The sequence below is a fragment of the Nocardia nova NBRC 15556 genome (genome assembly GCF_001613005.1).
Classification (GTDB): Bacteria; Actinomycetota; Actinomycetes; order Mycobacteriales; family Mycobacteriaceae; genus Nocardia; species Nocardia nova.
On the sequence record NZ_BDBN01000030.1, the window covers coordinates 1 to 55,627 of the forward strand.

Sequence of the window (55,627 nt, forward strand, 5' to 3'; positions counted from 1 at the left end):
CCCCCAGGAAGCCGACGGCGGCGGCGCCGGCGACACAGCCGCCGAGCGGGCCGAGGCCGAACAGGGTGGCCAGCGCACCGGTGGCGACGACACCGAGGGCGGCGCCGGCGATGCAGCCGATGACCGCGCCGCCGATACCACCGGCCAGCGTGCCGATGGTGGCACCGGTGGAGATGGTGTCCTTCAGGCGGTTGAACGCGGCGACCTCACGGTCGTAAGGGGTCTTGAAGGGGGCCGAGTCCTCGAAGGGGAGGGCGACCGGCTTGTAGACCGCGTGCGCCACGTCGTACTGGGGGGTCAGGGTGGCGGTGTTGCCGGAGATGTCGGCGGCGATCGGGAACTCGAAGTCGTCGACCCGGAAGTTCAGCGGGGTGCCGGCGAGCACGGCGCCGTTGGCGGCCTTGATCTTGAGCATGCCGTCTTCGTTGACGATCGAGCCACCGTCGGTCTTGATGACGGCTTTGTCGTTGTCGACGACGCTGGCCTTGTAGTAGACGCTTTCGGGCGCTGCGGGGGCGGCGGGATCGGCGTTCGCGGTACCGGCCGCGACGCCGACGGCGGCGACCAGCATGGCGGCGGTCGCGGCGAATTTCCTCATCATCATTTTCTGCGGAACCTCGATACAGAGTGGTTCAGGGACGAAGGAATCACAGACCAGGCCAGCTAACGGGCAGTGAACACCGAAATATTGTTCATTCAAACCTCGTTCATCTCGCGCCCCTTGTTGTCGGACAGCGGCTGAAATCAGCAGGGTGTGGCCCCCTTCGGGGCGAGGCGGCGAACAAGAAAGGCGGGGATGCGCTTTTGGATGTGGGCAGGATCACATGCTTTGGCCCTCAACCTCTTTGAATATTTCACCGATTTGCCCGACGTCGTGTTGCCGGATTCGAATTCGGTGCGCGAGCCGCGTTGATTGTCGGTGTCGGCTTCCCGTCTCCTGATGGCGATGAGTGCCGGCCGATTCGGAACCGGTTGTCACATGGCGACGAGATCCGCGCGGGGCCGGGCGCGGCACCGGGCGGTAGTTCCGAAAGTTCCGTCGGTCTGTCCGGATACTTGCGCAGCCGCGAACCAGGCGGTGAACTTCAGCGAAATTATTCTGTAACAGATCGTGATCATGCATCCTCACGGGCGATCGTGAGCACATAGATCCAATGTGGATCGATTTTGACAATCCGACGTGCGCGGGTCAGTCTCTAGGTACTTCTGTAGCAGAACTATGGTCGAAGGAAGCGATGGTTGTCGAGTCGCCGCGTCCGCGGGTGATCAGGGAGCATCGGTGGGCCGGATGGATGGCGGTGTCGGCGGTCTGTCTCGGTGCGTTCATGGGACAACTGGATGCCAGCATCGTCACTCTCACGTTCCCGGCGCTGCAGTCGGAGTTCGGAACTCCGCTGGCGAGTGTGCAATGGGTGTCGCTCGCCTACCTGGTGACCCTCGTGGGTTTGGTGGTCGCGGCTGGAAGAGTGTCCGACGCTGCCGGACGCAAGTTCGTCTACCTTCAGGGTTTCGTGATCTTCACCCTCGCCTCCGGCCTGTGCGCGCTGGCGCCGAACCTGTGGTGGCTCACAGGTTTTCGGGTTCTGCAGGCGGTGGGGGCGGCGATGCTGCAAGCCAACAGCGTGGCGCTGGTGGCAACGAGTGTCGCGGCACGTCGGATCCGCACTGCGCTGGGAGTGCAGGCCGGTGCGCAGGCGCTGGGTCTGGCGCTCGGACCGCTGGTCGGGGGAGTGGTCGTGGCCTCGCTGGGCTGGCGGTGGGTGTACGCGATCAATGTGCCGGTGGGGTGTCTGGCGGTTGTCGCGGGGCGATACCTGTTGCCGCGCACGCGTACTCGCGCGCGGTTGACCGGATTCGATGTGCCGGGTCTGCTGCTGCTCATCGGCGGCGCCGCCGGAGTTCTGACCGCCGCATCGGCGGTTTCCGGATTCGGGGTGCCGGCGTGGACGTCGGTGTTCCCGGCGGCATTCGCGATCGCCTGCGCCGTGGGCCTGTGGTGGTGGGAGAGAAGGACCGAGCATCCGCTGATCGATCCGGCGCAGTTCGCACATCCGCCGCTGCGACGCGGCCTTCTCGGAGCATGGGCGGCGTATCTGGTGCTGTTCGGCCCGCTGGCATTGTTTCCGCAGATCGCATCGGCCGGCGCGGTCGGCACCGGGTTGCTCCTCACGGCGCTGCCGGCCGGATTCGCCGTGGCCGCGGTCGGGGGTGCGCGGGTGCTGCCGAACCGATGGCGCGCCGAGGGCAGGGAACGCGTCGGCGCGACGATCATGGTGATCGCCACCGCGGCGATCGCGATCGAGCCGACGGCGCCGTGGTGGGCGGCGATCTGGCTGGCGGTGCTCGGCATCGGTCTGGGCATGTTCATTCCCGGAAACAACGCCGTCATCATGACCGCGGTCCCCGAGCACCGCTCCGGCACGGCGGGCGGATCGGTGAACATGGCTCGCGGTCTGGGAACGGCGGGCGGGGTGGCGGTGGTGACACTCTCTCTCCATCTGTGCGACGCCGCGCATCTGCCGGCCGACGGCGCGCGGGTGGCCGTGGCCGTACTGTCGATCGTGGCCGCCGCGGCTCTGGCCACCACATGTCAACGGCGCGCCGAACCAGTGCAGCGAAAGGCAGCAGCCCGATGAAGGGACCGTCCGCCGACATCGGCGACCTCGGCGAAGTGGCTCTGGCCGATGTCATCGCCAGGCTCCGACGCGCCATGCGGCGAGCAGCGCGCACCGCCGAACCTGCGGCGACCCTGTCGGTCGCGCAGTTGGAACTGCTGTCGTGCGTGGGCGACCACCCAGGGGTGCGGCCCGGTCAGGTGGCTCGCCTCCTGCAATTGGCCCCGAATACGGTGACGACCTTGGCGAACGCACTGACTCAGCGCGGCATGATGGCCCGGGCGGGCGGCGACGACCGGCGCGCGGTGACCCTGACTCTGACGGCCGCGGGCCGGCAAGCGGTCCAGGAGTGGCAGGCGACCAACACGGCCATCCTGCGTGCGGCATTGTCGTCGTTGCACCCCGGGTGGCAGCATCTTCTCACCGCGGCCACGCCGGCGCTCGCCGAGCTGACCAGCGCCGTCGATGCGCTCACCGAGCCCCCGCGGGACGACCGTTCGGCCTCGTCCTAGTCGAAAGGCTCCGCGCCCCACCGCAAGACGAGTGTGCCCGTGGTCCCGGCCGGGACCACGGGCACACTCGTCTTGCGGAAGACGGTCAGGAGATGGCGTTGATCGCCGTGCCGAGTTTGGTCTTGAACGAATCCGGGATCGGAATGTAACCGCTTGTGTCCAAACCGGTCTGGCCGTTGTCGGTGGCCGAGGTGAGGAAGGCCTTGACCGCGGTGGCGGTGCTCGCGTCGGAGTACTTCGAGCACACCACCTCGTAGGTGGCCAGCATGATCGGGTAGGCGCCCGGGTCGGTCGGGTTGTAGAAGGAGCTGGTGTCGAGCACCAGATCGTTGCCCTGACCCTTGACCTTGACGCCGGCGACCGCCTTCTGTGCCGAGTCGACGCTCAGATCGACCGGCTTGCCGCCCGCGGCGTCGGTGACGATGCTCGCCATGTGCAGGTTCTGCGCCTTGGCGAACGACCACTCGTTGTAGGTGATCGAGCCGGGAGTACGACCGATCGCCGCCGACGTGCCCTCGTTGCCCTTGGCCCCCTCGCCGACGCCACCGGCGAAGCTCTTACCCGCGCCCTTGCCCCAAGCGCCCTTCGACGCCGCGTCGAGGTAGTGCTGGAAGTTGTCGCTGGTGCCCGACTCGTCGCTGCGGAATACGACGTGAACGGGCAGATCCGGGAGTGTGCTCGCGGTGTTGAGCGCCGCGATCGCCGGGTCGTTCCACTTGGTGATCTGACCGTTGAAGATCTTGGCCGCCGTCGGCCCATCGAGGGCGAGGTGGTCGACGCCGGGCACGTTGAAGGTGATCGCGATGGGGCCGTACACGGTCGGCAGGTTCCACGCGGGCGAACCACACCGGGCCTGCGCCTTGTCGTACTCGCCCTTGGCCGCGTCGAGCGGGGAGTCCGAGCCGGCGAAATCGGTCTGGCCGCCGAAGAAGTCGTTGAGACCGGCACCGGATCCACTGGAGGTGTAGTCGAGGTTGTGGTCCGGGCAGTTCGTCTGATAGGCCGTGACGAAACGGTCCATCGCGTTCTTCTGGGCAGACGAGCCGCTGGCCTTCAGCGCCTTCTTGCCGCCGCAGTCGACGCTGACCTTGCTGATCGCCGCGCCGCCGGGCGCCGCGGAATTGTCGTCGCTGCCGCACGCGCTCAGCGCGAGGACGCCCGCCGCGGCGACGACGCCGAGGAGCGCGCTGCTCTTCTTCACGTTCACTGATCCTCCGGACCTGCTCGGCCGCAACCGGTTGTCCCCGGTGCGGCATATCTCTGCCGTTCCTGCGGAACGTGCACGCCGGGCGGCAGCCGGGCCACCCTTGCCAGAAACTAGGGCAGCCGGATGCACACCGGCTCAGCGGCGGGCAAACGCTCGGTGAACTCGCGCTTACGTGCGGTCACGGTGGTCGAGCCGAAATCCTGGCGCGGCGACAGCGAGGTGCACGACGGCACGTGGCTCTCGGCACCGCGAGGTAGTCTCACCCGAAACGATGAGGGGGCGGTGGTGTGAGAGATCCGCAGGCAAACCCGGAGTCGTTTGGGCCGCATGGTGCGACGGCCATCGCCGCAGCCATCACAGCGCTGATAGTCGGCCTGCTCGCCGGCATCGCCGGAATCCTGTGGGTTCTCTACACGATCGCCGGAATCGAGGACCAGGCCCGCGAAGCGCCGACCGAGATCAGCCCATCCTCGGACCTGGTCGCCATGGGCATCGTCGCCGCTGTCATCGGACCGGCCTGGGTTGTCGGAGGATTCCTGCTGCTGATGTACATGAGGACGGGCCGAGTCCTGTTGATCCTCGCGTCGGGGGCGGCGCTGGTCGGGAGCGTGGTGCAACTTGTCAACAGAGGCTTCGCCTTCTTGTACATGCCGATCGCGGTGAGCCTGCTGATCCTCATCCTGTGCGCGGTTCCGGCAACCGGTCGCTGGATCGTGTCCGAACAACCGGAGCCGAATCGCGATGTGGGGAATGACGTGTGATCGGTCGAACGGGCGGGGTCAGCCTGGACGAAGCGACTTCTGTTCGCGCTCGCCGCGCAGCCAGTGGGTCAATGCCTCATAGACTGCCTCGTGATTGAGTAGCGTGAAATGATTCGCGCCGGGTAGGTGCAGGCCGTTGTCGTCGTCGAAACCTATCCGGCGGGCGCGATTCCGGCCCGAACCGCTCGTGGTCAGCACCAGACCGTCCCCGATCAAGTGGCCCAGGGGATTTCGCGGGCTGCGAGTTATGGTCGCGGTGACGAAGTAGTGATCGGCGCCCTCGAGGAGTGGGATCTCGCGGATCGCTTTGCGGCGCAACGCATCCGCGTCCACACCGTCCCAGTCCTGATCGACGAGTGAACCATCGCGCAGATCGCGGATGCCCGCACTGCGGCGGCGTAGGAGCCGTCCGAAGGGGCGGGTCTCCGGGACGCGGACCAGTGCTGCGGAGAGGTAATGGACGATTTGCTCGAGCGGTGCTCCCAGATGAGGTGACCCGAGGCAGACCAGCTGGCGCACGTGCCGTACCCAGGAACGTCGCTGCTCGGCGGCGTCGAAACACGCGCTGCGGGCGATGAGCCCGCCCATCGAATGGCCGACCAGCGACAACTGTTCGATCTCGACCGGCCAGTGCTCGGCGAGGCGCTGTAACAGGTCGTTCAGTTGCTGGGCGTTCTCGGAAATGTGCAGACCGCTGTTGTATCGCACCTGAAGGGATGTGCAGCCGAGATCGGCCTCGAGTCGTTCGGCGTAGGTCGGTCTGCCGCCGAGACGCCACGCGTGTTCGGTTTCCGCGAGACCGTGCAGGAAGATCACGACTCGACTGCTCGGGTTCGTGATGTGCTCCACGAGCCGTTCCGGCTCCACCGGGTCGCCGTCGGAACGAAATGCCATGGGCGCGGCCAGAATCGGCCGCTGCTGGGCGAGAGTGTCGCCGATCAACCCCTGCAGGGCCGCGAGCAAGCCGGAGCCGAAAACCGTGCGCGACGGGGTGGGCACCTCGGAGAACGTCGCGGCATGTCCGGCGAGCGTGCCCGCCGCCACCGCGGAACCGCTGACGATCCGGTACACGTTGTCGGCGATGGTGTCGTGTACCACCTGCGCCGGACGTGCGGCCGGGCCGACCCCCAACCGCACGGCAGCGAAAACGTGATCGGAGATGGCACGATGTACCGCGGCGATCCCATCGACGGCACCGCCTAGTTCATCGCCGGCCAATCGGGCGAGCGCCTCGATCTCCTCCTGCCGATCGCTCACCCATTCAGTGTATGACTGTCCACTGAAATTGGTCAGCTGCCGTGATTGCTACCGCCCCGCGTGCACGGCCGGACGGCGGTCCGCCCACGGCATGGCGCGCTCGAGATCCCCGGCCAGCGCCAGCAGCGTGGCCTCGTCGCCGTGGCGGCCGGCGAACTGGATGCCGATCGGCAACCCCGCCGCGGATTCGGCCAGCGGCAGCGAGATGGCGGGCATACCGGTGACGTTGAACAGCGCGGTGAAGCTGCCGTAGTCGAAGATGCGGTCGTACCACTCGCGGGCGCTCAGCGAGGCGTCGTCGGCGTCGAGGTGACCCAGCGGGATCGGCGGCGCGCTGGTCGTGGGCGTCAGCAGCGCGTCGTAGCGGGTGAGGAAGCCCGCGACCGCGCGGGTGGTCTGGTTGAACACCCGGTCGGCGGCGTAGATGTCGAAGGCGGACAGCGTCTTTCCGTATTCGACGCACGCCAGCGTGGTCGCCTCCAGGTGCTCCCGGCTCGCCTGCACGCCCAGCTGCGCCGAGGCACCCAGGACGGCGTCGGCGAGGAAACTGCACCACGCGTCGAGGTTGGCCTTGTCGAAGGCCGCCACATCGAGTTCCGGCGCGGCCTCCTCGACGATGTGCCCCATCTCGGCCAATCGCTCGGCTACGTGCTTTACCGCGGCCACGCATTCCGGGTCGACGGCGCGACCACCGTCCATCGGGGTCGCGGTGACGGCGATTCGCAGTGGGCGCGAACCGGCGGCGGCGTGCTCGGCGTAGCTGCGCACCGGGCCGGGCAGCAGATAGCGATCGCCGGGCTCGGCGCCGTGCACCGCGTCGAGCAGCCGCGCGCTGTCGCGCACGGTGCGGGTGACGGCGAATTCGATGCCGAGCCCCAGCAGCGGGTCGGCGAAGTCCGGGCCGGGTGTGGTCCGCCCTCGGCTCGGCTTGAGGCCGACCACACCGCACGCGGCGGCGGGGATGCGGATCGAACCGCCGCCGTCGTTGGCGTGCGCCATCGGCAGCGCGCCGCCGGCGACCAGCGCCGCCGAGGCGCCGCTGGAACCGCCGGGGCTGCGGTCGGTGGCCCAGGGGTTGCGGCTCGGTCCGCCGTAGGCGAGGGCTTCGGTGGTGGCATTGAACCCGAACTCCGGGCTACGGGTGATCGCGCCGATCGCCAAGCCCGCGCGGCGGTACCGCGCCACCAGATGGGTGTCCTCCGGGTGGGCGACACCCGCACCGAACAGCCTGCTGCCGCTGCGGCTCGGCACCCCGCCCGCGTGTGCGATGAGGTCCTTGAGCGCGAACGGCACACCGGCGAACGGACCGGACTCGTCGTAGTCGAGCGGTTTGTCGAAGCGCTCACCCGCCACGGCGGCCAGTTCGGGCTCGACCGCGTCCAGGGCGGTCGCGGCGGCCGTCCAGACCTCGGCCGCGCTGACCTGACCGTCGCGGATCAGCTCCGCCAGGCCGGTGGCGTCGTGTGCGGCGTATTCGGCGACATCCATGCGATTTTCTCCTCGTGCTTCGCGGGCAGGATGGGCGAAGGGTAGGAGCGAACATCACTGCGCGTATCGGCAGAATTGCGGAGGCGCAATCGCGGACAAGTCGCTAGCCGCGCACCTACCATGACCGCATGAGCGAGTCGGCGGTGCGTGCGCGTCTCGCCGCCGCGCTCGAACTCCGGGACGCGGCGGCCGGATCACCCGAGGGCGAACCTCTCAAACAGCAGGCGGGCCGTCTGCTGTTCGCGCTGCGCCGAGTGGTGCCCTACGACCATGCCGCGCTGTCGATCCCGGACCCGGTGACCGGCGAGCACACCACCTACACCAACTTCGGCTACAGCACCCCGACGCTGGACCTGATCAACGACGCCATGCCGGCGATGGAGCTGTACGACGAACTGCGCGAGACCAGGCTCCCGGTACTGCTGCACGACGTGGACGGGCGGCGACGGCGCGGCGTCGTCTTCGACGTCATCCGGCGCAACGGCTTTCGCGACGGGCTCAGCCACTGCCTGTACTCCCCGCACGGCCGCTACCTCGGCTTGCTGAACCTGAGTACCTACACCCCGCTCGACGAGCACACCCTGCCGCTGACCACCCTGGTCTCCGATGCGCTCGCCGCCGCGGTCGATCCGCTGCGCCCGACGAACGGCGGCGCCATCGCGATCGGCGCGGGCGAGGAGGCCCTGCTCATCGATCGCGACGGCACCCCACGCCCGTTGACCGCAGGCGCCCGCACGGACCTGGCCGCCGCCCTGATCGGTCATGACCGGCCTGCGGCGGTGACGGTGATCCACGGCGCGCAAGTGCACGAGGTCCGCCTGGACGCGGTCCACGGTGGCACCCTCGTCCGGCACCGCCCCGTGCCGCCGCCGGCGGGACTGACGCTGCGGGAACTCGAAGTGCTGGAACTGCTTTCGTACGGTGCGGCCAACACCGAGATAGCCCGCACCCTGCGGATCGGCACATCGACGGTCGCCACCCACGTGGAGGCGATCCTGCGCCGCACGGGATCGTCCAACCGGACCGCCGCGGCCGTCTACGCGACACGCCTCGGGCTGTGCCGTTCCGCGTGACCATCAACAGGCAATTTGCCTCCGGCCTGTTCCATGACCCCCACTTCGAACCTGCTCGCTTGCAGGAAGGTGGTAGTCGTGCGAACCTGTTCATCCGTGGGGATCGGACAGCGGATTCGCTGGCAGACACCGGAAGCAGAGCCGGAATCGAACAAGTCTGCGCCGGAGACGGACGCGCCTGTGACATGGCAGGACGTGATCGTCGCCCTGGACCGCCTCGCGCCTGAAATCGCGGCGACCTGCCGCGCGCGGCAGGTCCCGTCCCTCGAGCGATCATTGCTGACCGGACGAGGGTGGCTCCTCGACTTCTATCCCGGTGCGCGCCTGCAGTTGCGGATCGATTGGACCGGCGGCTGGGCATTCATGCACCGCCCCGTCCCTCAACCCGGCGCGTACCGGGCCCTTCCCGGGCATGGAGCGAAGAGGATCTCCAAGAACGATGCTCGTCTCCATTGGGAGAGCCGAGTCGCCAGAGATCCCGCCGCCCGTTCGGATTTCACAGAAGCCGCTCTTCGGGAAAGCTTCCGGAACCAGATCGCGCGCCTGTCGCCGGCGCGAACCCACTGAGTAGCTCGCCGGCGAGCCATTTCATCGCAGTTCTTCGAAGGTTCGCGCGAACGCCAGTGTCCCGTGCCCATCGGCGACCTGGCGGTCGATCAGATTCTTGACCGGCGCGACCATGTCGAGGGCGACGCCGGCATCGCGGCTGGCGCGCACGATCGCGTCCAGCGCTGCCTTCTGGAAGGCCAGATGTTGCCGATCGGTGGTGTAATCCCCGGATTCGATGATCCGTCCGTACTCGGGCAGCGATTGCGACATGGCACTGGCCCATGCGGCGGCGCGATCGGAGAACGCCGCGACCGACTGCCCGGCCGAGGCGACCATGGCCGCACCATGCAGGAATCCGGTGAACATCGTGTACATCCCGGCCAGCAGGGCGAAGTCGTACAGCGAGGCGAGACCGGCGTCCGCGCCGAAATACTCCGCGGTGCCGAGCAATTCGAGAGCTTCGCGATGCGCGTCGAATACCGCGCGGGATCCGCTGTAGAGAACCGACGAGCCCGGCCCGCCGATCATCTGCGGGACCGCCATGATGCCGCCGTCGAGATGGTCGATGCCGTGAGCGGCGGCCCAGCGGCCCAGCTCCCGGGCCTCTTCGGGTGCGGTACTGGTGAGATTGATCAGCTGCCGCCCCCGTAGCTGTCCGGCAACCGGGTCCAGCGTGGCATGGACGGAGGCGTGGTCGAGCAGCACGGTCACGATGACATCGCTCGCCCGCACCGCGTCGATGATCGAGGATGCGCGGGTGGCGCCGGAGGCGATCAGGTCGGCATCCTTGCCCGCGGTCCGGTTCCACACCGTTGTCGGGTGGCCGCCTCGCACGAACGCCGCGGCCAGTGCGCGGCCCATCGCGCCGAGCCCGAGAACCGTCACTGTCGTCTGTTCCGCCATTGCGGATCAACTCCTTGGAAACTGGGAAACGTTCTGGTCAGCGCGCTGGAATCAACCCTGCGGCAAGGCCGTTCATTCGACAAGTACCTACTATTCGGTCGGGTACTTACCGGCAGGTGTGTGAACAGGTAGCGAGGGTGCCGATGGGCGCGAAGAGATCCGGACCATACTTCTGCGGCATCGACGCCGCCATGGACGTGCTCGGCGGCAAGTGGAAACCGCTCATACTCTGGGAGCTGGAAGCGCACGGCGTCCGCCGATTCGGGGAACTCCGCCGGGGGCTGCCCGGTGTCTCGGAGAAGATGCTCATCCAGCATCTGCGCGAACTCGAGGAAGACGACATCATCGCCCGCAACGTCTTCCCGGAGGTTCCGCCGCGCGTGGAATACGAACTCACCGAACTGGGTTCGGCGCTGAACGCCGCCCTGGAACCGCTCGGAGCGTGGGGGCGTGCTCGTATCGACCGTATCGGCGCATCGCGAATCCACGGCTGAACGGGCCCTGGTCAGCGACGAGCCGCCGCGCAACGCTGCCGCCGTGGCGGCGACCGGACCGTGGGTGGCGTCGATCCCGCTACTGCGCGTCGTGGTTCTCGGCGGGGGATAGGGGTCGGGCGTACATGTGGCCGTCGCGGACGCCGAACTCGATGCGGCAAGGGAAGATCGGGACTTCGTCGCCGGCGCGGTGGTGGTGGGTGACGAGCATCGTCATCGCCCAGTCGCGCAGCGGTACAGGCAGTGCGATCGTGGTGCCGTCGCGTAGTCGCAGGTGGGGTTCGCCGCGGCCGAGGGGGTCGGCGATGGTGATGCTGACGATGTCGAGGATCAGGCCGGTGTCGGTCGCGGAGGCGACCACGGGTGGGTCGAGCGCGAGAGCCATATCGGCAACTTAGTCGCGACACCTGTCCGCGATCACGGTGTGCGGCTCGTGTCGGCGCCGGGTTTTTCCTGGTAGGTCTGCTGAATCCACGACATGGAAAGCGCCCAGGAAACTAGTTTCGAAGAAACTAGTAAGACTAGTTGCAAAGACACTAGTCTCTGTGACACTATTCGAGATATGAACGCTTCGCTCGCCACCGAATTGACCCCCGGTGCCGTCCGCTCCGAGGACGGCACCCGTATCGGCTATCTGCGCGTCGGACGCGGACCGGCGCTGGTCCTGCTGCACGGCAGCAACCAGTCCGGGCGCAGCCTGACCGGCCTCGCCCTGGCCCTGGCCGACGAATTCACCGTCTACCTGCCCGACCGTCGTGGCCGCGGCGCCTCGGGGCCGCATCGGCTCGACCACGGAATTCGCACGGAGGTCGCCGATCTCGCCGCCGTCGTGCAGGAATCCGGCGCCGACATGGTCTTCGGCATCAGCTCCAGTGGCCTGATCGTCCTGGAGGCGGCCCGCACTCTGCCGCAGATCCGCAAGATCGCCCTCTATGAGCCCGCCCTGCTACGCGCCGACGAGACCCGCTACACCGACTGGCTGCCCCGCTTCGACCGGGAAATGGCCGCCGGTAAGGTCGGCGCGGCCCTGATCACCTGCATGTACGGCTTCGATCTGGCCCCCGCGGCGATGCGTGTCATGCCCCGCGGACTGCTCGCCGCCCTCACCGACAAGGCCATGTCCGCCGAGGACAAGAAATCCGGCCCCGGCGACGTGACCATGCGCGCGCTCGCCCCCACTCTGCGCTGGGATTGCGTCATTCTGGGCCAAATGGCAGGCAGCCTAACCACTTTCGCGAACATCGACCAGGACGTGCTGTTGATGTCCGGTACGAAGAAGGGCCCGCGCTTCCTCATGCCCGCCCTCGACGACCTCGCCGCCACCCTCCCGCACAACCGGCGCGTGACGCTGCCCGGCCTGGACCACGGCTCACCCGCCGACCCCAGCCAGACCAACGGCGGCGGCAACCCCACCGCCGTCGCCCCCTCTCTCCGCGAGTTCTTCGCCCAACCATGACAACCGGCCCCCACGCCCTCGAAAGCGCAACGGACCGAGAACCTTTCGGCTCGCAGAGCGCTACTTCATTCGGAGATCGGGGGAGTGTGGGATTGCCGGTTCCGTCTCACTTCGGTGGTGAGGGCGCGTCGTTCCGGTTTCGGCCGGTCGGTGCGCTCAGTAGGGCGAACACCGCGTCGAGCTGGTCGCGGGCTCGGTCGATTTCGGCTGCGCGGCCGGCGATGTGGTGCAGCAGTGTGCGCTGAAAGATCCCGTCGATGGTGACGTAGACGGTGGCGGGCGTCAGCGCCGGTTCCGTGCCGGAAAGTTCGCAGTAGCGTGAGACGACCCGCCAGATCATCTCCTCCCGGCGGGCCTCGATGTCGAGGACGTCGGCGCGGAACGAGTCGTCGAACAGGCTCTGGTTGCGCAGGTCGTACCAGAGCCGGTGTATCGCCGCGTCGGCCTGGAGGGTCCCGAAGAAGGTCGCGGCGAACTCGGTACGCAGCTGCTCGGCACTCTCGGCCGCCGCGCAGACCTCGTCGTAGCGGGTGACGCAGACGGCCTCGTATTGGCGTACGGCGTGGGCGATCAGGTCGAGTTTGTCGGTGAAGTAGTAGTGGAGTACGCCGTGCGAGTACTCGGAGTTCTGTGCAATCTCGCGCAGGCTCGTGCGCGCGTAACCGAGTTCGGCCAGCGTGTGCAGAGTGGCCCTGGCCAGCTCGTTGCGCCGCGCCTGGAACTTGTCGCGGGCGCGTTCTTCCACGCGGGCTTTGGGGTCGGCGACCTGCGTCACGTTGAGTCCTGTCCGGGTCACGTCATATCTGTCCTGTGAGTGTAGCGGTGCCCGTGCGGCGTCCTTTTGACGAGTGTCCAAGGAAGTCTTGACGTCTGTCAAGAAAAGTCTTGACGAGTGTCAAGATTTCTGTTTACTGTGGCCTGCGACACATCGACTGATGACTGTCTCCCACATCACGCTCGCAAGTTCGCGACGCTTGCGGATCTCGACGAAGAGGTATCGATATGACGAGCTACAACCTGGCCGGACGCACCGCACTGGTGACCGGCGGGGCACAGGGCCTGGGGGCCGGCATGGCTCGAGCGCTCGCGGCGGCGGGCGCCTCGGTGGCGATCGGCGACATCGACGTCGAGGGCGGCCGGCAAGCCGTCGAGGCGCTGCGGAAGGCAGGGGCGAAAGCCGAATTCATCGCGTTCGACGTCACCGACGACGCCGCGTGGGAGGCCGCGACCACCACCACGGTGCAGGCGCTGGGCGGACTGGACATCGTCGTGAACAACGCGGGCGTCGAGGTCACGAACCTGCTGGTCGATCTCGACCCCGTAGCGACATCGAAGATGATGGAGATCAACCTGCTGGGCACCGCGCTCGGTATCAAGCACGCCTTTCGCGCCATGCGCCCCGGCGGTGTGGCGGGCAACGGGGGAGCGGTGGTCAACATCGCGTCGGTGGCGGCGACGATCGCGTTCCCGGGCATCAGCATGTACTCGGCGACCAAATCCGGCATCGACCGCCTCACCAGGGTCGCCGCGGCCGAATCCGGCAAACTCGGCTACGGGGTGCGGGTCAACTGCATCTACCCGGCGCTGACCCCGACCGCCATGGGCAACAAACTCGCCGTCGACTGCGCCGAACTCGGGCTCTTCCCCTCTCCCGAGGCCGCCGCGCAAGCCGTCGCCGAGCTGACGCCGCTCGGCCGCCTCGGCCAGGTCGACGATATGGCCGACGCCGTCGTATTCCTCGTCTCGGACGCGGCGAAATTCATCACCGGAGCGGGCCTCCCCGTCGACGGAGGCATGGGGATGTAGCCCGGATCTTCGACCGTCGCAACAGCTTTCACCGACACCCCCCACCTTCAGAGGAGTCCAGCCATGCCCACCGACAAGCGCGTCGTCGTCTACGGTGCCTCCGGTTACACCGGTCGTCTTATCTGTGAGTATTTGCGCGAGTACAACATTCCGTTCCTCGCCGCCGGTCGCGACCACGGTCGCGTCAAGGCCGCCGTCGAGGCCGTGCCGGGCATCGACACCGTCGACCACGAGATCGTCGAGGTCGAGCACACCACCGCTGCACTGGCCGAGGCATTCCGAGGCGCGGATGTCGTGCTCAACACCGTCGGTCCCTTCGCTCGCTACGGCCACGAAGCAGTGCAAGCCTGCCTGGAGATCGGCGCCCACTACACCGACACCAACGGTGAGCAGAACTGGATGATCGACGCGCAAGACCGGTACAGCGCCGACTTCGCCTCGCGCGGACTGCTTCTCACGCCCGGCTTGGCGCAGATGTACTCGATCGGTGAGATCGCCGCGAACATCTGCCTGGAGAATCCCGGCCTCGACACCCTCGACATCCAGGTGTTCTGGAAGGGCCATCCCACCGTGGCCTCGACCAACACCATCCTCACCAACGCGGCCTTCGCCAAGGCGTACTACCTGGAACAGAACGAGTACGTCGAATGGCCTCCCGAGGAGGGGCTCTACACCGTCAGCGTGCCGGGACAGCACGAACTCGGCCTGGCGCTGCCCTGGGGCGGCACCTCACACCCGGTGTGGTTCAAGAACGATCCACGCGTCGCCAACGCCCGCGCGCTGGGTGGGGTGTTCAATCGTCCACTGATGCAGGGTGTTCCGGTGTTGGTGGCCGCGGCGTTGCAGCAGATGGAAGGTAAGTCGGAGGAGGAGAAGTACCGGATCATCGACGAGCAGTCGGCAGCGATTCGCAGCGAGATGCCGCCGCGGGAGAACCCCCGGATCAACACCTCTTTGGACTCGGTGTACGCCTCCGGTCCGCTCGGGCGCGCACACTGCGTGATCCACGGCAACTGCAACTACAAGCAGACGGCCCTGCTCAACGCGCACGCCGCCGCCGAACTGCTGCAGGGCCCACCGCGGCGCGTCGGATTCGCTTCCAGCTGCCAGGCTTTCGGGCACCGGGAACTGCTCGGGACGCTACGCGCGTTCGGGCTCGTGCTCGATCCCATCGTCAGCGTGCACCGCTGAGGTCCACGATGCGTCTCGCAGATTATCTCGACAAAGGTGCGTCGCTCGGTCGTGGGGAACCCTGCCTCACGACCGGCGGCGTGACCGCCAGCTACGGCGAGGTCCAGGATCGATCCGTCCGCATCGCGGGTGCGCTGCAGCACACCGGGATCGAGGCGGGCGACCGGGTGGCGGTGCTGTCGGCCAACGACCCCCTCGCACTCACCTGCGTATTCGGCATATCGCGGGCGGGCGCGGTGTGGTGCCCGGTCAATCCCCGCAACGAGGCCGACGAGAACCGCCAGCTGTTCGACCTGTTCGGATGCCGGCTGCTGTTCTTCCAGGAGAAGTTCGCCGGGCTCGTCGACCGGATCCGCGGCCACCTGCCCCGCCTGGAATGGCTCGTCTGTCTCGACGGCGAATTCGAGTGGGCGATGCGCTACGACGACTGGCTCGCCGAGCATCTCGCGCAACCCGACGAGACGCGCCGGCCGGAGGGCGGCCTGTGCATGCTGGCCGGCACCGGTGGCACCACGGGGCGGCCGAAGGGTGTGCGGCTCACCGAGGACAACATGATGACCTCGACGGCGCTGACGTTGATGAGCTACCCGTTCGGCGACCGGCCGCGCTACCTCGCGCTCGCGCCGTTGACGCATTCCGCCGGCGTGCTGACCTTTCCGATCCTGAGCCTCGGCGGCGAAGTCGTGATCATGCCGGCGCCCGACATCGGCGAATTCCTCGCGTCGATCGAGCGGCATCGCATTACCCACGCCTTCCTCCCGCCGACCGTTGTCTACGGCGTCCTCGACCATCCCGACCTCGACAGCCGCGACCTCGGATCACTGCGCTGCCTGTGGTACGGCGCGGCTCCCATGTCGCCGACCCGGCTCGAAGAGGCCCTGCATCGGATCGGACCCGTTCTCGGTCAGCTGTTCGGGCAGACCGAGGCCCCGAACATGATCGCCACGCTGGCACCGGCCGACCACTTCCGCCCGGACGGATCGGTGGCGACCGAGCGTCTCACGTCGGCGGGCCGGCCGACGCCGTTGACCACCGTCGCCATCATGGACGCGGTGGGCACACTGCTTCCGCGCGGAGAGCGCGGCGAGATCGTCGTCCGCGGACCGCTGGTGATGGACGGCTATCACGAAAACCCCACGGCGACAGCGGAGGTCAGCGCCTTCGGATGGCATCACACGGGTGATATCGGTTATCTGGACGACGACGGCTTCCTGTTCGTGGTCGACCGTGCGAAGGACATGATCATCACCGGCGGGTTCAACGTCTATTCGGCGGAAGTGGAGCAGGCCCTGTCGGCACATCCCGCGGTCAAGGATTCGGCGGTGGTCGGCCTCCCCGATGCCAAGTGGGGCGAACGCGTCACCGCCGCAATCGAACTCCGCGCCGGCCACGACACCGCAGGCGACGACATCATCGCCTTCGTCAAGCAACGGATCGGAAGTGTGAAGGCGCCCAAGGACATCGAGATCTGGAATGAGCTGCCTCGCTCGAAGGTGGGCAAGATCCTCAAGAACGAGGTCCGGGCGAAGATGTTGGACATGCGGACGACGTGAGCCCCGACGAGTGCCGGATCCAAAACATCATGTGGCCGGAGTCGTTGGGGGAGGCCTTATCGCGCCGTTCGGTCCGGTCGAGGTGGAATCCGAGCCTACGGGCGACGGCGGCGCTGCGAGTGTTGGCTGCGTCGCAGTGGATTTCGACCCGATCGATGCCGGGAAGGCTCGACTCGGCGCGGCGGCGTGACCCCGGGCGCCAAGGCCGCCGAACGTTCAGCACTCATCGCACGATGGTGGCCACGGATTCCGTGGCGTGCAAGCCGATATTTTGGAGCGTCGAGGTCGGCTGGTACCGGCTGTGGGAATCGTTGCCGGGTGTGGTCTCGGGCTCATAGTCTGCTATCTGCGGAGGGAGATTTTCACGAAAACAACTCCGACGGTTCTATTGCCTCGTGTGGAGACCCCGTGGTGCACAGTGGAGGCGCTACCGTCTTGCGGTACCGCTGGGGCAGGCGAGGGAAGGTGGATCGGATGGGCGGGGTGCGGGATCTGCTGTATGCGGCGAAACGCCGGATGTATCGGGGTGACCGGCCGGGGAGATTGGCCCGGGTATTGAATCGGGCCTCGGAGTGGATGTATTCGGCGGGCGTGTTGTCCCCTGGCTACGCCATGACTTTGGAAGTGTCCGGTCGGCGTACCGGGCGTCCGGTGCGGCTTCCGATCGCGGTCGCGGAGTACGAGGGGCAGCGGTACCTGGTGTCGATGCTGGGCGCGGAGGCGGGGTGGGTGCGCAATGTTCGTGCGGCGCACGGTCGTGCGTTCCTGCTCCGGCGCGGTCGTGAGGAGGTGCGGCTCACCGAGGTGGAGGTGGGGGAGCGGGCGCCGATTCTGCGCCGTTACCTTGCTGTGGCGCCCGGTGCGCGTCCGCACTTTCCGATCGATCGCACCGCCCCGCTCGGTGAGTTCGAGCAGATCGCGGACCGGTATCCGGTCTTCCGAATCGAACCCGCACGCTAGCTTCGGTTGGGTGCGAAGTTCTCCCGGCCCCTCGGCATCCGGCGCGACTTCCTCGTCGACCGCGACGCCGCTGTGGCCGATCCGTCCGTGAGCTTGCTGTCGGGATTTTCGACTGCAGGTACATCGCGCACATGAATCGACGGGTTCGGCCTGGCCACCGTCTGGCGTAGTGTCGAAACCACGGTTACGCCGAGTGAGAGACGGTTGATGCGGCCGATTCGCATATGTGCGGTGCTGCTGGGCGCGGCCGTTCTGATGAGCGGCTGCTCGAGTTCGGCAACGCCGGGGCCTCCGCACCCCGGTGAGCTGCCGCTGCGCCGGGTCGCGCAGGTGTCCTTGACCGGCGGACCGGTGCGTTTCGACTACACCGCCCTCGATGCCGCGCGCGGGTTGCTGTTCGTGGCCCATATGGGCGCCGGGGAGGTGGTCGAGGTCGATGTGCGCGCCCATCGGGTTGTACGCACCCTTGCCGATATGCCCGACGTGCACGGGGTGCTCGTGGTCGGAGACACTCATCGCGTGTACGCCACCGCGACCGGCCGCAATCAACTCGTCGCGATCGACGAGGACACCGGTGCGGTGATGTTCACCGCACCGACCGGCGATTACCCCGATGGGCTGGCCTACGACCCGGTTCGCCGTGCGGTGTGGACGACCGACGAGCACGCCGGTACCGAGACCGTCGTCGACGCCGAAACCGGTGCGGTGCGCGCGACCGCCGCAGTGGATGGTGAGGCCGGCAACGTCGTCTACGACCCGGTCACCGACCGGATGGTGGTCGCAGTGCACGGCCGTAACAATCTGGCGCTGATCGATCCCGCGAAAGCCACTGTCATCCAACGCATTCCGATTCCCGGCTGTGATGATCCGCACGGGCAAGCCCTCGACGCGACAGACCGGGTGATGTTCGTCGGCTGCGAAGCAGGGGCGGCCATGGTCACCGTGGACCTGGTCACCGGCACCGTCACCGGCCGCGACCCGGTGGGCGAGACCCCCGACGTACTGGTCTACGACCTGGGCACGCACCGGGTGTACGTCGCGGCCGAAAGCGGCTGGGTCAGTGTGTTCGACCGTCGCGACGGCCGCACCGTCGCGGTCGGCGCCGCGCATGTGGCCGATGGCGCCCACTCGCTCGCGGTGGACCCCGCTACCGACCACTGCTATATACCGATCCCGAAAGGCCCCGACGGCACGCCGGTGCTGTGGGAATTCGAGCCCACCGGCTGAACCTGTGGAACCCATGTCTGCCATCTCCCTCGACCGCGTCACCGCCGGCCACGACACCACCACGGTGCTCGTCGACGCCGACGCGGAATTCGCCCGTGGCGCCTGCTCGGCGGTCGTCGGGCCCAGCGGCGCCGGGAAGACGACACTGCTGCGGCTGCTCAACCGGCTCGCCGAACCCACCAGTGGCACCATCCGGCTCGACGGCACGCCGATCACCAGCCTCGACGTGCTCGACCTCCGTCGTCGCGTCGGGCTCGTCGGACAACAGCCCGTCCTGCTCACCGATACCGTCTCCGAGGAGATCCGGTATGCCCGAGCGGATTTGGCTACGCAGCGTCTCGAGCAGTTGCTGGCCCTGCTGGGGTTGGGGCCGGAGTTCGCCACCCGTCGATGCGCACAGCTGTCCGGCGGTCAAGCCCAGCGAGTCTGCCTGGCCCGCGCACTCGCCGTCGAACCCGAAGTGCTGCTGCTGGACGAGCCGACCTCCGCTCTCGACAAGAACTCCGCCACCGCGGTCGCCGAACTCATCCGTACCCACACCCGCGACGGCGGCACCGTCGTGCTGGTCAGCCACGACACCGACTTCGTCGACGGCGTCGCCGACACGATCTGGTCGCTTCACCAGGGGCGGCTGACCCGTAGTTCCCGCCCCCTCGAACCACGGAACACGAAGTGACAGCGGGCCTTTCGGTGCCCGGTTGGGGCGGGGTGGCGACATCGCTGGCACTGGTGGCGGTAGCCGCCGCCATCGCCTACCGCCAGCAGCTGCACCTGACCCGCGAACTGCTCGTCGCCGCCGCTCGTGCCGGTATCCAGTTGGTCGCGGTCGGCGCGCTCTTGCTGATTCTGTTCCGGCACACCGGGTTGCCCGGCGCTCTCGGCTGGGTCCTGGTCATGATCGTCATCGCGGGGCAAGTCGCCGCACGGCGCGGCGCGGGTCTGCCGCACGCGGCCCGCGCGGCCACCATCGGCGTGGCCACCGGATCGGGCATCACTCTCGGCGCGCTGCTCGCACTCGGGATCATCTCCACCCAAGCCCGCGTCGTGGTCCCGGTCGGCGGCATGATCGTCTCCGCCGCCATGCAGGCCACCGGCATCGCCCTGCGCCGCCTGCGCGAAGACGCCCAGCATGCCCGCCCGGCCATCGAAGCCCGGCTGTGCCTGGGCCTTTCGGCCCGAGAGGCGTTCGCGCCACATCGTCGCTCGGCCCTGCGCACCGCGCTGATCCCCGCGATCGACTCCACCAAAGTCGTCGGCCTGATCAGCCTGCCCGGCGCCATGACCGGGCTCATCCTCGCCGGCGTCGACCCGCTCACCGCGATCCGCTACCAGATCGTCGTCATGTACATGCTGCTCGCCGCCACCGCCTTGGGCGCCCTCACCACTGCCCGCGTAGCCGAACAGGCCTTGTTCGACGACACCCAGCGGCTTGTACGGCTACCCGACCGCTGACCCCCTTCGGTGAACCGCGCCTCCCGCCCGACGATCCCCGGACTCCGCCTCTCTCTCCTGGTGGTGCGTACCGCACAGCTGTCAGGCGGTTGCTCGATCCCAACTACCGCAGCTGACATCGCGGCAAGGCTTTTGCTCCGCAATGCGCAGGCAGTTTCCAGCCGAAGACCCGGGCCGTACGCATGGACGGTCGAAATTGGGCCGTAGGTCCCTGGCAGCGAGCGTAGTGGGCGACGACAGTGGAGACAGCGTCTCCTACATGTGAGGAAGTGACGAGAAGTGAGTATCGCTCGACGTATCGCTTTGCTGTTCCGGGTCAAGACGAACAAGCTGCTCGATCGCACCGAGGACCCTCGTGAGGTGCTCGACTACTCGTATCAGCGGCAGTTGGAGATGCTCGCGCAGGTGCGGCGCGGCCTGGCGGATGTCGCTACCAGCCGTAAACGCATCGAGCTGCAGCAAAACCAGCTCCAGCAGGCCGCCGACCGCCTGCAGAGCCAGGCCCGGCAGGCGGTCGGGCAAGGTCGCGACGACCTGGCTCGGGAGGCGCTGACTCGGCGCGCGGCAACCCTTGCCCAGATCGAGCAGCTACGGCCGCAGTATGACGACCTGGCCGCGCAGGAGGCGAAGCTCACCACCGCCTCGCAACGGTTACAGGCGAAGGTGGAGGCGTTCCGTACGCGCAAGGAGACGATCAAGGCCACCTATACCGCGGCCGAGGCGCAGACCAAGATCAGCGAGGCTGTCACCGGCATCTCGGAGGAGATGGGCGATGTCGGGCTGGCGATCCAGCGGGCCGAGGACAAGACAGCGCAGATGAGTTCGCGCTCGCAAGCGCTGGACGAGCTGATCGCCTCCGGTGCCTTGGAAGATGCCACCGCTCCGGTCGGCCGGCGTGACGATATTCAGGCCGCCCTCGACGCCGGTCGGGGCAGTGATGTCGATGCCGAACTGGCGCAACTGAAAAGCTCACTCACGCCGGCGATCGAGGCGAACGCGCAGGAAAGGCCGCAATCATGATCGTTCGTATTCTCGGCGAAGGCCAATACACCCTCGACGACGCCCGCCTCAGCGACCTCAATGAACTCGACGACGAGCTGCTGCAGGCCGCCGACGCGGGCGACGACACCGGGTTCTCGCTCGTCCTGGGCCGCATGTTGGCCACTGTCCGGGATCTTGCTACCCCGGTAGCCGACGATGCGCTGGTCGCCTCGGATCTGGTGCTTCCCAGTGCGGACATGCCGCTGTCCGAGGTTCACGCGATGCTGCGCGACGACGGACTGATTCCGGGATAACTGCCATGCGTACCCGTTTCCGGCCGGACCATCGGCTCACGGCCCGCATGGGATTGACCATGTTCTTGCTCGGCTTGATCTATGTCGCGTTCATCGCGGCGCTGGTGGTGCTGATCAAATCGGTCGTGGTGGTCGTGGTGATCGTAGGCGGGCTGCTGTTCGCGCAGTTCTGGTTTTCCGACCGGATCGCTCTGTACGCGATGCGGGCGCGTGTCGTCACCGCGGAGGAGGCGCCGCAGCTGCACGGCATCATCGACCGGCTCTGCGCCACCGCGAACATGCCCAAACCGCAGGTCGCTATCGCGGACCTCGGTATGCCCAACGCGTTCGCCACCGGTCGCAGCCCTCGCCGCGCTGTCATCGCCGTCACTACCGGCCTGCTGCAGCGGCTTGATGCCGATGAGCTCGATGGTGTGCTGTCGCATGAGCTTTCGCACATCGCGCACCGGGATGTGGTGGTGATGACCACCGCGTCGTTCATGGGCGTGCTTGCGGGTCTGATCGCACGATTCACTCTGTACTCGGCAATGTTCGGCGGAGGCGGCCGGGACCGCCGCGACGGCGACAACCTGTTCCTCGTCGTTCTAGCCGTGATGGCGGTCTCCGCGGCCGTCTACGCGATCAGCTTCCTGCTGATCCGAGCGCTGTCACGGTATCGCGAGCTGGCCGCCGACCGAGCCGGGGCGATCCTCACCGGCCGCCCGTCGGAGCTTGCCTCGGCGCTGACCAAGATCAGCGGGGACATCGGTCGCATTCCCAGTCGTGACCTGCGCACCGAGCAGCCGTTCAATGCGTTCTTCTTCGCCCCCGCGCTGGGCGCCGGCGCCACCTGGTCGACGCTACTGTCCACCCATCCGAGCCTCCAGCAGCGACTGGACCAGCTCGGCGCACTGGCTACCGAACTCGGGCAGGAGAGCTGAAATCGAGATGGGATTCCTCAACGCGCTGCTGGGCCGCACCAAGCCGGTGCAGCCGAATCTCGATGTACTGTTCGCTGTTCCACCCGCTGCCTACACTCTGCAGGCGGCGCTGGACGTCCACCCGACCGGGGCTGGGGCCGTGTGCTTCAAACAGGCCGAGGGCGCCGGCGCAAGACAGTCCGAGGCGGAGATCCTCGATCTGCTGCACCTCGAACCGACCATCGCAGTGGCAGTGACGATCGACGAATTCGGCTACACCTGGATCACCTGCCGGCAAGACACCGCAGACTTGTCCGCGTTGACGACCGCGCTGCACGCGATCAATTCCACTCTGTCCGACAACGGTTTCGGCCCGAACCTGCTGTGCACCGTCATCGGCTTCGCCACCGCTGACCTCCCGCCACACCGGCTCGGCTTGGTTTACCTTTTCAAACGGGGCACCGTCTACCCGTTCGCGCCCTCCGGCGAGCAACGCCGCGACAACGCCCTCGAACTCCGAGCTCGCGCAGCACTTTCCGGCGAACTCCCCATCGAAGCCGAACTCGAGCGCTGGTTCCCACTGTGGGATGCGCCTGTGCCGTGACGACCCCGTCGCGGTGGCGCGGCGCATTGGCCCCGCGCTGCCACTCCCGGCGCGCGTGGTCCTGTGGAACGGCCCGCCCGGCATCCGTGCCCGAGTCCGTTCCCTTTCGCCCGGCCACGTCGCCTCGGTGCCGGATTCGTGGTCGATTCCGCCTCTCATTGATGCCCGGTACCGTGGCACGGAAGTGCGGACAGACGGAGCGGCTTTCGATCAGGGCAGCATCGCAGCCAAGCCGCATGACCGGCAGCGGGGCTGCTCGCGTCGATGCGCGTCCGAATCAACCGGTGTGGTCGGGGAGTCGGAGTCGTTTGAGGGCCGAGGCGTTCAGGGCGACGATGATGCTGGAGCCTGACATGGACGTGGCGGCGATTTGCTGCGGCCTCGGTTACGCGGCTGTGCCGGTGCCGAGTGTTTTCGTGCGCCGGATGTATTCCTCCTCGTCGATCTCCCCGCGCGCGTAGCGTTCGGCGAGGATCTGTTGGGGGCTGGGCCCGTGCTGTTCCGGAATTGTGTTCGGAATGGTTGAGCTGCTGTTGCCGCTGTAGCGGATCAGGGCCACGATGCCGGCCCCGATGAGTGCCCAGAAGATCACCATGCCGATGATCATGAGTGCATAGCCCCACCCGCTCAGACCGTTGCCGTACCACATCATCATCGTCGTCTCCTTCGCCTTGTTCGCAGGTTGGTTGCGCACCGTGCCGAGGGCAGTGCACGGCGGTGCGCGGAGGGTCACATCTGCATCGGCATCGGGCAAATGCCCTGTTGGTGCAGCCACATCATGATCGAATGCATGACCTGCATCATCGGCGATTGCATGTCCATCGTGGTTGCTCTCCTTGCCTCACCTGCCCGTGCCGGACAGGCACTACTACTTGCGCTACCCGGCACGAGCGGGGCAACGGCAGGGTGCTCAATTCCGGCCGGGGCGGCCCACGTCGACCATCATCACGGCCGTCATCAGCGTGCAGCCCAGCGCGACGAGCAGTAATCCCGACGGCATCACCCCGGTAACGACCAGGACCAGGGCGATCGCGATGATCAGCCCACAACAGGCGATCATCACCGCGCCGTGCCCGCGATGCCCGAACCCCTGCGCGCGCTGCAGTCCCCAGCCTGTCGATGGCTCTTGCGCGTGCATCGCGAACTCCCTGCATCAGATGCTCGAGCCGGTCGCTCGAGTTCACCCTCAGCTTGCTTCGGGCGCGTCTGGCCGGACAGAGCCGTCCAGACCTTCGTCCCGGGGCCGAAAGACCCACCGGGCGGCCCGATACCGCCGTCGGTGGCCCCGGGGGCGCACCGGGGCAAGCACGGCTCGGAAGTGGTCAGGAAGATGAAAGGGTGGTTTTTCGTGCGGTGAGGACTACTGCTGCGGCGAGGCAGGCGAGGAGGGCGGCGAGAGCGAGCAGGCCGGCCCCGAGGGTGGCGGCGGTGGCGACGATGCCGACGAGAAGCGGACCGCCCGCATCGCCGAGTTCGCGGCCGATCTCGGCGGCTCCCATGGTCTGACCGAGTCGGTCGGGCGGGCTCGTCGCCGCCAGGTGCGCGAATCCGAGGGGAGTGATCACTCCGGCACCCGCACCGAGGATCACCGCGGCGCACACCGCGCCCGCTACCCCGGGCAGGAGCGCGGCGGCGGAGGTTCCGACGGCGGCCAGGAGAAGTCCGGCGGCCATGCCGGATCGGTCCCGCAGCAGTCCCCGGTCGCGGGCACGTCCTACGCGGGGTTGAATCAGCGCGGCGGTGGCGGCGAGTATCGACACCACGGCGCCGGTGGCCAGCGGGCCCAGGCCGTGGCGGGCGCCGACCGCGGGTAAGAATCCGACGCCGACCGCGAGAGCGGCGGTGGCTCCGGCCAGAGCGGCGGTCGGGCGCAGGAACGAGCCGCTGCTCAGGCGGCGTGCCAAATCCACAACCGTCCGGCGGGTTTTCGGCATGACCTCGACGGCGGGCACGGTGACCGCCGCCCATACCGCCACTACCGCGGCGAGCGCCGCGAGTGCGGTGAAGAGCAGGTCATAGCCCCCGACGGTGACGAGGACGCCGCCCAGCAGCGGGCCGAGGGTGTAGCCCAGTCCTTTCCACGCGCCGTAGCTTCCGAAGGCACGTCCGTGTGCGGCGGCCGGGGTCAGGCGGGCGACCATAGCCCCGGCGGCCGGGGAGAACGCGGCAGCGGCCGCGCCTTGACCGAATCGTGCGAGACCGATCAGGCCCGGATTGCCGACCAGCGCGAATGCGGCGGACGCGAGCGTGAACGCTGCCAACCCGCCGAGCAGCACGGGTCGTGCGCCGACGCGGTCGGCCAGCGTCCCGAATACGGGTTTGAGAAGTACCTCCGCCCCGTCGTACACAGCCAGTAGCAATCCGAGTGTGAGCAGACTCGCATGCTCTTGCCTCGTATATCCGGCGAGCCCGGCAGCGATGCTGTGCGCGCCGAACGCGGTCACGAATCCGGCCGCGTACAACGGCCACAGCCGGGCTCGTTTCGCGTCGGGTCGATCGCCGGGGAAAGCGGTCATCGCGACTCGTGTTGCGTGCCAGCGGGTTCGGTGCCGGTGAGCAGAACGTGCAGTGGAGTACGAGCGGCAAGAGCGACAAGCCGCGCCAGTAATGGTCGTGCGAGGTAGAACCCGAGAAGACCGATCACGGCTCCGAGGGCGAGGCCGGCGAGTACGTCTTGCGGGTAATGCGCGGCGATGTACACCCGAGCGAAGGCCATGACCACCGCGGCCACGGCGGCGAGTACCGCGAGGCGTCGGTGCACCAGCCACAATCCGGCGGTGACCGCGCCGACCATGACCGCGTGGTCGCTGGGGAACCCGGCATCGGTACTGCAGTGCAGAATCACGATGTCGTGCAACGCATGACACGGCCGGGTCTCGTCAACGGCGGCGGCGATCGGCTGATTGACCGCGAGCGCGGCCAGTACGCCCAGCGGCGCCCACACCGCAGCCACCATCCGGGCGGGATCGGCGTCGCGGCGGGCGGTCCACCATCCGGCTGTCAGCAGCAGTGCAAACAGCACCACCCCGTAGTCGGCGTAGCCGGACACGATCGGATGCAGCCACGGCGTATCGCGGGCAAAGTCGTTGACATCGTAGAAGATTCGCGTATCCACGCTCACCGGCGCTCCTCGGTTCCAGGGCTGGGTCACATCTGGTGCAGGGCTCGAAAGACCCGCTCGGTGTAGTCGGCCAGCCGATCGGAGCAATGCTCGAGTTGTTGCTCGGCTACGACGGCCGCAGGAGCGCCGAACACATCGCGCGCCTTGATGTCGCGATGCCAGCGCCGGAGCCGTTCGAGACTCTGTTCCTCCTCCTCGAGCTCGGCCATCGTGAATTTGGCCTTGGCGATCTCCTTGTCGATCTCGGCATCGAACCGGGTGCACTCGGCAAGGAACTCGGCCCACTCCTCTGTGCGTTCTCCCGTGAACATCGTCTCCAGTCGGGTGGTGTCGGTGTCGGCGTGACCGGTGGCATCGAGCACCAGCACCTCACCCTCCCCGCGTTGCGCCAACGCGATCACCCGTGTGATTCCCTCGGCGAACACCGGAACATCGGGCACCACCCATACGCCCTGCCCGACCTGTAGTGCGCCCACGCGGCGCAGTTCACGCCACACAGCCACCCGATGCCGCGACGGCTCCGCCGGCACGCGTACCAGCAGAACAAGCCATCGGGCGACCGTCTCGTTCTTTGTCACGAAGAGAAATGTAACAGGCGTTACTTAGCCTCCTGTAGCAGACGGCGGCACGCCGACCGGCGGACGACCGGAGCTACGTGGCTGGCGAGGCCGGCGAAGGTTGTCAGACTGTGGCTGCGGGACGGGACGAGCCGGCGACAGCCAGCAGATATCCGGCGACGGCGAGCGAAGCGAGGAACGCCAGCCCGCCCAGCGGTGGATTCTGCAGGTAGGGGTGGCCGATGGCGCCGAACACGGACAGCTTTGTGAGCCATGTCGGCCAGGCGAACATGGGAACCAGCATCATGAGCAGGTAGGACAGTCCCAATCCGGCAGCCAGGACGGTCACCGCGAAGCGGGGCCACCAGGCGACGAGCCAGGCGCCGACGCCTGCCAGCCCCAGCGCGAACAGCGCCACGGCCGACATTGCTCGCAGGATGGCCGAGGCGTCGATGTCGCCGCCGACGACGCGCATCGCGATCAGCATGCCGGCCGTCGCGCCGACGATGACCACGGCCACACCCGCGAGCAGGGCGGCGATGCGCTGGCGGATCAAGGCGGCGCGCGAGAGGGGCGTCGACAACAGCACTGCGGTGCGGCCCTCGTCGAGGTCGCTCACCCAGGCGGCGACCTGTGTGACCACGAATGCGGCGGCGATCGGTGCGGTGAATTCCGCGACGTATCCGAGGTACTGGTCGGCGGGGCTGAATCCCGGATCCACTTGCAGCATGCGGCGGGTCACGTCGAATTTGTCCCACATCTCGGTCACTTCGGGCTCGAGCCAGGCCATCAACCCGACACCGGCCGCGGCGGCCACCGCCCACAGTGCCAATCCCGCGCGTTCGCGTACCAGAATCGCCGACCAGAGGCGGTCCAGCAGTCGTCGCTGCACCCGCGCAGGTCGCCGAGTCGGACCTGCTCGCCATTCCGTCAAGGCGGACCCGATGTCGCGCCGGGTGAACACCCACGCCGCAACTCCGGTCACCGAAGCCGCCCCGGCCACGATCGCCACCAGTGACGCCGGGTCGAATCCGATGCCGGGGACCAGAGCGCGGAAGTCTGTGAAGTAGTAGAAGGGTGAGACGAACCGCAGCAGCGCCGGCGATCCGAACCGTTCCCACACGTTCGTGTACAAATACAGCGCCACCACGATCAGTGCCGCCACCGCGCTCGCGGTTCGAGGGGTGGGAGCGAGCTGACCTGTCAGTGTGCCGATCGCGTATCCGGCGAAAGCGCATGCGGCGCAGCCGAGTCCGGTCGAGAGCGAACCGGGGACGTTCGAGTCGCCGCCGACGGCCATCGCCGCGGCCAGTCCCAGCCCGAGTCCCAGCCCGATCACCGCCAGCACCGCCGCGAACCCGAGCGCGCGATCGCGGACCAGCCGCAACCGGGACTGTCCGGTGGACAGCAGCACCTCGACCGCGTGTCCGGCCTCCGCTCCGCGGACTGCACCAGCGCCCTGTAAGGCGCTGTAGAGGGTGAGGAACAGGACGAGCAAGGTGACATTGTGGTAGGTCAGGTAACCGCCCAGGGTGTCGAGGCGGTCCGCGGGCCACCGCAGCAGCCGCATCGCCTGTACCCCGGGTTGCATGCTGTCGGCCATGCCCCGCGCCCCGCCCGCGAAACGGGCTGTCTCACTGCGGAATCCGCTCGCGATGGCCGTCATCGCCAGCGCGCTGCCCAGGATCCATGCCACGGTCCCGCGCCGGTGCGCGCGCACGGTGTCAGCGACCAGCCACAGGCTCGGCGGTGTCGAACTCACGGAGGAACACCTCCTCGAGTGACTGCTCGTGGCTGTCGAGCTCGATGACTCCCGTAGCGGACAGCATCTGCAACAGCGGCCCGATCGATCCCTGCACCGAGCAGGTCAACCGGTGATCCACGAGCCGCGGTTGGGCGACCCCGGGTACGGCGGCCACCGCGTCGACGTCCAGTTCTCCGGTGATCACGGCCTCTACGCGGTGGATTCGCTTGGCGCGCAACTCGTTCAACGAACCTATTCGCCGTACCCGCCCGTCGCGGACGAGTGCGATGCGGTCACACACCGATTCGACTTCGGACAACACGTGCGAGGACAGCAGCACGGTGGCGCCGGCGGCGGTTGCGCTACGGAGCATGTCGTGGAACACGCGCTGCATCAACGGATCCAGTCCGAGGGTGGGTTCGTCGAGGATGAGCAGGTCCGGTCTGTGCATGAATGCCTGGACCAGCCCGAGTTTCTGCTTGTTGCCGTGCGAGAGGTCCTGGTAGCGGCGGCCGAGGTCCAAATGCAGATTGCCGGCCAGTGTGTGCAGGTATGTCTCGTCCACTCCGCCCCGTAGGCCCGCCAGCATTCCCAGCACGTACCCTGCGGTGACCCTCGGCCATTGCACCAGCTCACCCGGCAGATAGCCGACCCGGCGCTTGATGGCGACACTGTCGGTATGTGAGTCGAACCCGAACAAGCGAGCGTGTCCGCGATCGGGACGGGCCAGATCCATCAACAGCCGGATCGTCGTGGTCTTTCCGGCACCGTTCGGGCCGACGAAACCGAACGTCTCACCGCGTCCCACCGTGAAGTCCAGATCGAAGACACCGCGGCCGCCACCGAAATCCTTGGTCAACCCCGAACAAGCGACCACCGGCACGGCCGCGACACCGGTGTCGGTATCGAAGGCCATGACGTCATCGTCAGACATACGTTCAGCAGCTGCTAGGGCACTACGACCCCGCCGCGCGAGTACGAGGCCACCACGGGCCGGCACTCCGGTGCCGGGGCTGGGAGCTGTCTGTTCGAGCCTGTGTAGGAGAGCGCCACGCCCACGCGGTATCTTTCGGAGATTCTCGACGATTCCGCGCAAGTGCCGGCACACCCCCGCCGAGCTCGCGACTGCACCGTCCGATGAAACCTGTTGCCGAGACGGCACTATGACCAACCTCCGGAGGGCCATGTCGACCGTTTACACCATCGGCCATTCCACCCGTGCCATCACGGAGTTCATCGGGATACTGCAGCATGTCGGCATCGGTGTGGTGGCAGACATCCGGACCGTGCCCAAGTCTCGGCACAATCCTCAGTTCCACATCGACCGGCTCGCGGGATCGCTGGCCGCCGCTGGTATCGACTACCGGCCGATGCCGGGGCTGGGCGGACTACGCAAACCGGCGGAATGTTCGATCAACACCGGATGGCGCAACACGTCCTTCCGCGGATACGCCGACTATATGCAGACGCCCTCATTCGAGGAGGCGATCGAGGAACTTGTCGCGCTGGCGGCGGAACGTGTCGTTGCCATCATGTGCGCCGAGGCTGTCTTTTGGCGCTGTCATCGCCGCCTCGTTGCCGACGCACTTCTCGTGCGGGGCATCGAGGTACAGCACATCATGGGTGCGGCGCAGCTGACACCGGCGGTGATGACAAGCTTCGCGGTGGTCAGTGGAACACGAGTCAGCTATCCGTCGATGCCCGGGTGATCGGGCGGGCCGTTCCACCGCGCGCGCGTCATGTCCACCCGGCTCCCGCGCATCGGGGTGCCTTCGGCGCGCAGGAGGTCGGCGGCGCTGCCGGCGTGGCACGACGCGGGCGTGCCGTCGGCGCGCACGACCCGATGCCAGTGGGTCTCGTCGGCCCAGGCGGTCATGACCCGGCCGATTTGCCGGGGACCGGCGCCGACCAGGTCGCCGATCGCGCCATAGGACATCACCCGGCCGGGCGGAATCTGGTCGATCACGTCGAGGACGCGGCGTGCGAACGCCGATATCGCCCCACTCCTTTCCCGACTCATTCGACTCGGATCGGCGGTCGCGTGGTGGCGGCGGTTCGGTGGTGCGCCGGGTGGTCGTGTCGGGGCGCGGGGGAGGGCCGACGAAACAGTTGTCTGTGTGTCGGGCGGGAGTCGTCGCGGGCGGGGATCTCGACCAGCAGGTTCGGCCGGTCCACCAGCCACCACAGGGCCCGGGCTTCGGCGACGGTGCGGTCGGTATCGCTCCTGCCGTGCCGGTTACCGGGACCTGCCGGTCCGGGATCGGGTGGTGCGGGAAGATGACGAATCGAAGTGATGTCGGATGGGAGGCGAGGAGCGGTGATGGAGAAATTCTCGGTGGACGCGATGGCGCGTGAACTGTTGCAGCGAGCCGGTGCGGCCGCGGCGGGGCGCGCCGCGGACACCCTGTACGGCGGGCACGAGCATCGGCTGCGGCAGACCGTGGTCGCGTTGGTGGCCGGCGCCGAGCTGGCCGAGCACGACAATCCGGGCGAGGCGACGCTGCTGGTTCTGCGCGGGCGAGTCCGGCTGCGCAGCGCGGACACCACATGGGAAGGACGCCATGGTGACCTGCTGGTGGTGCCGCGGGCCCGCCACAGCCTCGAGGCGATCGAGGACAGTGCAGTGCTGCTGACGGTCGCGAAATAGTCTGGCCGGCCGGGCCGTTCATCACGATCGGCACCGGGCCGAGTCGGGTCCCCGCGGTCGTCACCGGCTGGTGCACGCACCGATACGACGCCGGCGCCGGATTCGCTGGTCTCACCGGAACCGGTCATCGATCACCTCGCGGGGAAGCTGCTGGGGGGTCGGGTGGGTGATCAGCATGCGGATGCCATCCGGGTCGACACCGTCGACGAAGGTGATTCCGTTGCGGGTGTGGGTGTAGGTGCTCTTGTAGTGCTCACGCAGGCGACCCTCGATCCGATGTAATTCGGCCTCGCTGTCGGCCGACCAGACGATCTGCTCGACACCGATACCACCGACCGGTAGCGCGCCGTGATGCCGGCTCAGACAGAGGTACAGCTGGAAACCGGAGGGCGTCAGGAGCAGCGCGGCGTCTGGTTCCCGCAGTGCTTGCGAGCATTCGAACACCTCGCGGTAGAAGCGTATCGAACGATCCAGGTCCGATACCCGCATGACATACGACGTCACGTTTGTGGCCATATGAACCCACCTTCACTCTTCCTGCCTCGGGTGTCCGACCCGTCGGGCAGTGCACGAATCGGCCGATCCCGCATCATGATTCGGTTCATCGGCGTGTCCGGGCAGCCCTGCGGCCGAGTTCGGCGGCGAGCGATCCCGCGGCTCCTGTGACGGATGTAGCCGTCGTGGCCACCGTTGCCTGCCGGGACGCGTGCGACGGTGACGGGCGCTGCAGACAACGGTGAATCCCCTCTCGGTCGACATCCTCTCGGTCGACATCCTCGACGGGCATGGTGGTGACGTACCCCGGCCGTCGAACGATCGCGCCTGTCGGTGCATCGTTGCCGCGGCGCTGAGCGAGACGCCGAGGTGACGGGAACCGGAGCCGCTGCCGACGGGGTGCGCCGAGTGATCCGGCGGGGTGCGCCACCGCACCTTAGTTTATACAAAATTTGGATGTATAAATAGAGCCAGTCATGGGTCGGCGTTGTTGACGACCTGCTCGAGTGGTGGGGCAGGAGACCGGGACGGCTCGACTTGATGGCATCGAACGCTGGCTGTTCGACAAGGGCGTACCCGGGAAAAGGAGCTGACGCCCGATCCCGAGCGATGACTGCCAGTCGACTCGTGTGTGAATGTGGTTGGCGCCGGGCAACACTGACAGCTACCAGATTGTCAACGAAGCGTTTTGTCGAATGATCGCCACATGCGAACGGGCCGAGGCGCTTTCGGATCAGCAGGGCTGGAACGGGTAGCACGGGTGCGGCGGCGTGGCCGTCGTCGTCGGCTGGACTCGTTGTGGTGCCACCGCCGGCGCGGTGGTCACTTGCCCGGGGGTGCCGGTGCTGGTCGCTGAATAGGGCGGGCCAGGCGGGTCGGGGTGAGCCGGCCTCTCAGGGTCACCGATTCGCCGAGTTGCCAGTGTTCGGCTTCGGTGGGGGCGGACGCGGCAACCGTCTTATCCGAGGTGAGGAGTAGGGAGTCGCGTTTTGCCAGTTCACAGAGGCGGGCGGCTTCGTTGACAGCGTCGCCGATCACCGTGAATTCGTAGCGCTGCCGAGCGCCGACATTGCCTGCGACAACACGGCCCTCGGCGATTCCGATCGCAGCGACGAAATCCGCGGCGTCGGTATCGAGTCTGGCGTGGATCGCGCGGCCGCACGCCAATGCGGCGCCCGCTGCGTCGGGAAGCGTTGCAGGCGTGCCGAATACGGCCAGCGCCGCGTCTCCTTCGAACTTGTTGAGCAAGCCGCCGTGGCGCTCCACCTCGTCCACCACCACACTGAAGAAGCGATTGAGAATCGCGACCATCTCGGGTGCGGGCAGGGACGCGGCCATGGTCGTGGATCCGACGATATCGATGAACAGTGCGGCCGCCTCGACTTCGACGCCGCCGAGCGCGGCCGTGCCTGTCAGTGCGGCGTTGGCGACCTCGCGCCCTACGTGCCTGCCGAACAGGTCCCGGATCTGCTCGCGTTCGCGCAAACCGCCGACCATATTGTTGAAACCGCTCTGCAGTTCGCCCAGTTCGGTGCCGTCGTAGACCGCCAGTTCCAGATCGAATTCGCCCTTCTCCACCTCGCGCATCGCTCGGCGCACACCACTGATCGGGGCGACGGTCGCGGCCAGCGTCTGTGTCATCAGCAGCAAGCCGATCAGCAGGGTCGCACCGCCCAGCGAAAGCACGCACACTGCCAACCGGGCCGTGCTCACATCGTCGCTGCACAAAGCGAGCACCGCGAGCACCATCAGGCCCGCCACCGGGAGACCCGAACCGACCATCCACATCAACAACGATCGCCCGACGACGCCGATTCCGCGGCGGGAACGCGACTTCCGTGCCGAGAGCACTCGCGAGGTCACCGGTCGCAACGCGAATTCGATGATCAGATAGGTACTCGCGCACACCACAACCGCGCTGAAGGTGATCCCGAACGCGACCTTGGCGATCAGCCCGGGGTCGGCGAGTCCGGCGAGCAGCGTGAGCACAGCCACACCGCCGAACCACAGCACCGCCTGGATCCGCACCAGTCGCCGCGGCACTGCTGCGGCGGCGGTTTGTTGCCGTTCGGTGGGCACCGCATCCGGGTCGAGGGCCCAGCCCAGCGCGCCCAAACCGCGCACAGTGCCCCACCAGACGCCGATCAACACGGCGACCACGGCATATACCGGGGCGGCGACGGCATCGACCAAGACGATCTTCTCAGCGAAGACGGAAGGTCCGGGGAGGACGAAACCGATCAACGTGATCGAGACGAATACACCGGCCAGGTTGGCCAGCACGATCGGCACCGTCAACAGCAATTGCACGCGCAGCCGCCGAGTTCCCGCGGCTTCGTCCTCGCGTCCCAGCAGCCGCGACCCCCAAGGCGCCGCCTCGAGTGGGGTATTGCTGCGCGGCATACTCGGCCCGCCCTTTCTGGATCTACGTCGTACCGAGGGCCGGGTCGCCCGAAACACACATACTATGTCTCCGGCTCGCCTTGTCGCGCTGTGCGGAGCAGGCCAGGCCGGTCGCCGCACGACGCATCTGCGTGGACGAGAAAAGCCTCACCATGTGGCGAATGCAGGGAGTCACGCGCAGGTCGCTACCCCAGTGGCGCCCAGGTGTCCGCGTGTACATGGCGGCCACGTCGACGCAGAAGTGCAGGCGGCGGCGAACCGATCGTTCAAGCGGGAAGAGTGTCGCCGGGGAACCCGTGGCACGGGTGTACCTCGTAGTGCATCATTCCGGCTTGCACGCACGGGTCCTCGGCGAGGATCGCGGTGGCCTCTCCGGCAGGGACGGTCATGATCGCGACGCCTGCGATGGTGTCGGAGGCGACCGGGCACAGGACGGCGATCACGCCATCGGATCGAAGCGAGACCATGCGGCGCTGGTGTTCTAGTTCGATTGCGTTCGCGCCGTCCATGTTTCGGTTCGGTCCCCAGTGCAGCACGGACAGGCTGTAGGGTTTCGCGGTCGCGGCCAGCGCTTGAATCTGTTCGTCGGTCACGGTCGTGTTCAATGCTGTCTCCTCAGGTCGGCCGTGCTTTGCCTCCGCGACGATAACTGCCTCGGGATCATCGGGCAGCGGATCGAGTGCCGCGATGGCAGTTGGCCAGGATCGCGTCGTGGATGAACTGCGACAGTCCCGGGGCCATGTTGTCGTAGTTGAGGCCGAGCCGGACAATTTCGTGCGGCCTACCACGGACACCTTCTACGGTTCCCCCAGTTCGAGCCACTGCCATTTCATGCGACCTCGCACAAGGCGCTCGGAGCCGGTGAATCCGCTGACAGTAACCTCTCCGATACCGACTGTAACGAGCAAGTAACGGTCAATGTCTACTCTGACGCGGAAGAAATCGCCAAGGGTAAAGCGAATAGGTACATAAAATGCATCGTTCCCGCAGCGTACATCGCACGTGCTGGTGACCGGGCCCCAACAAAACCGATTTGTCGCAGGAAAAGATGTCTGAACCTTGGTCATTCAATTCAGAGGACATGCATCTCCGTATCTGGCTGGGCGACATGGCCTTCGATTACATTGCCTCTTCTGTGGCGGTAGCCAATCTGATCAGCGACTGGCGTCGGAGGCCCTGGTACGCAATCGAACTGATCCGGATCGGCTACGACAATCCGCAACTGCCACGGTTGCCCTGCGCTCGATTGTTCCAAGGGCCATGAGAACGGGACACCTGGCAGTGGTGTCGAGGTGTCGGACATGTCGGCCTTTCGTGTCAAGGGATTTCGCGGGTGGCTGCCACCTCGCTGGGCACGGTCGTTGATATCGACCGAGTGGGCGTCAACGGATGCCGCCTGGGGCGTGAGCGCATCCGACGACATTGCGAATCGCCTCCGCGGTCGCTTCCGCCTTGTCCCCTGGTATCGCCTGGCGGGCGCTGCGCCACGCGCACAGCCACGCGCACAGCGCCCCTGAAGCTGTCACCGAGGCGCGGCGGGCGGCCGTAGCCGCCGAGCAGTCAGCGCAGGAAACCACGCGCGCCAACGCCCTTGCCGTCGAGGCGAATCGGATCGCGCGCGGATATATGCGCATTTACTGGTTGGCGGTGTGGCGCGCGTCGCCCGATGAGGTAGCCGTGCGGTGCGAGGCGTCATGTCCGTCGCAGCGGGTCCGATGTCCCGGGCCGACGACGGCCGCGGTGCCTCGTGCCCAAAGACTCACGGCGAGTGGCCCATCCGCCCTTTCCGAGGTGTGTCGGGGCGGCGCACAGTGAGGTTTGCCGCCTCGGTGTGGCCGAGGCGGGTGAGTCCTGTCGCTACGCGGAGTCACCCGGGGGTGAATCGATCGGAGGGTAAGGGCTATGGCAACGAATAGGGCGCCGTCGCAACGTTTAACAGTTGTGATGGTGGTGGCCGCGGTGGCGGTCGTGCTGGCCGCGGTGGCGTTGTATTTCTCACTGACGCGTGACGGCGGGGATGACGGTGCGGCGTCGGGAAGTTCGACCGCGGCTACGCCGGTCGTGCCGGGTCTTCCTCCCGAGACCGCATCATCCTCGCCGGAGAGCACGCCGGGTTCGCCGACGACCGGGTTCGCCTATCAGCCGCTGTGGCCGTTCGCCGGCGTCGAAGATGCGGCGGCGTGGCAGCGGGCCTACCGCGAGGGCGGGCACCAGCCGTGGCGGCTCGACGCCGCCACGATTGCGGTGATGTTCACCCAGCAGTATCTCGGTTATCGGAATGTCGACAAGGCGGTGACAACCGACGTGCGGGGCGAACAGGCATGGGTGAGTGTTGGTTTCGACAATCCGGGCGGTCGTCCGGCGGTCGCGGCTGTCCTGCACCTGGCCCGCATCGGCGCGGGCGGCGACGCGCCCTGGGAGGTGGTCGGCAGTGAGGACAGCACACTCACCGTCACCGGCCCGGCGTACGGCTCGACGGTGCGGTCGCCGGTCGTCGCGAGCGGACGTATCACAGGGGTGGACGAGAGTCTGCGCGTGCAACTGCGTCGCGTCGACGCCGCGCGACCGGTGGGCGAGGTCACCGGGATCGCCGCCGGCGGCACCGACAGCCCCTGGCAGGCAACGGTCCCGTTCACCGCGGCCTGCCCCGGCACCCTGACGCTCGCGGTCTCCACCGGCGGCCACATCGCCGAAGTGGAACGCTTCGCCGTTACCGGGGTGCGGTGCTGACCGGACCGGAGTTCTCCCCGCGCGGACATACGTCACCGGTCCGTCGTGGGCTCGGCAGCAGGGCAGCGCCTACGAGCCGACAACTGCCGGCCGATGCTCCGGCAGCACGGTGGCCAGGTAGGTGCCGCTGACCCCGCCCCTGCAACGCACGAGATACGCCCCAATCCGGTCGGCGTCGCCGGGATGTCACTGCGCGCGCTCGTCGGTTTCGGCGGCCGATCGCTGACGCTGATCATGGTCCGCGGCGCAGGGCGCTCGACGTACCGACGCAGACAGGCGAGAACCGGCTGGAACAGTGTTCGATGTCGTTGCAGGTCTGTGGGCGCAGCTCTGCTCAGTTATGTCCGCAGGTAGCTGGCTGCCAGCGACCAGAACATTGCTCGATTCAGTTGGCGGAAGTCCCACCCTTCGACCAGGGAGTGCAGGTTCGCCACCAGCGCCGGTACATCGAAATCGTCGCGATGCGCGGTCCCTGCGTGTTCCAACTGCCTGATCACGTATTCGGTCGCTGTTTTCGCTGTGGCGCTGCTGTCCATCACCATTCCGTCTCACTACCCGGGGGCCGCCGTCGGCCGTGGCGCACGCATACCCGGCGACGGAGACCGCAAACAGTCCGATGTGGGCACGGGCGAGCGTGCCTGGCGAAAGCTGTCACTGAGGCAGAACGCAAAAAGGCAAATGTGGTCGTGATCACCGAAGAGTTTTCGGTATCCACTGCGGCGAGCCCCGATGCCGGGGGTATCCCGGAGGGCACCGACCCGGCCGGTCGGGCAGATGCCGGGACCTGTTGGGGTGAGAGGCTGATCGCGGCGGTTGCCGACGACCGGGGAGATTCAAGGGCAGCAGCGCGGATTCGGACCAGTCCCGTGCCCTGCCCGGCGGGGCGCATAACCCCGCTACGGGTCACATCATCATCGGCATGTTCGGGAACATACGGTTCCACCAGTCGCGGAACATATCCATGAGTTGATTCATCATCATTGCTGTTCATCTCCCTTCATCAGCGATGTGCTCGGCATACCCCCGTACGCACACGTTGCACGTCGTACTTGCGTTCAACGCGGGATCAGTTCGTGCTGGATGTGCCGGGCAGTTGGACGTGTTCGGGTTCGGTGTACTGGATGTAGGCGGGGTCGTGGCCGGCGGTCCAGGCGTCCCGCGTCGGCGAGTCGGCGCAGGCACAGTCGACTCGGCGGGCTCCCTAACTCACCTGGCCGCTTTGCGAACCGGCACCCAGACGGACCCAATCGCCGGCCTCCTCGCCGAACTGGTTCAAACCGCCAACTCGGCCACCGCCTGTTTCGCCGAAATCACCTCGGTGATGCGGAGCGCGGAGTCACCCGCATACAACGCGGCCTGATCCGCGCACGCTGCCGGCGCATCCTCGGTCGGCACCATGGGACTGAACAACGGCAGCCGTGGGCGTTGCAGGCGTAATATCGCGCCGTTCAGCCTCTCCGGAGTTACCCGCGCCAAAGGGCCACTCCAGGCATTGATCAGCGCAGGCACCCGCCGCGCTGCACCGTCCTGACCGCACCACCGCGCAGTCACGTTGTTCGGCACCACGCGATGGCGTGCGGGCCACCCGAGCCCGAACACCGTGGTCTCCAGAGTCGTCCGCGCCTCCAGCACCCGGCGCCGGTATTCGGGGTGAGCGCCGGACTCGTGGGTCAGCAAGAACCGAGTGCCCGCAACGACCGCTACCGCGCCGGCGGACAACGCCGCGGCTGTGTCCACGGCGGCGGCAATCCCTCCGGCGAGCAACACCGGCTTGTCGTGGGCAATCGCAACGGCGCGCGGGAGGAATTCGAGTGCCGGAACGGTCCCCACCAGATGGCCCCCTGCCTCTCGGCCCTGGGCGATCAAAGCATCGACACCCCACCCGACGGCAGCGCGGGTTTGCTCCTCGGTGCCGACCATCGTCAGTACGAAGATCCCGGCGTCGTGAAGCTCACGCACCAACGCGCGATCGCCACCGAAAGCCATCACGACCGCGTCGACTCTCGAGTCCAGACAGGCCCGGACGTGATGGCGACGCGCGAACGGCATCAGCAGATTCACCACCACAGCCCGCTCGGGAGCCTCTTCACGCACCCGGCTGATCGCGGCGCGCAGTTCGACTGGGGGCATCATGCCGATGGTCCCGAGCCCTCCAGCCGCCGCAACCGCGGCAGCGAGGCGCCCGCGTGCAATTCCTCCACCCATACCGGCCTGCACGACAGGCACATCCAGGCGGAGCCGATCCAGAAGATCCACAGGCCCGACTCTATGTGCACGTGACCGCCGGCGTGCGCTGCACCCGAGTCACAAAGTCCGGTCGCCCACGCTGCATCGAAACATCGGTCTGTGCGCTGGCCATGGCCTTCCGCGTGTACCGCGACTTCTTCAGCGGCGCATAGGAATCGGCGGAGACGGCGCCGCAGGCGCGTCCAGGCCACGACTCGGTCGAAGGTAGCGAGTCTCGGCGCGTTCACTCAGCCGGGGTGGCGGGCGAGTGCCTGTAGCCAGTGCAAAGTCGGTGTCGATGCGATGGCGCGGATCAGCGGTGCGCATTGCTGCGCGCCTGCGCGCGGATGAGCTGGTCGGCGGTCCACAGCGGTTGCAGCATGTGCCAGTCGGCGGGGTGGGCGGCGATTCCGGCGGCGAACCGGTCGGCCAGAGCCTGAGTGGTCTGCTGCGCTCCGCCGGTGGTGGCGATCGGTGCGCCGACGTGAAATCCCCAGCCGGACGGAGTGAACCAGCAATGTACCGGCAGCAGCGGTGCGCCGGTGTCGATCGCCAGCCGGGCTGGACCGGCGGGCATGCGCGCCGGCTCGCCGAAGAAGGTGACCGGCACTCCGGCACCGGTCAAATCGCGTTCACCGAGCAGCCCGACTGTCCGTCCCTGCCGCAGCCGCGTGGCCAGCAGGTCGAACGGTGGGGCTGTGCCACCGGTGAGCGGGACGATCTCGAAACCCAGACGTTCACGGAACCGGACGAAGCGCCGGAACAGCGATTCCGGCCGCAGTCGCTCGGCGACGACGGTGGGGGAACCTATCCGTTGCACCAGCCAGATCCCTGCCACGTCCCAGTTGCCGCTGTGCGGCAACGCCAGCACCGCGCCGTGTCCGCGGGCGAGCGCCTCGTGGATATGTTCGAGTCCGGTGGCTGCGGAGTCGACGGTCTCGGCCAGGCGCATCGGATCCATCGAGGGCAACCGGAAGGTTTCGCACCAATAGCGTGCGTAGGAGCGCATGCTCGCGCGCACGAGGTCGTCCGGCACCTCCGAGGGGGTAGTGCCCAGCACTCTGGCCAGGTTGCGCCGTAGCTGAACCGGACCACCGTCTCTGGTCGCGCGATCGGCCGCGAGACCGAACAGGCCCATCGCCCACTGCTGCGGCAGGGCGCGCACCAACTGCCAACCGGCCGCGTAGCCGAGATCGAGTGCGCGATCCTTCCAGGTCAACGCTGGTCCTCGGAGCTCCATCGGCGCTCCGCCTCCGCTCGTGTGGTGCGATCTCGTCGTTCTCCGGAACTGATCATCAGCCGTTCGTCCATGGTGGGTCGCCGGTGGCGGATGCGGCGTTCCTTGCGGGTCATAGCGACGTTCTGCCTCAGAGGTGTATCAGCCGCGTCCCGGTGTCCATGATCTACTCCTGCTGCAGGGTGAAGGCGTCCGCCATCGCGGAGTGGGCGGTACGGCTGTCGGTGGATGTAAGGATCACGCGTCGCACCGTGACGGCGGAATTGGAGCCGGCGACGTACATCGTGTTCCGCAACCGGAACCGGTACGGCTCGCGGCTGATCGAATGTTCTGCCACTGTCACCTGCCGTGGCGGTGGGGACCACCTGCCCGGATCGTAGACGATCCGATCGACCCGGCCCAGCCGAGTTGTCAAGGCCGCCAACAGTTCTGGAAGCTCGGTAGCGAGATCGGTAGACCTGGGCCACCACGCGCCGTCGATGTAGTCCGAATGGCGGTCTTCCGGCTTCAGCCGCATTGGCGGTGGATGGTGGGTGGCCGCAGGTTCGCGAAGTCGGTTCGAGGGTTGAGCCGGGGCGTTCGAGGTGGTTCGGGCAAGGGGTCGAGATAGTGCCGGTTCGCTTCCGGGAAGGCCTTGGTCTTGTGCGCGAATGTGTGAGCGATTGCCATCGTGGCCGGTCCTTTGCTCGTCGAGATGGAGCGTGGCGGCCGAAATAATCGGCACTCGACCTGTGCTCGATTCCGCATCGACGGCTCGGGACGCTGTGGTCGGTGCTGACAGATATGCGGTCCCTCCAGTAGACGCCCATGTAGAGGTGATGTCAACGCTGTAGGTCTACACTTCATCGCTACAGCATTTCCGGCAGTGAGCGAGGCTGTGCCATGGACGAATCGTCACCGGACCGCCAGGGTTTCGCGGACAGTACCCACGCGGATCGTGCCGCGAACGGTCGTGTGGCCGGCCAGGTTACGCGTGCCGGCGTGCTGGCGGCCGCACTGGCGATTGTCGATAACGACGGCGTCGAGGGGTTATCGATGCGCCGTTTGGCCGACGTGGTGGGCCGGGACCCGATGGTGATCTACCGGCATGTACCGAACAAGGCGGCGGTGCTCGACGGTGTGGCCGAGCTCGTCTTGGGGCAACTGAGAGTGGACAGTTCCGACCCGGATTGGGGCGGCCGATTGCGGATAGTCGCTCGCGATTTCCGCGAACTGGCGCTGTCACATCCGCGGGTGGTGCCATTGCTGGTGACGCGACCACTGGCAACGCCGCTCGGGCAGCGTTCCCAGGCGGTGTTACGGCCGCTGGAGGACGTACTGGCATTGCTCACCCGTGCCGGTTTCTCCGGCGCCGACGCGCTGCACATCTATCGCGCTCTGTTCGGTTTCCTTTATGGCCATGTCCTCAATGAGCTGCAGGAATTGGTGGAACGTCCGGAAGAGTCCGACGAAGTATTGCGACTCGGCCTGCATCGGCTGCCGGTCACCGAGTTCCCGTTACTGCGCCAACTCGCGCCGGTGCTGGCCGACTACGACGGTGAAGCCGAGTTGGAACGCGGGCTCGACATCCTGCTGGCCGGCCTTACGGCCACCCTGCCGAAGCCTGGCGAGGTTGCCACTGCACTCGATGTCACCCCCGACAGGGGTAAGACGTGACCATCGAGGTTCCGGTAGCACGCGAAGCGACGGCGCAGCACAACTCAACGCCGTCGCCGACGCGCTGGCGGATCTGATGGGCGAAACTCGGCGACGGACATCCTCGACTGTGCCGGCACCGCGCCGAACTGACCGTCGCGGTGGACCTCGAACACCACGTCTCCGCATCGGATCGGCGGCGTGCGGCGGCGGAGGGGGCCCTGAGTATGTACTTGCGTTCACCTCCCTCGGGACGGTTGCCCTGCGGATTGGCGTGGCATGGAGCTGGCCACGACGAACCCCGCAGACGAATGGTTTCCGAAAGTGTGTGGGCTGGGACCACAGTCATATGTGTGGGGTGTCGGCGACCGATATCGTTCTCTCGCGCGAGGTACTCGCACCGCGCTCGGGTCGCATCGAGTAGCGACCCGAGGGCGGTGAGGGCAGTACCGCCCGCCGCCACCTCCCCTGAAGAGTTCACGCTCTAGGTGCAACAAAGTGGGGCGAAGGCGGCCCTGCACCCAGCGCTGATCGGCGGCCGGGCCCGCAATCGTGTTCACCGGTGGGGGTTCGATCTGAGCTTTCGTATGCTCGGGAGCGTGGTCGAGATCAACTCTGCCGCCGCCATGGTGCAGGTTCTGCGTCGCGTGGGTGCCTCTGTCGATGATGTTGCGCGCATCCTCTCTCGGGATACGGAGGCAATCGCTCGCAGGGTGCGGAGCACCAAGGGCGTGCTTGAAAATGCAGACAGTGACGTTGCATCGGCCGTTCGCAGTACCGTCGCCGACCACCGCAAGGCGTCTTCGCACTACTCGGGGATCTACCCGGGCAGGTGGCACCAACTCTCGGTACGTCGGGTCGAGAACGGCCCCGCGCGGGTGGCCGACGAGCTCGAGCGAATCTACCGGGCCGGAGACAGATCACGGTGGGCCAATTACGACCCCAAGTTATTCCAGCAAGGCCACCGTTCGCTCGAAATGTGGTTGAAGACCGAGGGCCCGTTGGCGCCGCTGAGCGAGCATTACGGCCTGAACTGCTGGGAGATGGTCACTTACGCTGCGACACGAGCGGGCGTCTTGGACAAACCTCGACTACGCGAATTGATCGAACTGCGGCGACGTCCCGACGGCACCTGGAATGGTGACCATCTCGACATGTGGCTGCAGCGGATGGGGGACTGGCTGATTCCTGAGGGCCGGCGCACATATACCGGCGCGCCCGGTGGCCCGGTGCCGGAGCGGGGCGACATTGTGATGTGGAACGCGAATGCCGAACATGTCACCGTGGCAACCGGACGTACGGGAGCGGATGGGTCTCCGGAGCTCTATTCGTCCTGGTACCTGCCGAAACATCCGCTGACGTGGGATGAAGTCACCAAGTCCTTTTCCCAGGTCACGGATTCGGTGCAGATCACGACGGTCGATGAGTTGACGAAAGGGATGTACGCCCTGCGTTACAAGGGGGAGCCCTGCTACGACCCGACTGTACCTTTCGAGATCATTTTCGGGCGCGGCCCGTGGTGAGCGGCGGCAGGTTCGTTCCGGTTGTGGGGCGGAGTGGGCGGGCAGGGTTTTCGTCGGCGTCGAGCCGACGAAAACTCGTCGGGCCCGGATCGTCCACCACGAGCAAGACCCAACGACCGACGCCACCGCCGAAAGTGCCTGGAATACCTGCTACCACAACTAGATCGTGTCTCCCGATGATGTGAGCCGTTCGACGATGAGAGCCCGTGTGAATCCGGCGCGGTAGGTCAGGGCGAGCTTGTCGTAGCGAGTCGCGACTGCGCGCCAGTGTTCGGCCGTGTCGAACGCGCGCTCGACCACGTTGCGTCGTGTGTATTCGACCTTGTCGAAGCCTGGCGGCCGTCCATCGAGGCGTCCGCGCTTTTTCCGGTTGGCGACCTGGTCGGATCGTTGGGGTATGACGCTGCGGATCCGTTTGCGCCGCAGCAGGTCCCGGTTCGAAGCTGCCGAGTACGCCTTGTCCGCGATGACCGGGTCGGGATTACGCCGAGGTGGGCCACCGGCGAGCCGGGGCACCGCCCGTCGGGTCGATAACGACGCCGGCATGTGCGTCGACACAGCGGCGAGCGACGAACAGCGTGTCATTGTGGGCGGAAGCGATGATCGGAACGACGGCCCGATGTACCGCTTCGAGAGCCGATGTGGCGCTGCGGGTTCAGACACCACTTGCGGCTGGTGGTTCTCCATCGACATGTGAGCTTCCATCCCCCGAAAGACTTCAGATACTGCTTCGTCGGTGGTCATACGGAATACCGAACACCGGTGAGGTCCTCGGACATCTCCCACAATCTGCGCTGAAGCAGGGCATTGCGGGAGGTGGCAGACGAGCTGACGATCCGGGGATGGCCTCGTAGTTCGCCCAGTCCTCCGGGACCGAAGTATTGGCCGCCTACAACTGCGGGATCCGTTGCGGCGCGCAATATCGGCAGTGCTCCCATCGCAGCGCCTTGACGCAAACCGCCGAGCAGTCTGTTCTGCAGCCGTATGGATATCGGGGCGTCCCTGACGAGTTGTGTCTTCGTCGTGCCCGGGTGCGCTGCCACGGCGATGGCGTTCGTACCTGAGGCCGCAGCCAGCCGACGTTGGAGTTCGTATGTGAAGAGCAGGTTGGCGAGCTTGGCCTGGCCGTAGGCGTGTACCCACTTGTAGGGACGCCGTTGCCAGTGTGGGTCGGCGAAGTCGATGCCGTCACCAGCCATGCGGTGGCCGAAACTGCTCACGGTCACGATTCGGGCTCCGGGTGTGTTCATTAGCATGTCCAAGAGCAAGCCTGTCAGCGCGAAGTGTCCGAGGTGACACACGCCGAAGTGGAGTTCGAAGCCGTCCTCGGTGGATTCCTTCGTAAACGCGACCAGCCCCGCGTTGTTGATCAACAGGTCAATGCGGGGGTAGCTTGCGCGCAGTTCGGCGGCCGCGGATCTGACAGATCGCATGGATGCGAGATCGAGCTGCTGCACCCTGACGGTAGCGCCGGGTTGAGAGTCGGCGATTCTGGCGGCAGCTTCGGTTCCCGCGCCGATGTCTCGCACGGCGAGCACCGTGCGGGCTCCGCGACGCGCAAGAGCAGCGGCGATCTCGTACCCAATACCCGAATTAGCGCCTGTTACAACGACAGTGCGCCCCGATTGATCCGGTATCGCGTCAGCCGTCCAACGCTGACGCCGGTTCATTTTCATTTCACCTCGCTCACGTCGGGGGACCGGATACTTCTCCAGTAGGGTCGTAGCGGTTGGTCAGGTATCCGGAGTCGGCCGACCCTGCGAATCGCAGTGCTGCCCAACAGATCTGAGTCGACCTCATCGCCACGCGTGGTAAAAGGCCGGGCTCCGGATACTCCCAATACTCGACGAGCTTTCCGTTGTCGATACGCTACACCTGGGCCAGGACGTAGCTCAGCTTCTCGCCGTCACGTTCGAGGTGATGGCGAACAATAGCGACCCCGATGCGATCGTTGGCCACGATGTCGATCAGTTCGTCCCGATCGTGCGCGCGCATCAGCACGCCGCCGGGGCCCGCACCGCCGGCCCGGAGTGCGATTTATGTACCGGGCCGGCCACGGGGTGGGCCGTTCGCGGGGCGGGCTGACCACCAAGGCCCACGTGACCACCGACGGCAACGCCCCGCGGCCCGGCCGTGCTGATCACGCCTGGCCAAGCCGCGGGCCCGGGGCGATGTTGCCCGCAATGCTCGAGCAGGTGGCGGTGCCCCGGCTCGCCGGTGGCCCACCTCGGCGTAATCCCGACCCGGTCATCGCGGACAAGGCGTACTCGGCAGCTTCGAACCGGGACCTGCTGCGGCGCAAACGGATCCGCAGCGTCATACCCCAACGATCCGACCAGGTCGCCAACCGGAAAAAGCGCGGACGCCTCGATGGACGGCCGCCAGGCTTCGACAAGGTCGAATACACACGACGCAACGTGGTCGAGCGCGCGTTCGACACGGCCGAACACTGGCGCGCAGTCGCGACTCGCTACGACAAGCTCGCCCTGACCTACCGCGCCGGATTCACACGGGCTCTCATCGTCGAACGGCTCACATCATCGGGAGACACGACCTCGTCGAGATGTCCTGCAGCCACATAACATTCAAATCGCGCAAGGGCCCGCACGGATTCGGGACCGCCACACGTCCAGGCTGTATCGGTAACGCCTGGGCGGACAACGCTGGCAGGCGCGCCTGCAGTTTCAGCGGATCATCAAGACCGGGACAGGGTTTCGGTGTTCGGTTCGGGACGGTTATCGGCGGCGACCGAGGGCGCTACAACGGTGGCGCCTCGGCGCTCCGACGCTGATTCGGGCTTTCGCGTAGCGTCGCCGGTCTTCTTCTCCGAGGCCTGCGCGGAGGAATGCTCGGAGTCCGGGGCGTGTGCTGCATCGGCTGTATCCGCAGTCTCGGCGGGCCGGTCGGTCCGCCAGGGCGCCGGTCGCGCATCCGGCCGGGCGAACACCGTGGGCTCGGATTTCGGCGGGACACCGCGGGCGGACCACGGCGTTCCGGAGGGGGCCGCCTTCGGGGTGGGCTTCTTGCCAACCGCCTTGCGGCGAGCGCGCTTTCGCCATGGTGTGACGTGCTGGTTGGATCCCCGGACGGCACGCGCCCCGGGGTTCGACCGGCTCGGCGGCGACGGGTCATCGGCATCGCCTGCCACCTCGAGGAAGTTGTTCGCCCGATCCTGCCCCATCGCCGAGGAAGGGCGTTCCTGGTCTGGGCTCCACGATGATTCCGGGTCGGACACCGGAATCTGCGGGCCGTAGCGTACGGGCGTACTGCGGGGGTCGTGATGGGCACCGACGCCGGAGTCGTCCCTTGCCGCCGGTGGTTCGGAACTCGTCCCCGCCGCGGCATGCCCGGGACTCGGCGCCCCACCATCGGGACCCGCTACCGCATGACCACCATCAGCGCCCGAGGTGGTGGCGCTGATTTCCGGATTCGGTTGCACACCACCGATTCCCGTGTTCGACGCAGCATCCGGCCCCGGCAACCGGCCGGTGGCATGGTGCGCCGGATGCCCAGTAGCCCCAGTAGGTCCCTTGGTCGTGTGCGTGCCGGAGTGATCGGGCGGATATCCAGGGGAGAGCGGATATCCGGAGGAGATATGGGCAGGGCCCTGCATGTCGGGCGTGACGCTGAGTGGGGTCGTCGGCGAGGTATTGGCCACCGGCGCAGGTGCGTGGTCGTTCGTCACGGTCTGCGGTCCCACTCCCCTGGAAGGATCCGTGCCCGGATCCACGGCAGGCACCCCTCCTTCCCCGCCGTCGTCGAAGGTGGGAGAGGTGAAGTCCAGTCCCGCGACCTTGTCCGCGAAATCCGATGCCTGCCGCAGGATGTCATCGGCCAGCCCATCGAGGACATGGGCGTAGTTGATGACCTCGTCGGGCTCGATGTGCAGCGTCTGATCGGCCGAACCGGGCGGCGGACCCAACAGCTCGCCCGCGGCGTCGTCCACGATCCCACGGACCATGCGGTCGATGACATGCTCGAGCGGCTCGATCGCCTTCCCGAGCACCTCGACCAAAATATAGCCGATCAGCACCTGCTCCATCACCTGGCAAATCTTGCGCGCGGCAGCCACGACCGCCTGCTCGACCGCGACCGACAGACCGTCGGTGACGATCGTCGCGGCCATCGCGGCGGCGTAACTGGCTGCCAGCGCGGCGAGTTCGGCCAGCACCGCGACCTTGGTCACCTTGATCACCACAGCAGCCGCATCCAGGGCATCGGCCACCACACGGCACGCCGTATCGAGATCAGCCATATGCGACTTCGACATCCGTGCCCAGGCCGCGACCAACTCCTGGTAGGAATACCCTGACCAGGCGTTCCTCATATCGGTGATCACACCGGTCGCGGTATCGTGCGCATCGGCCACGCCGTTCGCGAAATTCCGCACATGAGTCCCCAGCGCGCGGACCTGATCCTCGTTGATATCCGGATACGGCACACCGGCGTAGTTGAGAAACAACGCCACATCGTGCGGAATCTCTATAGCCATCGATCCCGCGCTTTCCCGGCCCAACTCACAGGACTCAAGCGATCACGACCCGACGGGGCATGCGAGACATGATAACCGTCGCCCCGGAATGCGGCGCCACCCTGAGGTACTGTCGATCACCGGAATCAAGTAGAGGAACCAACTCTTTCCGGGCCCGGTGCTCCTCGGCGCCGTAGGACGTCTTCGGGATCGCGGAGCACGTATCGTGGGCGCATGGCGGGATACTCCGGCAGCCCGTTGGCCCGCAAGCTCGGCATTCGGCCCGGCAACCGCGTGCTGCTCGCCCAGGCCCCGAGCGGATTCGTGCTCGAACCGCTGCCCGAGCAGGTCTGTCTGCAGCGGCGCGCCGGGCGCGGGCAGTATGACGTGATCGTCGGCTTCTGTCCTGACTACCGGTCCCTGGATCGAGGATTCGGCACATGGTGCGCCCGCCTCACGCAGGCGGGTGGCCTCTGGGTCGCCTGGCCCAAGAAGTCGAGTGGGGTAGCTACCGATCTCAGCGATACGGTCGTGCGCGAATTCGGCTTGGCCGCAGGACTTGTCGACAATAAGACGTGCGCTATCGATGAGACCTGGTCGGGTCTTCGCTTCGTGGTCCGGCTGGCCGATCGGCACTGAGTCAGAGGCGGACGCTCCGACAGGGGTCTGGTAGTGAGCTCGCGGAAAACAGCGTCGAGGGCTCAACCAGCCCGGTGGGGGAGTGCGAGATCGGAGCCTCGCGGCCGCATGGCCGAGGAGACCCGGCAGCTGTGGCGGATCGTCGACCGGACCCGCGATCATGAGATCCCCGCCACTGTCGAGGGTCTGCCGGCGACCACCACCGGTCTTGCCGAAGGGGCTGGAGCCTTCTCAAACTAAGTACGCATTGACAGATCATCTTCCCAAAGCGATGATAAGCGGGCGCGTATTAAATCGGTACTTGCCGGTCGCAGGGCGTCGCCGAAGTGCGCGTGAATCGAGCGAAGGGATCCGGAATGGGCCACTACAACAGCGACGTTCGCGACGCCACCACCCTTTCCCGAACGGTCCGCACGGTTCGCGCAACATGGGCTCACCACCGTGACTCCGGCCGATCGTTGTCCGCTCTCGTGATCAACAGCCGGTGGAAGCGGGGCCCGGCGTCGAACTCGGGCGGCCCGTTCATGGTCAGTCTCACCCAGTACACGCCGCGCCACCTCACGGATGTCGCCGACATCTGGCGCGCCTCGGAAAAGCTCGGTGATCAACTCGCCGAGATCGACGGCGCGGTCGGAGTGATGACATATGTACAACCGGGCCGCCGCCACGTGGGTTCGCTCTCGATCTGGGCCGACGACAACGGGCTGACACAGTTCATCAAGCTGCCGTACCACCTCGAGATCATGGACAAGTACCGGCCGCGGGGTTTGCCGATCAGGTCCGCCAAATGGTGGACGAGCGAATTCCGGGTCCACGCCGCGTTGAACCACAGTCTGCAGATGCTCGACACGGAGAATGAACGTCGTCGTGTTGTCGGGCCGAAGCCGAAGGATCCGGAGTGTGGCGGCAAGTGACGAAGATCCCCGAGCCTCTCTGCGGCGCAAGGGCTCTCGCGGTCCCGGGTCCCGGGCTTGCGATGCAAGCCTTCCGGGTGCCCGATCGATACGATCGCAACCGTGGAGCTGATCGGTGAAGCGGAGAAGCGTGAAATCAAGGTCGTAGGCTCCGCTCCGCTCGGCCGCAGGGATTTGCCGGTGAACGCACCCTGATCGCCGCAGCGCTCGGCGTCGAGGCAGTGCACTCGAATGCGATTGCGGAAACCGCTGTGCTGGATGGAATTCTCTCGATCAGCGACCCCGCCGCTTCGCGGCCCGGTTCGCTGATGGCCTGATACCGTCGCAATCCGTCGTCGGACATCCGCACGCACTTCACCAGGCTGCGCACCGAGGTGTGCCCGACCACTTCATCGACATCGGAGTCGACGCGCCTCCTCCGCCGCGTGGGTGAGGCGGGAATGACGCAACTGATGCAGCGTGTAGAGACCATCGGAGTAGTCGGCGGTACGCGCTTCGAACAGTTCGGCCGCGCGCGGTATGACAGCCGCGCGCGCCTGTTCGCCGAGGCGGTGTCGTTGGTGGCCACCGGCGGCCGGGCTTTACGGGCCAGCCCGGAACCCCGATAGGCCCGCCTGACGAACCGCTCGTCCGAGCGATTCGCCATTGATGGGGAGGTTCGCCGGAGCTGGGGAAGGCGGCGGTGGGGGATTATCCGTCTTCGGAGCCTGACCCAGCTTTCTCGGATGGAAAGAGATCGAATATGGACATTCAAAGCATCATCAGCTTGCTGCTCAGTGCGGGCAGCAGTGTTCTCGGCCTCGGAAGCAGCGTGCTGAGCCTCTGACCACTTTCCGACGCCCGGCGTTTCCGCGTCTGCTCCCGCACGGTCTCGGTTCTCATGACCTTGGCCTGCGTCCGCGGATTGCCGCCCCGTGGGGCAACTTTCCGCCGGAAAGTAGACACGGGGGTGCGACAAAAAGTAGGCCCTAAGTATGTCGACCGGAATCACCCGTTCGCCTGGCGCCCGACGACCGGTTGCGGGCACCTGTCGCCCCCCGGGGGGCAGGTTTTTAGGCGGCGTGTGTTGCGTGCCCGGCTGCTCCGATCACGCAAGGCGGAGCGCTTATCACAGCGCGAGGCTGACGCCCCATCGTTGTGCGTACGGCAATCGAGTGTCGCGCCAGGGTTTCCAGGTCAGCCACGGTGACATGGCGAGCGCACCCGGCACGGTGTCGCCCGCTCGCGGCCTATCCAGCGACACGGCCGCGTTGTTCGTATCATGTTGGGCGCCTGCAATATTCGCGGCGCAGGCGGGGGAGCGCCAGGCAGGCACACACCGCGGTGACACCCCATGGGAGTGACTTCATTGTGGCTCCTCTCGATCGGGGGAGTCGTCGCTGCGCGGCGGTGTCGCGGTTGGTTCGATCTCTGGTCGGGGCGCGACAGCGGTCCGAGGGACGCTGTGGCCGGGCGCACTCGGGCGCGTGCGTGGCGGCCGGCCGTTCAAAAGCGCCAACCGTGCGTTGTAGGCGTCGAGGGCAGCTTGTTCGTGGTCGACATCGGCATCGATGGTGGTCGTGCCGAGCAGTGCGCGGTGGCGGATACCGTCGAGCCAGGGACCGAGCCCGGTATCGCGGTCGGCGACGCGGATCCATTGTCCGGAAACGGTAATCATGATCAGCATCATCAATCCGTCACCGCCGAGCCACATGATGATCCCGGCGAGGTTCTGGTCGGCCAGCGCGCTCGGACCCCAGTCGCGGGAGCCGGCATAGGCGGGGGCGAGCACGGTCGACGACATCATCAGGGTGACGCCGATGAGGGTGTCGGGTCCGACGCAGATGGCGAGCACGACGAAGCGTAATCCGTGCGGCCACTCGGGCTCGACGGTCAGTTCGTCACCCGCGAGGGGTAGCAGCAGCAGATAGCCGGTGACCAGGTAGAGCGCGAGTTCGCTGTCGTGAATCCACATGTGCGTCGACATCGCCTGCTGGAATCCGGTCAAGTGGGTGAGCAACAGGACAGCGCTGTAGAGCGGCACGGTGAACCGCGCGGAGACCAGGATCCGGAAGGCGCGGCTCGTTCGCATCCGGTCGATAGCTGTGGCGGCTCCCGAGGCGTCGTGCAGAAGGCGGATCGGCTGTGCCCACACCAGCAGCGCAGGAATGACCATGATCAGCAACAGGTGCACCACCATGTGCACCGAAAACAGCGCGTGCGAGTACGTCGCGAGCGCACTGTCGACTGCCACGATCACCAGCATCAGTGCGGCCAGCCAGCACACCGTGCGCAGCAGCGGCCAACGCAGCCTTCGGCGCGCCGCTCGCCATGTCAGGAACAGGTAGCCGGCCGCGGCGGCCACGACGAGTGTGTCCACGACAGGCGACCACGTCCAGGTACCGAAGATCGTGGCCGCCGTGGGCGCGGGGATGCCGGTCACTGTCGGTCGCCAAATACGAGCATTCTACAATTGTTGCACTGTGCATGTTTCGATTGGTTCGAGGGTGGTCGGTATGGGTGTGAGGCCCTCGGAAGTAGCGGGCGGACGGTGGTGGTCGCTGCCGTTGCCGGGGCGGACACCGTGGCGAGAGTGGCTGCGGGAAAGTCGCGGCGGCTTGGTGGTGCTCGCGCTGGTCATCGGTGCGGGTGCGGGTGGCGGTGCGATCGTTTTTCGTTGGCTGATAACGACTTTCACTCGGATCCTGTCCGGGTATGCGGACTATTCGGCCGCCGGGAACGTATCGAATCCGCATGTGGAATTCCTCGGGCCGTCGTTCGTGGTGCTGGCTCCGGTGGTGGCCGGGCTGGTGTATGGGCCGCTGGTGTACCGGTTCGCGCCCGAGGCCCGCGGCCACGGCGTACCGGAGGTGATGTATGCCGTCGCCGAGCGGGGCGGGCGGATTCCACCGCAGGTGACCGTCGTGAAGGCACTGGCCTCAGCGCTGTGTATCGGCGGTGGCGGTTCGGTGGGCCGGGAGGGCCCGATCGTGCAGATCGGCTCGGCATGGGGGTCGAGTATCGGGCGGTTGACCCGGATCTCTGAGCGGCGCTTGCGGATACTGGTGGCCTGCGGCGCGGCGGGCGGGATCGCCGCGACGTTCAACGCGCCCATCGCCGGACCGTTCTTCGCGATGGAGTTGATCCTGCGCGATTTCGCCGCCGAATCCTTTGGTGCGGTGGTGCTGTCGAGTGTGACCGCGAGTGTGATCGGTCGCGCCGCCCTCGGCAGCGAGCCATTCCTGGACCTGCCGGCCTTCGGCCTGCGCTCGGGGTGGGAATACGGCGCATTCGCCCTGCTCGGTGTGATAGTCGGTCTGGTCGGCGTCGTTTTCACGCACGTGCTGTACCGGATCGAGGACGTGTGCGACTGGGTCTGGCGGTGGCCGGAGTGGCTGCGGCCCGCCGTCGGTGGCCTGCTGCTGGGGGGCCTGCTGCTGGTGTTACCGCAGATGTACGGCGTCGGCTATCCGGTGCTGGGCAACGCCATCGGCGGTCACTATGTCCTGTGGATGCTGGTCGTACTGATGGCCGGGAAGATGCTCGCGACGAGCCTTACCATCGGGATCGGCGGTTCGGGTGGAGTGTTCGCGCCCTCGCTGTTCATCGGCGCGATGGGTGGCACCGCGTTCGGCGTCGTTGTCCATCATCTGTTCCCGGGCGCGACCGCGGCGCCCGGTATGTACGGACTCATCGGTATGGGCGCCGCGTTCGCGGGCGCGACGCGGGCCGCGATCACCGCGGTCATCATCCTCTTCGAGCTGACCGGTGAGTATTCGATCATCCTGCCGCTCATGCTGGCCGTGGTCGTAGCCACCGGAATCTCCCGGGCAGTATCGAAAGAGACCATCTACACCCTCAAGTTGACTCGCCGTGGCGTGGATCTGGATGCGGCACACGCGGGCCCGGCCGGTCGGCTCGACCGGATCCGGGTCGGGCAGGTGATGGAGCCGTGTCCGGAACCAGTCGAGGCCGACATCACCGTTGAGGGCGTCAGTCGCATCGTCTGGACATCGGCCCATTCGATGGTGCCTGTCGTGGGGGCGGACGGAAGATACCGCGGTTGCGTCACCGCCGCGGCGGTGGCCGAAACACTCGCCGACACCGAATCGGCGGACACCACAGTCGCCGACTTGGCGGTGCTGCCTCCGACGGTCATCGAAACCGCCACGCTCGCAATCGCTCTCGACGCGCTGACTGGACAGCCGGGCACCGGGATACCGGTCGTCAACGATGTCGGTGACACGGTGATCGGCTGGCTCACCCACAGCGCAGTACTCGGCGCACTGCACGATGGGTCTGCCGCCGATCGGGCACGAGCGGCGCGTGTGCAGTCCGGGTCTGCCGACGTCGGCGCAGCGCGCACCGTTTCGGGCGGACGTCAGAGCTGATAACCCTCGATATCCTCACCGGGAGGCGGTTCGCCACCAGCGGCGGTGAAGGCGGTCAGCGCCTGCACCAACCCTGCCCGGTCGGCGACGGGCATCTTGGCGGCCACGGCGGCGATCTCGTTGCGCCGGTGAGCGGTGGCGGTGTCCACCACATGCCGTCCACGTTCGGTGAGTGCAACGATCTGCTCCCGACGCGAATTCGGATTCGTCCGCCGGTCCAGCAGACCGCCGGTGACCAAGCGGTCCACCATGCGGGTGGCTGTGGAGGGCTGCACATTGAGCAAACCGGCCAGCGTGGCGACATTCGAAGGCCCCCGGCTGGACAGGATCACCAGCGTCCGGAATTGCGGGATCGTGATCGTCTCGTCGACCGCCGCGATCGACCGCGCCGACAGCGCCACCAGCAGCCGAGAGGCCGTCAGCAATGCGTCGGTCAACTGATCGATGTCGTGTGCCGCGTCGGCACCGGTCTTCGTCACGGTCACCTCCCTTGGCTGCATCCGTTCAACCCGTTTTGGTGAGATATGGGCCGATAGCCGAATCATATTGTCCGGTCCTCGGTAGGCGCGACAGGCGTCATCCCTGCCGCTGGGTCGATGATGGTGTAAATGACGACCAGATCGCGTGCCCAGGCTTTCAACATGGCCGCCGCCGAGTACGCGGCCAGTCGACCCTCCTATCCACCCCAGCTTTTCGACGCGATCGAAGAGGTGATCCGGCGTGCCCAGGCAGCCCGGCAGAAAGTGGGTACGACCCGGATTCGAATCTGCTGGAGCGGCTATCCGCATTCTCGATGTCGCCCCTCGGCGGCCACGATGGACAGGAGCGGAGCATGCGCCAGGCCCGACACGATCACCCGGATCGGCCGGTACGGTTTTCGATCGGCGACGAGGTGCTTGTAATCGATAGTCGTTATGAAACGGCATCCATCGTGAACGACGTGCTCATCGCGTTGTGGTTCACCATCGGCAGCGCATTGTTCCTCTCCGAGCCCACTCAGGTCGCGGGCACCTGGATGTTCCTGATCGGGTCGATACAGTTCCTGATCCGCCCGGTCATCCGGCTCGGGCGTCGAATTCACTTGCGGCGCTTGGGCAGCGACGCCGGACATCGGGCCGCCGACTATGATTATTGAGTTCAGCGCGGTCCCGTCCAGCGCCGTCGATCGGCAGCGCGCCCCCGGTGGACTGCGGTACCAGCTTCGTAATCGGTCGGCCTGTTCGGCCACACCAAGGGGCGACGCCAACGAAACCGTCGCCTGCCTCCTCGACGACGTGCCCACCCTGATTCCCGCGATAGCAGCCGACCCCGGCGACGTTCTGAATTAGCTTGCGGCCCAGGGTGTCTTGTTCACAGCATGAGAGGGGCTGGTATCGACCCATCGCCTTCGGCAAGGGCGGTGTCGGAAAATCCAGTGTGACCGTGAATCTCGCTGTGGCCTGGTCTGTTGAACGGCTACTTGCCGTTCGGAAACGATGCCGAAGTCGCCAGGAATGTGTTGTAACTGCGCCGCCGCGTTTCCCAATCGCGGATCGCACGGACGCGGTGGCAACCGCGCATGATCGAACACTCGTGCCGCCGAGAACGGTGCTGCGCGCGGCGGTGTGGACTCC

Annotated in this window: 58 protein-coding genes; 30 read left to right on the forward strand and 28 right to left on the reverse strand. The window is 66.8% G+C overall.

Going from position 1 to position 55,627, the window contains the following annotated elements:
- The coding region (locus NN2_RS13005) for a DUF8020 domain-containing protein (RefSeq protein WP_063010803.1) at nt 1-604 on the reverse strand (604 nt) is incomplete at its 3' end.
- Between the two features lie 631 nt (nt 605-1,235).
- On the opposite strand from NN2_RS13005, the gene NN2_RS13010 reads away from it, so the two are divergent.
- Nucleotides 1,236-2,636, forward strand: coding sequence for an MFS transporter (locus tag NN2_RS13010; protein WP_063013430.1), 1,401 nt, complete (start codon nt 1,236-1,238; stop codon nt 2,634-2,636).
- Complete coding sequence (locus tag NN2_RS13015) at nt 2,633-3,127, forward strand: MarR family winged helix-turn-helix transcriptional regulator (protein ID WP_063013432.1); 495 nt, start codon at nt 2,633-2,635, stop codon at nt 3,125-3,127. Before NN2_RS13010 ends, NN2_RS13015 begins: the two co-directional genes overlap by 4 nt.
- A gap of 85 nt (nt 3,128-3,212) precedes the next feature.
- Here the strand turns inward: NN2_RS13015 and pstS are convergent, their stop codons facing one another.
- Nucleotides 3,213-4,334 (reverse strand): phosphate ABC transporter substrate-binding protein PstS, encoded by a 1,122-nt coding sequence (gene pstS, locus NN2_RS13020; protein WP_030518087.1) that lies wholly within the window; start codon nt 4,332-4,334, stop codon nt 3,213-3,215.
- Between the two features lie 123 nt (nt 4,335-4,457).
- Between pstS and NN2_RS37120 the strand changes: the two genes are divergently transcribed.
- Together NN2_RS37120 and NN2_RS13025 are read left to right on the forward strand one after the other, a co-directional pair.
- Entirely contained in the window at nt 4,458-4,625 is a 168-nt protein-coding gene (locus NN2_RS37120; protein WP_156511322.1) for a hypothetical protein, read from the forward strand.
- Nucleotides 4,622-5,095: a hypothetical protein gene (locus NN2_RS13025; RefSeq protein ID WP_063013434.1), complete on the forward strand. Its 474-nt coding sequence runs from the start codon at nt 4,622-4,624 to the stop codon at nt 5,093-5,095. The genes NN2_RS37120 and NN2_RS13025 overlap by 4 nt, the downstream gene beginning before the upstream one ends.
- 18 nt (nt 5,096-5,113) lie before the next feature.
- Here the strand turns inward: NN2_RS13025 and NN2_RS13030 are convergent, their stop codons facing one another.
- Together NN2_RS13030 and NN2_RS13035 are read right to left on the reverse strand one after the other, a co-directional pair.
- Nucleotides 5,114-6,352 (reverse strand): esterase/lipase family protein, encoded by a 1,239-nt coding sequence (locus NN2_RS13030; protein ID WP_063013436.1) that lies wholly within the window; start codon nt 6,350-6,352, stop codon nt 5,114-5,116.
- A 48-nt stretch (nt 6,353-6,400) separates the two neighbouring features.
- Nucleotides 6,401-7,840, reverse strand: a complete 1,440-nt coding sequence (locus tag NN2_RS13035; RefSeq protein WP_063013438.1) for an amidase — start codon at nt 7,838-7,840, stop codon at nt 6,401-6,403.
- 128 nt (nt 7,841-7,968) lie between these two features.
- Here NN2_RS13035 and NN2_RS13040 point away from each other — a divergent pair, with 128 nt between their 5' ends.
- Together NN2_RS13040 and NN2_RS13045 are read left to right on the forward strand one after the other, a co-directional pair.
- On the forward strand, nt 7,969-8,913 hold the full coding sequence (locus NN2_RS13040) for a helix-turn-helix transcriptional regulator (protein WP_063013440.1): 945 nt from the start codon (nt 7,969-7,971) through the stop codon (nt 8,911-8,913).
- Between the two features lie 96 nt (nt 8,914-9,009).
- A complete protein-coding gene (locus tag NN2_RS13045) occupies nt 9,010-9,480 on the forward strand; it encodes a hypothetical protein (protein WP_156511323.1) in 471 nt (156 codons plus the stop codon).
- Nucleotides 9,481-9,501: 21 nt separating this feature from the next.
- Here the strand turns inward: NN2_RS13045 and NN2_RS13050 are convergent, their stop codons facing one another.
- Nucleotides 9,502-10,365 carry an NAD(P)-dependent oxidoreductase gene (locus tag NN2_RS13050; protein ID WP_063013444.1) on the reverse strand — a complete coding sequence of 288 codons (864 nt, stop codon included), beginning with the start codon at nt 10,363-10,365 and terminating at the stop codon, nt 9,502-9,504.
- A 143-nt stretch (nt 10,366-10,508) separates the two neighbouring features.
- Here NN2_RS13050 and NN2_RS13055 point away from each other — a divergent pair, with 143 nt between their 5' ends.
- Nucleotides 10,509-10,859 (forward strand): winged helix-turn-helix transcriptional regulator, encoded by a 351-nt coding sequence (locus tag NN2_RS13055; RefSeq protein ID WP_063013446.1) that lies wholly within the window; start codon nt 10,509-10,511, stop codon nt 10,857-10,859.
- 79 nt (nt 10,860-10,938) lie between these two features.
- Here the strand turns inward: NN2_RS13055 and NN2_RS13060 are convergent, their stop codons facing one another.
- Nucleotides 10,939-11,244, reverse strand: coding sequence for a hypothetical protein (locus NN2_RS13060; RefSeq protein WP_063013448.1), 306 nt, complete (start codon nt 11,242-11,244; stop codon nt 10,939-10,941).
- A 177-nt stretch (nt 11,245-11,421) separates the two neighbouring features.
- On the opposite strand from NN2_RS13060, the gene NN2_RS13065 reads away from it, so the two are divergent.
- Nucleotides 11,422-12,315, forward strand: coding sequence for an alpha/beta fold hydrolase (locus NN2_RS13065; protein ID WP_063013450.1), 894 nt, complete (start codon nt 11,422-11,424; stop codon nt 12,313-12,315).
- 106 nt (nt 12,316-12,421) lie between these two features.
- Here the strand turns inward: NN2_RS13065 and NN2_RS13070 are convergent, their stop codons facing one another.
- Entirely contained in the window at nt 12,422-13,090 is a 669-nt protein-coding gene (locus NN2_RS13070; protein WP_063013575.1) for a TetR/AcrR family transcriptional regulator, read from the reverse strand.
- Between the two features lie 227 nt (nt 13,091-13,317).
- Between NN2_RS13070 and NN2_RS13075 the strand changes: the two genes are divergently transcribed.
- The 11 genes from NN2_RS13075 (at nt 13,318) to pspAB (ending at nt 23,302) form a co-directional block, all read left to right on the forward strand.
- Nucleotides 13,318-14,121, forward strand: a complete 804-nt coding sequence (locus tag NN2_RS13075; RefSeq protein WP_030518069.1) for an SDR family NAD(P)-dependent oxidoreductase — start codon at nt 13,318-13,320, stop codon at nt 14,119-14,121.
- A gap of 63 nt (nt 14,122-14,184) precedes the next feature.
- Entirely contained in the window at nt 14,185-15,312 is a 1,128-nt protein-coding gene (locus NN2_RS13080) for a DUF5938 domain-containing protein (RefSeq protein WP_063013452.1), read from the forward strand.
- A gap of 8 nt (nt 15,313-15,320) precedes the next feature.
- Nucleotides 15,321-16,865 (forward strand): AMP-binding protein, encoded by a 1,545-nt coding sequence (locus NN2_RS13085; protein ID WP_063013454.1) that lies wholly within the window; start codon nt 15,321-15,323, stop codon nt 16,863-16,865.
- 474 nt (nt 16,866-17,339) lie between these two features.
- On the forward strand, nt 17,340-17,825 hold the full coding sequence (locus NN2_RS13090) for a nitroreductase/quinone reductase family protein (protein ID WP_063013456.1): 486 nt from the start codon (nt 17,340-17,342) through the stop codon (nt 17,823-17,825).
- Nucleotides 17,826-18,032: 207 nt separating this feature from the next.
- Nucleotides 18,033-19,052, forward strand: a complete 1,020-nt coding sequence (locus NN2_RS13095; RefSeq protein ID WP_063013458.1) for a YncE family protein — start codon at nt 18,033-18,035, stop codon at nt 19,050-19,052.
- 13 nt (nt 19,053-19,065) lie between these two features.
- Nucleotides 19,066-19,728, forward strand: a complete 663-nt coding sequence (locus NN2_RS13100; protein WP_063910741.1) for an ABC transporter ATP-binding protein — start codon at nt 19,066-19,068, stop codon at nt 19,726-19,728.
- Nucleotides 19,725-20,504 (forward strand): ABC transporter permease, encoded by a 780-nt coding sequence (locus NN2_RS13105; RefSeq protein WP_063013460.1) that lies wholly within the window; start codon nt 19,725-19,727, stop codon nt 20,502-20,504. The genes NN2_RS13100 and NN2_RS13105 overlap by 4 nt, the downstream gene beginning before the upstream one ends.
- A 279-nt stretch (nt 20,505-20,783) precedes the next feature.
- A complete protein-coding gene (locus NN2_RS13110) occupies nt 20,784-21,524 on the forward strand; it encodes a PspA/IM30 family protein (protein WP_063013462.1) in 741 nt (246 codons plus the stop codon).
- Nucleotides 21,521-21,799, forward strand: a complete 279-nt coding sequence (gene pspAA / locus NN2_RS13115; RefSeq protein ID WP_063013464.1) for a PspA-associated protein PspAA — start codon at nt 21,521-21,523, stop codon at nt 21,797-21,799. Before NN2_RS13110 ends, pspAA begins: the two co-directional genes overlap by 4 nt.
- Before the next feature lie 5 nt (nt 21,800-21,804).
- Nucleotides 21,805-22,719 (forward strand): zinc metalloprotease HtpX, encoded by a 915-nt coding sequence (gene htpX / locus NN2_RS13120; RefSeq protein WP_063013466.1) that lies wholly within the window; start codon nt 21,805-21,807, stop codon nt 22,717-22,719.
- Nucleotides 22,720-22,726: 7 nt separating this feature from the next.
- Nucleotides 22,727-23,302 carry a PspA-associated protein PspAB gene (gene pspAB, locus NN2_RS13125; protein ID WP_063013468.1) on the forward strand — a complete coding sequence of 192 codons (576 nt, stop codon included), beginning with the start codon at nt 22,727-22,729 and terminating at the stop codon, nt 23,300-23,302.
- Between the two features lie 385 nt (nt 23,303-23,687).
- Here the strand turns inward: pspAB and NN2_RS13130 are convergent, their stop codons facing one another.
- The 7 genes from NN2_RS13130 to NN2_RS13160 form a co-directional block, all read right to left on the reverse strand.
- Complete coding sequence (locus NN2_RS13130; RefSeq protein ID WP_369689957.1) at nt 23,688-24,077, reverse strand: SHOCT domain-containing protein; 390 nt, start codon at nt 24,075-24,077, stop codon at nt 23,688-23,690.
- A gap of 135 nt (nt 24,078-24,212) precedes the next feature.
- A complete protein-coding gene (locus tag NN2_RS13135; protein ID WP_063013470.1) occupies nt 24,213-24,440 on the reverse strand; it encodes a hypothetical protein in 228 nt (75 codons plus the stop codon).
- A 184-nt stretch (nt 24,441-24,624) separates the two neighbouring features.
- Nucleotides 24,625-25,818 (reverse strand): MFS transporter, encoded by a 1,194-nt coding sequence (locus tag NN2_RS13140; RefSeq protein WP_063013472.1) that lies wholly within the window; start codon nt 25,816-25,818, stop codon nt 24,625-24,627.
- Nucleotides 25,815-26,423 (reverse strand): phosphatase PAP2 family protein, encoded by a 609-nt coding sequence (locus tag NN2_RS13145; RefSeq protein ID WP_063013581.1) that lies wholly within the window; start codon nt 26,421-26,423, stop codon nt 25,815-25,817. Before NN2_RS13145 ends, NN2_RS13140 begins: the two co-directional genes overlap by 4 nt.
- Before the next feature lie 26 nt (nt 26,424-26,449).
- Complete coding sequence (locus NN2_RS13150) at nt 26,450-27,001, reverse strand: Chromate resistance protein ChrB (RefSeq protein ID WP_063013474.1); 552 nt, start codon at nt 26,999-27,001, stop codon at nt 26,450-26,452.
- A gap of 103 nt (nt 27,002-27,104) precedes the next feature.
- A complete protein-coding gene (locus NN2_RS13155) occupies nt 27,105-28,742 on the reverse strand; it encodes an efflux permease Rv1217c-related protein (protein ID WP_063013476.1) in 1,638 nt (545 codons plus the stop codon).
- Nucleotides 28,705-29,658, reverse strand: coding sequence for an ABC transporter ATP-binding protein (locus NN2_RS13160; protein WP_063013478.1), 954 nt, complete (start codon nt 29,656-29,658; stop codon nt 28,705-28,707). Before NN2_RS13160 ends, NN2_RS13155 begins: the two co-directional genes overlap by 38 nt.
- A 250-nt stretch (nt 29,659-29,908) precedes the next feature.
- Between NN2_RS13160 and NN2_RS13165 the strand changes: the two genes are divergently transcribed.
- The gene (locus NN2_RS13165) at nt 29,909-30,433 is read left to right on the forward strand and encodes a DUF488 domain-containing protein (protein WP_104364874.1); all 525 of its coding nucleotides are present in this window, start codon (nt 29,909-29,911) and stop codon (nt 30,431-30,433) included.
- Here the strand turns inward: NN2_RS13165 and NN2_RS13170 are convergent.
- A complete protein-coding gene (locus NN2_RS13170; RefSeq protein WP_063013485.1) occupies nt 30,412-30,744 on the reverse strand; it encodes an MGMT family protein in 333 nt (110 codons plus the stop codon). The two genes, NN2_RS13165 and NN2_RS13170, sit on opposite strands and share 22 nt — an antisense overlap.
- 300 nt (nt 30,745-31,044) lie before the next feature.
- Here NN2_RS13170 and NN2_RS13175 point away from each other — a divergent pair, with 300 nt between their 5' ends.
- The gene (locus NN2_RS13175) at nt 31,045-31,371 is read left to right on the forward strand and encodes a cupin domain-containing protein (protein ID WP_063013486.1); all 327 of its coding nucleotides are present in this window, start codon (nt 31,045-31,047) and stop codon (nt 31,369-31,371) included.
- A gap of 111 nt (nt 31,372-31,482) precedes the next feature.
- On the opposite strand, the gene NN2_RS13180 is transcribed toward NN2_RS13175, so the two are convergent.
- From NN2_RS13180 to NN2_RS13190, 3 genes are all read right to left on the reverse strand, one after another.
- A complete protein-coding gene (locus NN2_RS13180) occupies nt 31,483-31,887 on the reverse strand; it encodes a VOC family protein (protein WP_063013488.1) in 405 nt (134 codons plus the stop codon).
- An 801-nt stretch (nt 31,888-32,688) separates the two neighbouring features.
- A complete protein-coding gene (locus tag NN2_RS13185) occupies nt 32,689-34,269 on the reverse strand; it encodes an adenylate/guanylate cyclase domain-containing protein (protein WP_063013490.1) in 1,581 nt (526 codons plus the stop codon).
- 266 nt (nt 34,270-34,535) lie between these two features.
- Nucleotides 34,536-34,874, reverse strand: a complete 339-nt coding sequence (locus NN2_RS13190) for a YciI family protein (RefSeq protein ID WP_063013491.1) — start codon at nt 34,872-34,874, stop codon at nt 34,536-34,538.
- Nucleotides 34,875-36,171: 1,297 nt separating this feature from the next.
- Between NN2_RS13190 and NN2_RS13195 the strand changes: the two genes are divergently transcribed.
- On the forward strand, nt 36,172-36,999 hold the full coding sequence (locus NN2_RS13195) for a Gmad2 immunoglobulin-like domain-containing protein (RefSeq protein WP_245658684.1): 828 nt from the start codon (nt 36,172-36,174) through the stop codon (nt 36,997-36,999).
- Nucleotides 37,000-37,337: 338 nt separating this feature from the next.
- Here NN2_RS13195 and NN2_RS13200 read toward each other — a convergent pair whose 3' ends face one another.
- The 4 genes from NN2_RS13200 to NN2_RS38545 all read right to left on the reverse strand — a co-directional run bounded on the left by NN2_RS13200 (nt 37,338) and on the right by NN2_RS38545 (nt 40,979).
- Nucleotides 37,338-37,535, reverse strand: coding sequence for a hypothetical protein (locus tag NN2_RS13200; protein ID WP_030517066.1), 198 nt, complete (start codon nt 37,533-37,535; stop codon nt 37,338-37,340).
- A gap of 736 nt (nt 37,536-38,271) precedes the next feature.
- Complete coding sequence (locus NN2_RS13205) at nt 38,272-39,255, reverse strand: nitronate monooxygenase (RefSeq protein ID WP_063013493.1); 984 nt, start codon at nt 39,253-39,255, stop codon at nt 38,272-38,274.
- Between the two features lie 283 nt (nt 39,256-39,538).
- On the reverse strand, nt 39,539-40,444 hold the full coding sequence (locus tag NN2_RS13210) for a phosphatidylinositol mannoside acyltransferase (RefSeq protein ID WP_063013495.1): 906 nt from the start codon (nt 40,442-40,444) through the stop codon (nt 39,539-39,541).
- Between the two features lie 184 nt (nt 40,445-40,628).
- The gene (locus NN2_RS38545) at nt 40,629-40,979 is read right to left on the reverse strand and encodes a DUF5994 family protein (protein WP_063013497.1); all 351 of its coding nucleotides are present in this window, start codon (nt 40,977-40,979) and stop codon (nt 40,629-40,631) included.
- A gap of 365 nt (nt 40,980-41,344) precedes the next feature.
- Between NN2_RS38545 and NN2_RS13220 the strand changes: the two genes are divergently transcribed.
- Both NN2_RS13220 and NN2_RS13225 read left to right on the forward strand, forming a co-directional pair.
- Nucleotides 41,345-42,118, forward strand: a complete 774-nt coding sequence (locus NN2_RS13220; RefSeq protein ID WP_063013499.1) for a TetR/AcrR family transcriptional regulator C-terminal domain-containing protein — start codon at nt 41,345-41,347, stop codon at nt 42,116-42,118.
- A gap of 578 nt (nt 42,119-42,696) precedes the next feature.
- Nucleotides 42,697-43,620: a hypothetical protein gene (locus NN2_RS13225; RefSeq protein ID WP_146098572.1), complete on the forward strand. Its 924-nt coding sequence runs from the start codon at nt 42,697-42,699 to the stop codon at nt 43,618-43,620.
- Nucleotides 43,621-43,779: 159 nt separating this feature from the next.
- Here the strand turns inward: NN2_RS13225 and NN2_RS13230 are convergent, their stop codons facing one another.
- The 3 genes from NN2_RS13230 to NN2_RS38935 all read right to left on the reverse strand — a co-directional run bounded on the left by NN2_RS13230 (nt 43,780) and on the right by NN2_RS38935 (nt 45,615).
- Entirely contained in the window at nt 43,780-44,364 is a 585-nt protein-coding gene (locus tag NN2_RS13230; RefSeq protein WP_082856962.1) for a transposase, read from the reverse strand.
- Complete coding sequence (locus NN2_RS13235; protein ID WP_063013503.1) at nt 44,361-45,296, reverse strand: oxidoreductase; 936 nt, start codon at nt 45,294-45,296, stop codon at nt 44,361-44,363. Before NN2_RS13235 ends, NN2_RS13230 begins: the two co-directional genes overlap by 4 nt.
- Before the next feature lie 193 nt (nt 45,297-45,489).
- On the reverse strand, nt 45,490-45,615 hold the full coding sequence (locus tag NN2_RS38935) for a hypothetical protein (protein ID WP_280639124.1): 126 nt from the start codon (nt 45,613-45,615) through the stop codon (nt 45,490-45,492).
- Between the two features lie 44 nt (nt 45,616-45,659).
- Between NN2_RS38935 and NN2_RS13240 the strand changes: the two genes are divergently transcribed.
- The gene (locus tag NN2_RS13240) at nt 45,660-46,202 is read left to right on the forward strand and encodes a transposase (RefSeq protein WP_082856963.1); all 543 of its coding nucleotides are present in this window, start codon (nt 45,660-45,662) and stop codon (nt 46,200-46,202) included.
- A gap of 113 nt (nt 46,203-46,315) precedes the next feature.
- Here NN2_RS13240 and NN2_RS13245 read toward each other — a convergent pair whose 3' ends face one another.
- The gene (locus tag NN2_RS13245; protein ID WP_156511326.1) at nt 46,316-48,112 is read right to left on the reverse strand and encodes a WXG100-like domain-containing protein; all 1,797 of its coding nucleotides are present in this window, start codon (nt 48,110-48,112) and stop codon (nt 46,316-46,318) included.
- A gap of 213 nt (nt 48,113-48,325) precedes the next feature.
- Between NN2_RS13245 and NN2_RS13250 the strand changes: the two genes are divergently transcribed.
- From NN2_RS13250 to NN2_RS37135, 3 genes are all read left to right on the forward strand, one after another.
- Complete coding sequence (locus NN2_RS13250) at nt 48,326-48,730, forward strand: hypothetical protein (RefSeq protein ID WP_063013507.1); 405 nt, start codon at nt 48,326-48,328, stop codon at nt 48,728-48,730.
- A 356-nt stretch (nt 48,731-49,086) separates the two neighbouring features.
- Nucleotides 49,087-49,644: a hypothetical protein gene (locus tag NN2_RS13255; protein ID WP_063013509.1), complete on the forward strand. Its 558-nt coding sequence runs from the start codon at nt 49,087-49,089 to the stop codon at nt 49,642-49,644.
- A 440-nt stretch (nt 49,645-50,084) separates the two neighbouring features.
- Nucleotides 50,085-50,252, forward strand: coding sequence for a hypothetical protein (locus tag NN2_RS37135; protein WP_156511327.1), 168 nt, complete (start codon nt 50,085-50,087; stop codon nt 50,250-50,252).
- Between the two features lie 737 nt (nt 50,253-50,989).
- Here NN2_RS37135 and NN2_RS13265 read toward each other — a convergent pair.
- A complete protein-coding gene (locus NN2_RS13265) occupies nt 50,990-52,066 on the reverse strand; it encodes a cytochrome c oxidase assembly protein (protein ID WP_063910742.1) in 1,077 nt (358 codons plus the stop codon).
- 73 nt (nt 52,067-52,139) lie between these two features.
- Between NN2_RS13265 and NN2_RS13270 the strand changes: the two genes are divergently transcribed.
- Complete coding sequence (locus NN2_RS13270; RefSeq protein WP_082856964.1) at nt 52,140-54,014, forward strand: chloride channel protein; 1,875 nt, start codon at nt 52,140-52,142, stop codon at nt 54,012-54,014.
- On the opposite strand, the gene NN2_RS13275 is transcribed toward NN2_RS13270, so the two are convergent.
- A complete protein-coding gene (locus NN2_RS13275) occupies nt 54,005-54,493 on the reverse strand; it encodes a MarR family winged helix-turn-helix transcriptional regulator (RefSeq protein WP_245658690.1) in 489 nt (162 codons plus the stop codon). The two genes, NN2_RS13270 and NN2_RS13275, sit on opposite strands and share 10 nt — an antisense overlap.
- Nucleotides 54,494-54,846: 353 nt before the next feature.
- Between NN2_RS13275 and NN2_RS13280 the strand changes: the two genes are divergently transcribed.
- The gene (locus tag NN2_RS13280) at nt 54,847-55,149 is read left to right on the forward strand and encodes a YrhK family protein (protein ID WP_063013588.1); all 303 of its coding nucleotides are present in this window, start codon (nt 54,847-54,849) and stop codon (nt 55,147-55,149) included.
- Nucleotides 55,150-55,627 lie beyond the last annotated feature (478 nt).

What these genes read in the sequence shown, in the direction of transcription:
- NN2_RS13010 (WP_063013430.1), top strand. Translation starts at nt 1,236, where the DNA reads ATGGTTGTCGAGTCGCCGCGTCCGCGGGTGATCAGGGAGCATCGGTGG.
- NN2_RS13015 (WP_063013432.1), top strand. Translation starts at nt 2,633, where the DNA reads ATGAAGGGACCGTCCGCCGACATCGGCGACCTCGGCGAAGTGGCTCTG.
- NN2_RS37120 (WP_156511322.1), top strand. Translation starts at nt 4,458, where the DNA reads ATGCACACCGGCTCAGCGGCGGGCAAACGCTCGGTGAACTCGCGCTTA.
- NN2_RS13035 (WP_063013438.1), bottom strand. Translation starts at nt 7,840, where the DNA reads ATGGATGTCGCCGAATACGCCGCACACGACGCCACCGGCCTGGCGGAG.
- NN2_RS13040 (WP_063013440.1), top strand. Translation starts at nt 7,969, where the DNA reads ATGAGCGAGTCGGCGGTGCGTGCGCGTCTCGCCGCCGCGCTCGAACTC.
- NN2_RS13050 (WP_063013444.1), bottom strand. Translation starts at nt 10,365, where the DNA reads ATGGCGGAACAGACGACAGTGACGGTTCTCGGGCTCGGCGCGATGGGC.
- NN2_RS13055 (WP_063013446.1), top strand. Translation starts at nt 10,509, where the DNA reads ATGGGCGCGAAGAGATCCGGACCATACTTCTGCGGCATCGACGCCGCC.
- NN2_RS13060 (WP_063013448.1), bottom strand. Translation starts at nt 11,244, where the DNA reads ATGGCTCTCGCGCTCGACCCACCCGTGGTCGCCTCCGCGACCGACACC.
- NN2_RS13065 (WP_063013450.1), top strand. Translation starts at nt 11,422, where the DNA reads ATGAACGCTTCGCTCGCCACCGAATTGACCCCCGGTGCCGTCCGCTCC.
- NN2_RS13075 (WP_030518069.1), top strand. Translation starts at nt 13,318, where the DNA reads ATGACGAGCTACAACCTGGCCGGACGCACCGCACTGGTGACCGGCGGG.
- NN2_RS13080 (WP_063013452.1), top strand. Translation starts at nt 14,185, where the DNA reads ATGCCCACCGACAAGCGCGTCGTCGTCTACGGTGCCTCCGGTTACACC.
- NN2_RS13085 (WP_063013454.1), top strand. Translation starts at nt 15,321, where the DNA reads ATGCGTCTCGCAGATTATCTCGACAAAGGTGCGTCGCTCGGTCGTGGG.
- NN2_RS13090 (WP_063013456.1), top strand. Translation starts at nt 17,340, where the DNA reads ATGGGCGGGGTGCGGGATCTGCTGTATGCGGCGAAACGCCGGATGTAT.
- NN2_RS13095 (WP_063013458.1), top strand. Translation starts at nt 18,033, where the DNA reads ATGCGGCCGATTCGCATATGTGCGGTGCTGCTGGGCGCGGCCGTTCTG.
- NN2_RS13100 (WP_063910741.1), top strand. Translation starts at nt 19,066, where the DNA reads ATGTCTGCCATCTCCCTCGACCGCGTCACCGCCGGCCACGACACCACC.
- pspAA (WP_063013464.1), top strand. Translation starts at nt 21,521, where the DNA reads ATGATCGTTCGTATTCTCGGCGAAGGCCAATACACCCTCGACGACGCC.
- htpX (WP_063013466.1), top strand. Translation starts at nt 21,805, where the DNA reads ATGCGTACCCGTTTCCGGCCGGACCATCGGCTCACGGCCCGCATGGGA.
- pspAB (WP_063013468.1), top strand. Translation starts at nt 22,727, where the DNA reads ATGGGATTCCTCAACGCGCTGCTGGGCCGCACCAAGCCGGTGCAGCCG.
- NN2_RS13135 (WP_063013470.1), bottom strand. Translation starts at nt 24,440, where the DNA reads ATGCACGCGCAAGAGCCATCGACAGGCTGGGGACTGCAGCGCGCGCAG.
- NN2_RS13140 (WP_063013472.1), bottom strand. Translation starts at nt 25,818, where the DNA reads ATGACCGCTTTCCCCGGCGATCGACCCGACGCGAAACGAGCCCGGCTG.
- NN2_RS13160 (WP_063013478.1), bottom strand. Translation starts at nt 29,658, where the DNA reads ATGTCTGACGATGACGTCATGGCCTTCGATACCGACACCGGTGTCGCG.
- NN2_RS13165 (WP_104364874.1), top strand. Translation starts at nt 29,909, where the DNA reads ATGTCGACCGTTTACACCATCGGCCATTCCACCCGTGCCATCACGGAG.
- NN2_RS13170 (WP_063013485.1), bottom strand. Translation starts at nt 30,744, where the DNA reads ATGAGTCGGGAAAGGAGTGGGGCGATATCGGCGTTCGCACGCCGCGTC.
- NN2_RS13175 (WP_063013486.1), top strand. Translation starts at nt 31,045, where the DNA reads ATGGAGAAATTCTCGGTGGACGCGATGGCGCGTGAACTGTTGCAGCGA.
- NN2_RS13180 (WP_063013488.1), bottom strand. Translation starts at nt 31,887, where the DNA reads ATGGCCACAAACGTGACGTCGTATGTCATGCGGGTATCGGACCTGGAT.
- NN2_RS13185 (WP_063013490.1), bottom strand. Translation starts at nt 34,269, where the DNA reads ATGCCGCGCAGCAATACCCCACTCGAGGCGGCGCCTTGGGGGTCGCGG.
- NN2_RS13195 (WP_245658684.1), top strand. Translation starts at nt 36,172, where the DNA reads ATGGCAACGAATAGGGCGCCGTCGCAACGTTTAACAGTTGTGATGGTG.
- NN2_RS13200 (WP_030517066.1), bottom strand. Translation starts at nt 37,535, where the DNA reads ATGGACAGCAGCGCCACAGCGAAAACAGCGACCGAATACGTGATCAGG.
- NN2_RS38545 (WP_063013497.1), bottom strand. Translation starts at nt 40,979, where the DNA reads ATGCGGCTGAAGCCGGAAGACCGCCATTCGGACTACATCGACGGCGCG.
- NN2_RS13220 (WP_063013499.1), top strand. Translation starts at nt 41,345, where the DNA reads ATGGACGAATCGTCACCGGACCGCCAGGGTTTCGCGGACAGTACCCAC.
- NN2_RS13230 (WP_082856962.1), bottom strand. Translation starts at nt 44,364, where the DNA reads ATGACCACCGACGAAGCAGTATCTGAAGTCTTTCGGGGGATGGAAGCT.
- NN2_RS13235 (WP_063013503.1), bottom strand. Translation starts at nt 45,296, where the DNA reads ATGAAAATGAACCGGCGTCAGCGTTGGACGGCTGACGCGATACCGGAT.
- NN2_RS38935 (WP_280639124.1), bottom strand. Translation starts at nt 45,615, where the DNA reads ATGCGCGCGCACGATCGGGACGAACTGATCGACATCGTGGCCAACGAT.
- NN2_RS13240 (WP_082856963.1), top strand. Translation starts at nt 45,660, where the DNA reads ATGTACCGGGCCGGCCACGGGGTGGGCCGTTCGCGGGGCGGGCTGACC.
- NN2_RS13245 (WP_156511326.1), bottom strand. Translation starts at nt 48,112, where the DNA reads ATGGCTATAGAGATTCCGCACGATGTGGCGTTGTTTCTCAACTACGCC.
- NN2_RS13250 (WP_063013507.1), top strand. Translation starts at nt 48,326, where the DNA reads ATGGCGGGATACTCCGGCAGCCCGTTGGCCCGCAAGCTCGGCATTCGG.
- NN2_RS13255 (WP_063013509.1), top strand. Translation starts at nt 49,087, where the DNA reads ATGGGCCACTACAACAGCGACGTTCGCGACGCCACCACCCTTTCCCGA.
- NN2_RS37135 (WP_156511327.1), top strand. Translation starts at nt 50,085, where the DNA reads ATGACGCAACTGATGCAGCGTGTAGAGACCATCGGAGTAGTCGGCGGT.
- NN2_RS13270 (WP_082856964.1), top strand. Translation starts at nt 52,140, where the DNA reads ATGGGTGTGAGGCCCTCGGAAGTAGCGGGCGGACGGTGGTGGTCGCTG.
- NN2_RS13280 (WP_063013588.1), top strand. Translation starts at nt 54,847, where the DNA reads ATGCGCCAGGCCCGACACGATCACCCGGATCGGCCGGTACGGTTTTCG.